General features: G+C 68.8%; 46 protein-coding genes and 11 pseudogenes (2 of these 57 cut by a window edge). 28 read left to right on the top strand and 29 right to left on the bottom strand.

What is annotated here, in order from left to right:
- Window positions 1–567: the 3' portion of a polysaccharide deacetylase family protein gene (locus tag QEG98_RS08115; RefSeq protein WP_316566298.1), read on the top strand. It extends 648 nt beyond the left edge of the window; only the last 567 of its 1,215 coding nucleotides appear in the window; its start codon lies off the left edge, out of view; the stop codon is at window positions 565–567.
- Window positions 568–595: 28 nt separating this feature from the next.
- Here the strand turns inward: QEG98_RS08115 and QEG98_RS08110 are convergent, their stop codons facing one another.
- The gene (locus QEG98_RS08110) at window positions 596–1,495 is read right to left on the bottom strand and encodes a MaoC/PaaZ C-terminal domain-containing protein (RefSeq protein WP_316566297.1); all 900 of its coding nucleotides are present in this window, start codon (window positions 1,493–1,495) and stop codon (window positions 596–598) included.
- Between the two features lie 990 nt (window positions 1,496–2,485).
- Between QEG98_RS08110 and QEG98_RS08105 the strand changes: the two are divergent.
- From QEG98_RS08105 to rimO, 9 genes and pseudogenes are all read left to right on the top strand, one after another.
- Window positions 2,486–2,692: pseudogene (locus tag QEG98_RS08105) on the top strand (protein kinase); the annotation flags it as partial.
- 148 nt (window positions 2,693–2,840) lie between these two features.
- Entirely contained in the window at window positions 2,841–3,227 is a 387-nt protein-coding gene (locus QEG98_RS08100; protein WP_316566296.1) for a hypothetical protein, read from the top strand.
- A pseudogene (locus QEG98_RS08095) lies at window positions 3,109–4,665 on the top strand (tetratricopeptide repeat protein); the annotation flags it as partial. The gene QEG98_RS08100 and the pseudogene QEG98_RS08095, both read left to right, overlap by 119 nt.
- A gap of 80 nt (window positions 4,666–4,745) precedes the next feature.
- Window positions 4,746–4,952, top strand: a pseudogene (locus tag QEG98_RS41745) (tetratricopeptide repeat protein); the annotation flags it as partial.
- Window positions 4,953–4,964: 12 nt separating this feature from the next.
- The gene (locus QEG98_RS08085; RefSeq protein WP_316568085.1) at window positions 4,965–5,102 is read left to right on the top strand and encodes a hypothetical protein; all 138 of its coding nucleotides are present in this window, start codon (window positions 4,965–4,967) and stop codon (window positions 5,100–5,102) included.
- Window positions 5,103–5,291: 189 nt separating this feature from the next.
- Window positions 5,292–6,932 carry a ribonuclease J gene (locus tag QEG98_RS08080; RefSeq protein WP_316566295.1) on the top strand — a complete coding sequence of 547 codons (1,641 nt, stop codon included), beginning with the start codon at window positions 5,292–5,294 and terminating at the stop codon, window positions 6,930–6,932.
- A gap of 21 nt (window positions 6,933–6,953) precedes the next feature.
- Window positions 6,954–7,451 (top strand): YajQ family cyclic di-GMP-binding protein, encoded by a 498-nt coding sequence (locus QEG98_RS08075; protein ID WP_316566294.1) that lies wholly within the window; start codon window positions 6,954–6,956, stop codon window positions 7,449–7,451.
- A gap of 8 nt (window positions 7,452–7,459) precedes the next feature.
- Window positions 7,460–8,566 carry a hypothetical protein gene (locus QEG98_RS08070; protein WP_316566293.1) on the top strand — a complete coding sequence of 369 codons (1,107 nt, stop codon included), beginning with the start codon at window positions 7,460–7,462 and terminating at the stop codon, window positions 8,564–8,566.
- Window positions 8,567–8,571: 5 nt separating this feature from the next.
- Complete coding sequence (gene rimO, locus QEG98_RS08065) at window positions 8,572–10,002, top strand: 30S ribosomal protein S12 methylthiotransferase RimO (RefSeq protein ID WP_090484415.1); 1,431 nt, start codon at window positions 8,572–8,574, stop codon at window positions 10,000–10,002.
- A 1,041-nt stretch (window positions 10,003–11,043) separates the two neighbouring features.
- On the opposite strand, the pseudogene QEG98_RS08060 reads toward rimO, so the two are convergent.
- The 6 genes and pseudogenes from QEG98_RS08060 to rplU all read right to left on the bottom strand — a co-directional run bounded on the left by QEG98_RS08060 (window position 11,044) and on the right by rplU (window position 16,246).
- Window positions 11,044–12,530, bottom strand: a pseudogene (locus QEG98_RS08060) (hypothetical protein).
- Window positions 12,478–13,205, bottom strand: a pseudogene (locus tag QEG98_RS08055) (LolA family protein). Before QEG98_RS08055 ends, QEG98_RS08060 begins: the two co-directional pseudogenes overlap by 53 nt.
- A gap of 47 nt (window positions 13,206–13,252) precedes the next feature.
- Entirely contained in the window at window positions 13,253–13,930 is a 678-nt protein-coding gene (locus QEG98_RS08050) for a TrmH family RNA methyltransferase (protein ID WP_090484423.1), read from the bottom strand.
- Between the two features lie 4 nt (window positions 13,931–13,934).
- Window positions 13,935–15,496, bottom strand: a pseudogene (obgE, locus tag QEG98_RS08040) (GTPase ObgE).
- Between the two features lie 126 nt (window positions 15,497–15,622).
- The gene (rpmA, locus tag QEG98_RS08035) at window positions 15,623–15,898 is read right to left on the bottom strand and encodes a 50S ribosomal protein L27 (RefSeq protein WP_011551586.1); all 276 of its coding nucleotides are present in this window, start codon (window positions 15,896–15,898) and stop codon (window positions 15,623–15,625) included.
- A 39-nt stretch (window positions 15,899–15,937) separates the two neighbouring features.
- Window positions 15,938–16,246 (bottom strand): 50S ribosomal protein L21, encoded by a 309-nt coding sequence (gene rplU, locus QEG98_RS08030; protein WP_026113820.1) that lies wholly within the window; start codon window positions 16,244–16,246, stop codon window positions 15,938–15,940.
- 255 nt (window positions 16,247–16,501) lie between these two features.
- Between rplU and QEG98_RS08025 the strand changes: the two genes are divergently transcribed.
- Window positions 16,502–16,891: a hypothetical protein gene (locus tag QEG98_RS08025; protein ID WP_316566290.1), complete on the top strand. Its 390-nt coding sequence runs from the start codon at window positions 16,502–16,504 to the stop codon at window positions 16,889–16,891.
- Between the two features lie 50 nt (window positions 16,892–16,941).
- Here QEG98_RS08025 and QEG98_RS08020 read toward each other — a convergent pair whose 3' ends face one another.
- The gene (locus tag QEG98_RS08020; RefSeq protein ID WP_316566289.1) at window positions 16,942–17,418 is read right to left on the bottom strand and encodes a hypothetical protein; all 477 of its coding nucleotides are present in this window, start codon (window positions 17,416–17,418) and stop codon (window positions 16,942–16,944) included.
- Window positions 17,349–18,893, bottom strand: coding sequence for a serine/threonine-protein kinase (locus tag QEG98_RS08015; RefSeq protein WP_316566288.1), 1,545 nt, complete (start codon window positions 18,891–18,893; stop codon window positions 17,349–17,351). Before QEG98_RS08015 ends, QEG98_RS08020 begins: the two co-directional genes overlap by 70 nt.
- Window positions 18,894–19,194: 301 nt before the next feature.
- Here QEG98_RS08015 and QEG98_RS08010 point away from each other — a divergent pair, with 301 nt between their 5' ends.
- The 3 genes from QEG98_RS08010 (at window position 19,195) to QEG98_RS08000 (ending at window position 21,194) form a co-directional block, all read left to right on the top strand.
- A complete protein-coding gene (locus QEG98_RS08010) occupies window positions 19,195–20,157 on the top strand; it encodes an isopenicillin N synthase family dioxygenase (protein WP_316566287.1) in 963 nt (320 codons plus the stop codon).
- A 6-nt stretch (window positions 20,158–20,163) separates the two neighbouring features.
- Entirely contained in the window at window positions 20,164–20,490 is a 327-nt protein-coding gene (locus QEG98_RS08005; RefSeq protein ID WP_316566286.1) for a hypothetical protein, read from the top strand.
- 290 nt (window positions 20,491–20,780) lie between these two features.
- Entirely contained in the window at window positions 20,781–21,194 is a 414-nt protein-coding gene (locus QEG98_RS08000) for a hypothetical protein (protein WP_316566285.1), read from the top strand.
- Here the strand turns inward: QEG98_RS08000 and gatB are convergent.
- The 4 genes from gatB to QEG98_RS07980 are packed head-to-tail and all read right to left on the bottom strand — an operon-like array spanning window position 21,191 to window position 24,771.
- Window positions 21,191–22,630 (bottom strand): Asp-tRNA(Asn)/Glu-tRNA(Gln) amidotransferase subunit GatB, encoded by a 1,440-nt coding sequence (gatB, locus tag QEG98_RS07995; protein ID WP_141257775.1) that lies wholly within the window; start codon window positions 22,628–22,630, stop codon window positions 21,191–21,193. The two genes, QEG98_RS08000 and gatB, sit on opposite strands and share 4 nt — an antisense overlap.
- 32 nt (window positions 22,631–22,662) lie before the next feature.
- Window positions 22,663–24,123 carry an Asp-tRNA(Asn)/Glu-tRNA(Gln) amidotransferase subunit GatA gene (gene gatA, locus QEG98_RS07990; RefSeq protein WP_316566284.1) on the bottom strand — a complete coding sequence of 487 codons (1,461 nt, stop codon included), beginning with the start codon at window positions 24,121–24,123 and terminating at the stop codon, window positions 22,663–22,665.
- A gap of 18 nt (window positions 24,124–24,141) precedes the next feature.
- Entirely contained in the window at window positions 24,142–24,429 is a 288-nt protein-coding gene (gatC, locus tag QEG98_RS07985) for an Asp-tRNA(Asn)/Glu-tRNA(Gln) amidotransferase subunit GatC (RefSeq protein ID WP_011551578.1), read from the bottom strand.
- A gap of 6 nt (window positions 24,430–24,435) precedes the next feature.
- The gene (locus tag QEG98_RS07980) at window positions 24,436–24,771 is read right to left on the bottom strand and encodes a zf-TFIIB domain-containing protein (RefSeq protein WP_026113821.1); all 336 of its coding nucleotides are present in this window, start codon (window positions 24,769–24,771) and stop codon (window positions 24,436–24,438) included.
- A 214-nt stretch (window positions 24,772–24,985) separates the two neighbouring features.
- On the opposite strand from QEG98_RS07980, the pseudogene QEG98_RS07975 reads away from it, so the two are divergent.
- The 3 genes and pseudogenes from QEG98_RS07975 to QEG98_RS07965 all read left to right on the top strand — a co-directional run bounded on the left by QEG98_RS07975 (window position 24,986) and on the right by QEG98_RS07965 (window position 29,763).
- Window positions 24,986–28,050 (top strand): annotated as a pseudogene (locus QEG98_RS07975) (DNA translocase FtsK 4TM domain-containing protein).
- A gap of 120 nt (window positions 28,051–28,170) precedes the next feature.
- A complete protein-coding gene (locus tag QEG98_RS07970) occupies window positions 28,171–28,455 on the top strand; it encodes an antibiotic biosynthesis monooxygenase family protein (protein WP_163884327.1) in 285 nt (94 codons plus the stop codon).
- Between the two features lie 6 nt (window positions 28,456–28,461).
- Entirely contained in the window at window positions 28,462–29,763 is a 1,302-nt protein-coding gene (locus QEG98_RS07965; RefSeq protein ID WP_316566283.1) for a class I SAM-dependent RNA methyltransferase, read from the top strand.
- Here the strand turns inward: QEG98_RS07965 and plsY are convergent.
- Together plsY and QEG98_RS07955 are read right to left on the bottom strand one after the other, a co-directional pair.
- On the bottom strand, window positions 29,680–30,258 hold the full coding sequence (gene plsY / locus QEG98_RS07960; RefSeq protein WP_316566282.1) for a glycerol-3-phosphate 1-O-acyltransferase PlsY: 579 nt from the start codon (window positions 30,256–30,258) through the stop codon (window positions 29,680–29,682). The genes QEG98_RS07965 and plsY overlap by 84 nt on opposite strands.
- Before the next feature lie 10 nt (window positions 30,259–30,268).
- On the bottom strand, window positions 30,269–30,700 hold the full coding sequence (locus QEG98_RS07955; protein WP_163884329.1) for a DUF2752 domain-containing protein: 432 nt from the start codon (window positions 30,698–30,700) through the stop codon (window positions 30,269–30,271).
- A gap of 88 nt (window positions 30,701–30,788) precedes the next feature.
- Here QEG98_RS07955 and QEG98_RS07950 point away from each other — a divergent pair, with 88 nt between their 5' ends.
- Both QEG98_RS07950 and QEG98_RS07945 read left to right on the top strand, forming a co-directional pair.
- A complete protein-coding gene (locus QEG98_RS07950) occupies window positions 30,789–31,349 on the top strand; it encodes a DUF4920 domain-containing protein (RefSeq protein ID WP_194858607.1) in 561 nt (186 codons plus the stop codon).
- Window positions 31,350–31,355: 6 nt separating this feature from the next.
- The gene (locus QEG98_RS07945) at window positions 31,356–31,937 is read left to right on the top strand and encodes a hypothetical protein (RefSeq protein WP_316566281.1); all 582 of its coding nucleotides are present in this window, start codon (window positions 31,356–31,358) and stop codon (window positions 31,935–31,937) included.
- A 124-nt stretch (window positions 31,938–32,061) separates the two neighbouring features.
- On the opposite strand, the gene QEG98_RS07940 is transcribed toward QEG98_RS07945, so the two are convergent.
- The 4 genes and pseudogenes from QEG98_RS07940 to QEG98_RS07925 form a co-directional block, all read right to left on the bottom strand.
- The gene (locus QEG98_RS07940) at window positions 32,062–32,979 is read right to left on the bottom strand and encodes a hypothetical protein (RefSeq protein ID WP_228558435.1); all 918 of its coding nucleotides are present in this window, start codon (window positions 32,977–32,979) and stop codon (window positions 32,062–32,064) included.
- 50 nt (window positions 32,980–33,029) lie between these two features.
- Window positions 33,030–34,617, bottom strand: a pseudogene (locus QEG98_RS07935) (radical SAM protein).
- Between the two features lie 131 nt (window positions 34,618–34,748).
- A complete protein-coding gene (locus QEG98_RS07930; RefSeq protein ID WP_141593424.1) occupies window positions 34,749–35,465 on the bottom strand; it encodes a hypothetical protein in 717 nt (238 codons plus the stop codon).
- Between the two features lie 36 nt (window positions 35,466–35,501).
- A complete protein-coding gene (locus QEG98_RS07925) occupies window positions 35,502–38,687 on the bottom strand; it encodes a TonB-dependent receptor (protein ID WP_316566280.1) in 3,186 nt (1,061 codons plus the stop codon).
- Between the two features lie 234 nt (window positions 38,688–38,921).
- Between QEG98_RS07925 and QEG98_RS07920 the strand changes: the two genes are divergently transcribed.
- From QEG98_RS07920 to QEG98_RS07900, 5 genes are all read left to right on the top strand, one after another.
- The gene (locus QEG98_RS07920) at window positions 38,922–39,677 is read left to right on the top strand and encodes a TonB family protein (protein WP_316566279.1); all 756 of its coding nucleotides are present in this window, start codon (window positions 38,922–38,924) and stop codon (window positions 39,675–39,677) included.
- Between the two features lie 71 nt (window positions 39,678–39,748).
- Window positions 39,749–40,432 (top strand): MotA/TolQ/ExbB proton channel family protein, encoded by a 684-nt coding sequence (locus tag QEG98_RS07915; protein ID WP_090484460.1) that lies wholly within the window; start codon window positions 39,749–39,751, stop codon window positions 40,430–40,432.
- A gap of 125 nt (window positions 40,433–40,557) precedes the next feature.
- Complete coding sequence (locus QEG98_RS07910; RefSeq protein WP_090484462.1) at window positions 40,558–40,974, top strand: ExbD/TolR family protein; 417 nt, start codon at window positions 40,558–40,560, stop codon at window positions 40,972–40,974.
- Window positions 40,974–41,474, top strand: a complete 501-nt coding sequence (locus QEG98_RS07905; RefSeq protein ID WP_316566278.1) for a biopolymer transporter ExbD — start codon at window positions 40,974–40,976, stop codon at window positions 41,472–41,474. The genes QEG98_RS07910 and QEG98_RS07905 overlap by 1 nt, the downstream gene beginning before the upstream one ends.
- A gap of 78 nt (window positions 41,475–41,552) precedes the next feature.
- Complete coding sequence (locus QEG98_RS07900) at window positions 41,553–42,176, top strand: DUF2378 family protein (protein ID WP_090484466.1); 624 nt, start codon at window positions 41,553–41,555, stop codon at window positions 42,174–42,176.
- On the opposite strand, the gene QEG98_RS07895 is transcribed toward QEG98_RS07900, so the two are convergent.
- On the bottom strand, window positions 42,077–42,751 hold the full coding sequence (locus tag QEG98_RS07895) for a hypothetical protein (RefSeq protein WP_316566277.1): 675 nt from the start codon (window positions 42,749–42,751) through the stop codon (window positions 42,077–42,079). The two genes, QEG98_RS07900 and QEG98_RS07895, sit on opposite strands and share 100 nt — an antisense overlap.
- Window positions 42,752–42,948: 197 nt before the next feature.
- Here QEG98_RS07895 and QEG98_RS07890 point away from each other — a divergent pair, with 197 nt between their 5' ends.
- Window positions 42,949–44,592, top strand: a complete 1,644-nt coding sequence (locus QEG98_RS07890; protein WP_316566276.1) for a YifB family Mg chelatase-like AAA ATPase — start codon at window positions 42,949–42,951, stop codon at window positions 44,590–44,592.
- A 15-nt stretch (window positions 44,593–44,607) separates the two neighbouring features.
- On the opposite strand, the gene QEG98_RS07885 is transcribed toward QEG98_RS07890, so the two are convergent.
- Window positions 44,608–45,993, bottom strand: a complete 1,386-nt coding sequence (locus QEG98_RS07885) for an NAD(P)/FAD-dependent oxidoreductase (RefSeq protein WP_316566275.1) — start codon at window positions 45,991–45,993, stop codon at window positions 44,608–44,610.
- Between the two features lie 293 nt (window positions 45,994–46,286).
- On the opposite strand from QEG98_RS07885, the gene recA reads away from it, so the two are divergent.
- Complete coding sequence (gene recA, locus QEG98_RS07880; protein WP_316567848.1) at window positions 46,287–47,315, top strand: recombinase RecA; 1,029 nt, start codon at window positions 46,287–46,289, stop codon at window positions 47,313–47,315.
- Here the strand turns inward: recA and QEG98_RS07875 are convergent.
- From QEG98_RS07875 to pssA, 4 genes and pseudogenes are all read right to left on the bottom strand, one after another.
- Window positions 47,312–47,821: a DUF1285 domain-containing protein gene (locus QEG98_RS07875; RefSeq protein WP_186817702.1), complete on the bottom strand. Its 510-nt coding sequence runs from the start codon at window positions 47,819–47,821 to the stop codon at window positions 47,312–47,314. The genes recA and QEG98_RS07875 overlap by 4 nt on opposite strands.
- 57 nt (window positions 47,822–47,878) lie before the next feature.
- Window positions 47,879–49,411 (bottom strand): hypothetical protein, encoded by a 1,533-nt coding sequence (locus QEG98_RS07870; RefSeq protein WP_316566274.1) that lies wholly within the window; start codon window positions 49,409–49,411, stop codon window positions 47,879–47,881.
- Window positions 49,408–50,670, bottom strand: a pseudogene (locus QEG98_RS07865) (CinA family nicotinamide mononucleotide deamidase-related protein). Before QEG98_RS07865 ends, QEG98_RS07870 begins: the two are co-directional and overlap by 4 nt.
- A 111-nt stretch (window positions 50,671–50,781) precedes the next feature.
- Window positions 50,782–51,647, bottom strand: a pseudogene (pssA, locus tag QEG98_RS07860) (CDP-diacylglycerol--serine O-phosphatidyltransferase).
- A gap of 93 nt (window positions 51,648–51,740) precedes the next feature.
- On the opposite strand from pssA, the gene QEG98_RS07855 reads away from it, so the two are divergent.
- Complete coding sequence (locus QEG98_RS07855; RefSeq protein WP_316566273.1) at window positions 51,741–52,904, top strand: alpha/beta fold hydrolase; 1,164 nt, start codon at window positions 51,741–51,743, stop codon at window positions 52,902–52,904.
- A gap of 40 nt (window positions 52,905–52,944) precedes the next feature.
- On the opposite strand, the gene QEG98_RS07850 is transcribed toward QEG98_RS07855, so the two are convergent.
- A complete protein-coding gene (locus tag QEG98_RS07850; protein ID WP_316566272.1) occupies window positions 52,945–54,207 on the bottom strand; it encodes a hypothetical protein in 1,263 nt (420 codons plus the stop codon).
- Window positions 54,208–54,885: 678 nt separating this feature from the next.
- Between QEG98_RS07850 and QEG98_RS07845 the strand changes: the two genes are divergently transcribed.
- Window positions 54,886–55,155: an HU family DNA-binding protein gene (locus tag QEG98_RS07845; protein WP_002635502.1), complete on the top strand. Its 270-nt coding sequence runs from the start codon at window positions 54,886–54,888 to the stop codon at window positions 55,153–55,155.
- A gap of 65 nt (window positions 55,156–55,220) precedes the next feature.
- Here QEG98_RS07845 and QEG98_RS07840 read toward each other — a convergent pair whose 3' ends face one another.
- The 3 genes and pseudogenes from QEG98_RS07840 to ltaE all read right to left on the bottom strand — a co-directional run.
- Complete coding sequence (locus QEG98_RS07840; protein ID WP_316567847.1) at window positions 55,221–55,514, bottom strand: M23 family metallopeptidase; 294 nt, start codon at window positions 55,512–55,514, stop codon at window positions 55,221–55,223.
- On the bottom strand, window positions 55,459–56,112 hold the full coding sequence (locus QEG98_RS07835) for a hypothetical protein (RefSeq protein WP_316566271.1): 654 nt from the start codon (window positions 56,110–56,112) through the stop codon (window positions 55,459–55,461). The genes QEG98_RS07840 and QEG98_RS07835 overlap by 56 nt, the downstream gene beginning before the upstream one ends.
- Before the next feature lie 169 nt (window positions 56,113–56,281).
- Window positions 56,282–56,651 (bottom strand): annotated as a pseudogene (gene ltaE, locus QEG98_RS07830) (low-specificity L-threonine aldolase); it runs 655 nt beyond the window's last position.

Raw genomic sequence — 56,651 nt, 5'->3', positions numbered from 1 at the left:
CAGTACGAGACGTCCCACTTCGCGGACATCCTCGACTACGTGCAGACGCGCGGCGTGCGCACCGTGACGCTGGCCGAAGGACTGGCCCTGATGGAGGGGCGCACCGAACCCGACCTGACCACGGGCATGTTCGTCTACACCGACGCGCTGCAGAACGGCTTCGCCAACTGGAGCTGGGCGGACCACTCACTCGACGAGACGGGAGTGGTCCATGCGGGCTCGGCCGCCATCCGCTTCGAGCCGGACACGTGGAATGGCCTGCTCTTCCATCACCCTGGCCTGGACCTGGCGCAGTATCAATCCATCCGCTTCTGGGTCCACGGCGGTACCGCGGGAGGACAGGCGGTGCGGCTGGTGCTCCACGATGGCACGCAGATGCTTGGCACCACCCGCCTGGACACCGCGCTGGGGGCGCCCATCGCTCCCGGAGTCTGGCAACAGGTGACGATTCCCCTCTCCAGCATCGGGGCCACCACGGGCACGCTGCGGGACCTCTACTTCCAGGACGACTCCGGCACGGACCAGCCGGCGCTGTACCTGGATGACGTGTTGCTCGTGCCGCAGTGACGCCCTCAGTCCCGCGCCGGGCGCATCGTCACCGCGCTGGCGACGCGCCCGGTGACAGGCGGCCCAGCAAGTGGAACTGGCCGTCTTCCGCCATCACCCGGTAGGCAACGGCGCCCTCTGGCTGCGGGGCGGTCTGGAAGATGACCCGAGAAGGCAGCAGGAGCGGACGGCGGAACTCCGAGGACAACGTGAGCGCGGGAGCCTCCGCGGCCTCGCCCATCTCCGCCACGCAGCGGCCCACGGTCCACATTCCATGGACGATGGCGCGGGGAAAGCCGAAGGGGCGCGCCGTGAAGCCATACAGATGGATGGGGTTGTAGTCGCCCGAGGCCCGGGCGTAACGGCGGCCCGCGTTCTCCGGGACGGACCAACTGGCCGGACGACTGTTGGCGAAGACTTGCGCCTCGTCGGTGGAGGGAGGACGCCCCGCCTCACGTGGCCGCTCCCCCATTCCAGGCAGGCGGCGGAGCATGGTGGTGACGGCGCTCCACACCTGCGCGCCGTCCGACTCCACCACGGTGTGCAAATCCAGCTCGCGCCCCTGCCGTGCCTCACGCTGGCCTTCGACCCAGGCATGGACGGAGAGCCGGGCCCCGGCGTGCAGGCGGTGATGCTGCTGGATGTGATTGCGCACGTGCACCATGCCCAGCAACCGGTAGGGGAACGCCGGGTGGTTGAGCAGCGTGAGGTGCAGCGACGTCGCGAGCACCTGAGGGAAAGGCAGCGGCAGGTAGCCATCCTCGGGAAACCCACACACCTCCCGGTAGCGGGCCAGTTGTCTGGCGTCCGGGGTGAAGCCTTTCACCCGCACATCCAGGCGGGGCACCTCTCCGGGCCGTGAGGGCCGGCGTGCCACGGCGGCACGCAGCAGCTCCTTGGCGAGCAGCGGAGGCTGGGAGAGCTCGAGCGAGGGCGAAGTGTGGGACACGTTGGGACTCCAGGATGACGCAGCCGGACGTACCGCATGGCAGCACGCGCGGCCCCCGGCGTGAAGCAGAGAGTCCACGAAAGGACCGCTTGGAATGTAAAGCCCCTCTTTCTCGGGAACACGGAGCGTGGGAGAACGTTGCCTCCGTGTCCTGCTTTGACGAAATCACCGCGCGGGCGCTCGCCGCTGGACAGCTTCATGCTTCGGAATCCAATCCATTGCGCAGACATGCGGAAGGCTGCCGCAAGTGCGCCCAGTTGCTGGCGCGGGTGACGCCGCCTGGCGCGGCGGCGCAGCGCACCGCCGTCGCTCAGAAAATCTCGACGGACACATCCACCCTGACGGCGGGTCGCGGTGATGACGACACGCTTCCCACCGAGCCCATCCGGGTGGAGAACCGGCCCACGGCCCGTGCGCCATCACCGTCGCCATCGGGCTCCAAACCTTCCGAACGGCCCGCCCGCTTCGCCCTCCGCCAGACCGGGCACGCCCCCACCTGGACAGCTCCCCCATGGCGGCGGTGCCGACCGCTGAGGCCCGCCCCTCGGAGCCGGTCGCCCCCCACCGTCCCGCCGCGCCGGTGTCGATTCCAGCCCCCGCGGGGCTCGCCGCGCCACCCGCCCCGCCCCCACCGGCTATCCGCTCGATTCCGCCGCCCGCACCGCCTCAGGACCTGAGCGCGCGCATCCTGCCCAACGCACACGCCGCGCCTGCTCCCAGCGCGAGCCCAAGCGCTTCGCGGGGGCCCATGTGCTCCCGCATGGCGGCGGCCGGCTGCTCTCCCCCGGACGCGGCGGAGGGACGCGGCTCTCGAGTCACCCTGTCCATGCCCCTGACGCCCTCGCCGGCCGGCCGCTCCTGGCGAGCCCCGGAGGCGGAAAGTCGGGCCGCCCTCCCGCGCGCAAGGATGTCGAGGACACCGAGCCCCGGGATTCGGCCCAGATTCGCGTGGGCCGCTACCACATCCTGGACACCCTGGGCGCGGGCGGCATGGGCGCGGTCTACAGCGCCTATGACCCGGAGCTGCACCGGCGCGTGGCCATCAAGCTGCTGCACCCGGACGCCAACCCGGCGGCGCGCTCGGACGGCTCGTCCCGGCTGCTTCGCGAAGCCCAGGCGATGGCGCGGCTGTCTCACCCGAACGTGGTCTCCGTCTACGACGCGGGCACGTTCGCGGGGCGCGTCTTCATCGCCATGGAGCGGGTGGACGGCCTGTCCCTGCGCCACTGGCTCCGCGCCGAGCACCGCACCGGCGAGAGGTGCTCGACATCTTCCGCCAGGCGGGCCGAGGCTCGCCGCCGCACATGCCGCGGGTCTGGTCCACCGGGACTTCAAGCCCGCCAACGTGCTGGTCAGCAAGGAGGGCCGGGCGCAGGTGACGGACTTCGGGCTGGCCCGCACCACCGCGGACCTCGACGCCGCCGAGGCGGGCCGGGGCACCACGCCCGCGCTGCCGCGCCTCGCCCCGGAAGACCTGCTCCAGACGGCGCTCACCGAGGCCGGGCTCGTCATGGGCACGCCCGCGTACATGCCGCCCGAGCAGCACGAAGATGGGCGCATCGACGCGCGCGGGGACCAGTTCAGCTTCTGCGCGTCCCTCTACGAAGCCCTCCATGGACAGCTTCCCTTCAACGGCAAGCGCCCGGAGGACTACTTGGAGGAAGCCCGCGCCGGCCGCGTGCGCCCCCGCCTCGGGGCAGCCGCGTCCCCACGTGGGTGCTGCGCGCCGTGACGCGGGGCCTGTCCCCGGCTCCCGAAGCGCGCTTCCCGTCCATGGGCGTGCTGTTGGATGCGCTGGGCGCGGACCCGCTGGCGGCCTGGCGCCGCCGTGGCGCGGTGGCCGCCGCGTCCATGCTGCTCAACAGCGTGGTCGCCGTCACCGGCTCCTGGTGGGCTCGCAGCGGGACGGCCCGTGTCCGGATGCCGAGGCCCGGCTCACCGGCGTCTGGGACACGGCACGCCGGGCGGAAATCCAGAAGGCTTTCGCCGCCACGGGCAAGGTCCACGCCTCCGCCGCCTTCGAACGCGTGGCGACGACCCTGGATGGCTTCGCGCACGATTGGACGCGCATGCACCGCGAGGCTTGCGAGGCCACCCGGGTTCAGGGCCACCAGTCGGACCACGTGCTCGCGCTGCGCATGGCGTGCCTGGACCGGCGCCACTCGGCCCTGGTGGCCTTGACGGGCGTGCTCGCGCAGACGGATGCGGAGGCGCTGAACGCCGCACCGGACGCGGCCCAGCGGCTGCCTCCCATCGCCGCCTGCGCGGACGTGGACGCGCTATGGCGAGGCCTGTCGGAGCCCGAGGGGCAGCGACAGCAGGTGGAGGCCCTGCGCGCCCGGGTGGACCGGGCCACGGCCCTGGTGGACGCCGGCCGCTACCCCCAGGCGCAGGAAGAAGCGAAGGCGGTGCTGTCCGAGGCGCGGCAGCTCGGCTACGGGCCGGTGCTGGCGGAGGCGCTGGAGCTGGAGGGCCGGCTCGGGCTCGTCGCGGGGGATGACGCTCGCGCCGCCGCGGCCCTGCGGGAATCCCTCTTCACCGCGCAGGCGCACCGCCATGACCACCTGGCGGCGCGCGCGTCGGCGCGGTTGGTGACCGCCGTCTCCTCCGACCCCACCCTGGAGTCCTGGACGGTGGAGCAGGCGCGCGCGTCCATCCAACGCGCGGGCGGTGCCTCCGAATTGGAAGCCTTGCTCCAGACGAGCCTGGGCCGCAACGCCTTCCTCCGAGGCCAGTACGCCCAGGCAGTGGAGGCCTTTGGCCGCTCCGCGACGCTGCGCGAGCAGGAGCTGGGCCCCGAGCACCTGCTCACGTTGGAGTCGCTCCGCAACCAGGCCGCGGCCCTGTCCCGCACGCCCGAGACGGAGCGCGCCATGGGCCTGCTGCACCGCGTGCTGGAGACGACGGAGCGCGTGCTCGGTCCGGACCACCCTCAGACGGCCATGGCGGCCAACGCCATGGGCTACCACCTGGTCATCGTCCGCCGCTTCGAGGAAGCCCTCCCCTACCTCCAGCGCGCCATCCACCTGGAGGAGCAGTCGCTGGGACACGACAGCGCCACGCTGAGCTATCCGCTCAACAACCTGGCGGAGGCCCTGGAAGCGCTCGGCCGCAACGCAGAGGCCCGCCCCCTGCGCGAGCGCGCGCTCGCGGTGGACCTGAAGGCCTACGGCTCCGAGCATCCGGAGACCGCCACCGACCTGGCTCTGCTCGGCGCACTGGCCCTGCGCGAGGAAAGCCGCGCGATGCAATGGACTACGCCCGCCGGAGCATCGCGGCCTACGAGGCCTTCCAGAAGGACCACCTGGACACGGCCGCTCCGCTCACCACGCTGGGCCTGGCCCTGCACGCCCTGGGCAAGAGCCACGAGGCCCGCGCCATGCTGGAGCGCGCCTTGGCGCTTCGCACCGCCCATCCGGGCCCGGCCGAGGATCTCGCGAGCACCCGCTTCGCCCTGGCCCAAACGCTGGTGAAGCAGGACGGGCCCCGCGCCCGGGGGCTGGCCAACCAGGCCCTGCACTTCTACGCAGCCGAGGAGCCCACCTACGCCCTGGAGGCCAGCTCCGTCCGCAACTGGCTCCAGGATCTCCGGCGACGGAGGCGCTGAGCCGCCGCCAGGGCCCACATCCACCCAAATCACGCCCCTCTACACACATCCTCAAGCGGGAACGCGATAAAGCCCGGGAGCGCTCCATCCGCATCCGATGAAGTCACCCCGAGGGCCGCCAGACAGGCGGACGCGGCTCACGCCCATTCTCGGGGGCTTCCGTCACTTTCCACCGCTAGACTTCACCCAATGCTTCACGTCATTCCCCTGGGCGGCCTGGGCGAAATCGGCCTCAACTCCATGGTCATCGCCTGCCGTGGGGAGATGCTGCTCATCGACGCCGGGCTGATGTTCCCCTCCGCGGGGATGCCCGGCGTGGACATCATCATTCCGGACTTCAGCCACCTGAAGCAGAACGCCGCGCAGCTCAAGGGCGTGCTGCTCACCCATGGCCACGAAGACCACCTGGGCGCCCTGCCCTACCTGCTCAACGAGGTGCCCGTCCCCGTCTACGGCACGCGCTTCACGCTGGCCATGGCGCGCCACCGGCTGGAGGAGCTGGGCATCGAGGCGGACCTGCGAGAAATCGAGCCGCGCGAGCCCTTCCCCGTGGGTACGGCCTTCCGCGTGGAGGCCAGCCGCGTCACGCACACCGTGCCAGACGCGGTGGGCTACATCCTGCGCACGCCCGAAGGCACCCTCATCCACACCGGCGACTTCAAGCTGGACCCGGACCCCATCGACGGGCTGCGCACGGACCTGGAGCGCTGGGGCGAGGCCGGCGAGGAAGGCGTGCTGTGCCTCCTCTCCGACTCCACCAACTCCGAGGTGACGGAGGAGACGGGCAGCGAGCGCGTGGTGGAGCAGACCTTCGAGCGCCTCTTCCAGGGCGCCACCGGCCGCATCATCGTCGCCCTCTTCTCCTCCAACCTCCACCGGGTGCGGCACCTGCTAGCGCTGGCGGAGCGGCTGGGGCGCAAGGTGGCCCTGCAGGGCCGCAGCATGCTGCGCAACGTGGAGATGGCGCGGGAGATGGGCTACCTGGACGTGCCCGACTCGCTCTTCGTCCACGTGGACACGGTGCCGGCGCTGCCCGCGCAGCGGGTGCTGGTGCTGACCACCGGCGCCCAGGGCGAGCCCCGGGCCGGGCTGTCCCAGCTCGCGTCGGGGGACGGCCCCGTGCGGCTGAATCCCGGCGACCTGGTGGTGCTCAGCTCGCGGGCCATCCCCGGCAACGAGCGCTCCGTGGGGGCCCTCATCGACGCGCTCCAGTGGCGCGGGGCCAAGGTCGCCTACGCCCAGGTGGAGCCGGGCATCCACGTCTCTGGCCACGCCAGCCAGCCCCAGCAGCGGCGCGTGCTGGACCTGGTGCGCCCGGCCCACTTCATCCCCGTCCACGGCGAGGGACGCCACCTGCACAAGCACCTGCTCACCGCGCGCGAGGCCGGGCTGGAGCCCGCCCAGTGCCTGCTGGCGCAGGACGGCGACGTCGTCACCTTCGAGGAGGGCCGGGGGCGCTTCACCGGCAGCGTCCCGTCCGGACGCATCCTCAAGGACCGGTTCGGCCCTGGCCTAGTGACGTCCGACACGCTCCAGGAGCGCATCCGGCTGTCGGAGACGGGCTTGGTGGCCGCGGTGGTGGTCATCCAGCGGGACTCCCTGAAGCTGGTGGCGGGGCCCCAGTTGTCCGGACAGGGGCTGTCCGTGGACGAACAGGCACAGCTCCCCCGGGTGGCCCAGGAAGCGCGAGCGCTCTTCGAGGAACTGTCCCCCGCCCTCCGGGGCGATGACGCCCTGGTGAGAGAGGAACTCACCCGGGTCGTACGCCGGGCCTTCAAGGCGTACACGTCCAAGCGTGCCCTGGTGGTGCCCTTGGTCGTCCGGGTGTAGGTATGGTAAGGGCCGCTGCCCATGCCATCCTTCGACGTCGTCTCGAAAATCGACCTCGCTGAGCTCGACAACGCGGTCAACCAGACCAAGAAGGAGCTCAGCACGCGGTACGACTTCCAGGGCACCCATGCCGACGTGGTGCTGGCCCCGGACCATACCGCCATCACCGTGAAGGCCAACAGCGAAGACCGCGTCCAGGCCGCCAAGGAAGTCCTCCTGACGAAGCTGGCCAAGCGGAACATCAGCCTGTTCGCCCTGGAGTACGGCGACATCGAGAAGACGGGCCTTCACAACGTAAAGCAGGTCATCAAGCTCCAGCAGGGCATCCCGGTGGAGAAGTCCAAGGAGCTGGTGAAGCTGCTGAAGGACTCGAAGATGAAGGTCCAGGGCTCCATCCAGGCCGACCAGCTTCGCGTCACGGGCAAGAACCGGGACGACCTCCAGGCGGCCATCGCCCTGTTCCGCAAGGAGCAGGACCGGCTGAAGCTGGACATGCAGTTCACCAACTTCCGCGATTGAAGAGGCCCATGCGCGCTGCCGCCCTGTCCTTCTGCCTCCTGTTCTGCGCCCCGGGCGTGGCGTCCGCCCAGGCGGCGGACCGTCCTTCCAAGCCGGTTCCCTCCCTCGCCAAGCCCCCGCGCATCCAAGGCGGGCTCAAGGCCTTCGCGTCGCCGATGGTGCTCAAGCCCGTCGCCGTGGAGGGCGCCACCGCCTCGTTCACCGCCAAGGTGGGCGCGCGCAAGGACACGCTGTACGTCGGCGTGGAAGCCACCGACGACCAGCTCCAGGCTGGCGACTTGCTCACCCTGTCCCTCTACTTCCCGGGCACCGGCCCCACCGCCACCGGCTACACGTGGCGCTTCGCCTTCGATGGCAAGCGCGCGTCCGGGGCGGAGAGCGGCACGCCGCAGTTCGCGCAGGACCTGGTGACGGCCGCCGTGCAGCGCCAGGGCAACACGCTGCTGCTGATGGCGTCGGTGCCGGTGCGCGCCTTCCCCCGCTTTCCCGCCGTGGACCCGCTGGTGATGGACCTGTGCCTCACCTACGAGGACCGGGACAGCGCGGACGGCAAGGCCACGTCCATCTCCAACTGCCAGAGCGGCACCATGGTAGGTGACGCGCTGCGCCTGCCGGACGAGCCTCGCAAGGGCCTCAAGCTGAAGCTGCCGGAGAACGTCACCTCGCTCGAGCCCAGGGAGGACGGGCTGCTGGGCTGGGACTACATGAGCTACCCGGCCTGGGCTCAGGCGGACGACGAGCTGACGCCTGCCTCGCTGCGCGGCCTGGTGGCGCCGGACGCCGTCGTTCCCTCGTCCGTGGACCTGAACGTGCCGGATACGCTCACCCTGGAGGACGGCGGACGCGTCGTCACGGTGGTGAGCGGGAAGAATCCGTATGCCGTCGCCGGTCAATGTGACGCCGATGACGAGCTGCGGTTGGGCCTCTACCTGGTGACCGGGAAGACAGCGCGCCGGGTGCTCGAGTGGCCGGCCGCTACCTGCGCGCTGGGGCGCACGTCGTCGGTGGAACTGGAAGAAGAGGGCGTGCTGTCCATCCGTTACTCGAACGGCACGTCCATCAACTTCGCCTGGAGTGGGACCCACTTCTCGCGAACCGAACTCGGAAAGCGGTAGACGCAGTGGAAACCACCACCCCCAAGAGCCTGTACATGATGACCCTCGGCTGCCCGAAGAACCGGGTGGACTCCGAGGTGATGCTGGGCACGCTGCGCCACCGCGGCTACACGCTGGTGCAGGAGGCGTCCGACGCCCAGGTCATCGTCGTCAACACGTGCGCCTTCATCGGTCCCGCCAAGCAGGAGTCGGTGGACTCCATCCTGGAGATGGCCGAGCTGAAGAAGTCCGGCGCCTGCAAGACGCTGGTGGTGACGGGCTGCTTGTCCCAGCGCTACGGCGAGGAGCTGTCGAAGGAGATGCCGGAGGTCGACCACTTCCTGGGCACCAGCGCCTACGCCCAGATTGGTGACCTGCTGGCCGCCGAGGCCTCGCCGCGTCAGGTGATTCCAGACCCGGACTACATCCACGACGCCAACACGCCGCGCATCAACTCGATGCCGAAGTACACGGCGTACCTCAAGATTTCCGAGGGCTGCGACAACGCCTGCGCCTTCTGCATCATCCCCACCCTGCGCGGAGGGCAGCGCTCGCGGCCCATCGACGACATCGTCGCCGAGGCGAAGCAGTTGGCGGACAGCGGCGTGCAGGAGCTGAACCTCGTCGCGCAGGATTTGACGGCCTACGGGCATGACCTGCCGGGCCGGCCGAAGCTGCATGATTTGCTCAAGGCGCTGGTGCAGGTGGACGTGAAGTGGATTCGCCTCCACTACGCCTACCCGCGCATCTTCCCGGACGAGCTCATCGAGGTGATGGCCTCGGAGCCGAAGATTGCCCGCTACCTGGACATGCCCGTGCAGCACGTCAGCGACAAGCTGCTGCTGTCCATGAAGCGCGGCCGCAACTCGGAGTTCCTCAAGGGCCTGCTGACCAAGCTGCGGGAGCGCGTGCCCGGCCTGGTGATGCGCACCTCGCTCATCGTCGGCCTGCCGGGTGAGACGGACGAGGACTTCGAGATGCTGAAGGAGTTCGTGAAGACGCAGCGCTTCGAGCGCCTGGGCGTCTTCCAGTACTCCGACGAAGAGGGCACCGCCGCCTACGACCTGCCGGACAAGGTGCCGCAGAAAACCATCGAGCGCCGCTGGCGCGAGGTCATGGCCATCCAGAAGCGCATCAACCGCGAGCAGAACAAGAAGCTCGTGGGCAAGCGCCTGGAAGTGCTCGTGGAAGGCCCCGCGCCGGAGACGGAGCACCTGCTGGTGGGCCGCCACCAGGGCCAGGCGCCGGACATCGACGGCATGGTCTACATCAACGATGGCCTGGCGTACCCGGGGGAGATTGTCACCGTGGAGGTGACGGAAGCCCACGACTACGACCTGGTCGCCCGCGTGGTGGAGCGCCCGGACCCGAAGCAGCGCGAGCACACCGCGCGCGACGCGCACCCGGCGCCGCTGCCCGTGTCGGTGATGCAGCGTCCGGCCCCTCGCGCGGAGTAGGCGCGAAGGCCCCGGACGCCGCGGGAGCCCTCAGCGCGAGGGCTCCTCCAGCACCAGGGTGCGTCCCGGGCTGACGGCGCGCAGGCGCTCGCGCAGCTTCTCCCGGTCCGCCTTCGCCGACTTCGGCGTCGCCGCCAGCTTCTCGTGGAGCTCGCGCGCCGTGGCGTCGTACCAGACCTCACGCACGGGCCCACCCTCGGCCGGTGCCGCGCCACGCCCGCGAGCAGCCGGCAGCAGTCCTCCCAGCCCGCGTCCTGCTGAGGGCCGCCCTGCTCCCGGGTGAAGGCGATGGCGTCATCCAACGTCTTCCCGTCCTGCAGGTAGACGTTGATGAGCGCCCGGGCCGCGCGGTTCCCCGCGTCCCGCATGCTGAGCCACAGGAACCACGCCTTGCCCTCGGGCGCGGGCGACTCCACCGCGTAGATTTCAGTGACGGGCGCGGGCGTGCCGTCCGGACCGAGGCCCACGAGCCCCGCCTCGGGCGACACGAGCAACACGAACGCGTCCGCGGGCAACTTCAGCGTCTCCGCCAGCACCGTCCCCGGCGTCTCCTTCACCAGGCGCCGGGCCAGGTCCGCCGCCACCTCGTAGCGCTGCCGGCCCCGCTCCTCGTGCACCACCAGGTGCCAGTCACGCAGCACGGCCTGGAGGTTGGTATGGGCCCACTGCTGGCGGAACTCGTAGGTGTCCACGCCCTTGCGCCGGCAGATGTCGTCCAGGGTGGAGCGGAGCGCATTCAGCATCTCCTCGTCCTTCAACATGTCGACGTAGTGCGTGTGGCCCACGCGCTCCGCGACGCGTTCGATGACGGCCAGCAATCCGAAGCGGATGGCGCCACTTGCGTCCTGCACGGACAACCGGCCCCGCTCCACTTCCTTGGAGAGGGCGTCGTACATCCGCGAGACGCCCTCCTTTTCCAGGTAGCGGCGGGCCAGCTCGATGGAGCGGCGCTGTTCGGTGTACTGACGGTCGAACTCGGTGGGAGACGGGCGCATGTGCGCCAGAGGAGAGCGCAGCACCCCCGCCCCTGTCCAGGCAACGCTAACGGGGGTCTTCCGGCTCCAGCTCCCGCTCCCCAGGCGGGGGCTCACGCGAGGGAGCGCCTCGCGACGGCATGGCCACGCCCTCACCCAGCGGCGTGGGCTGGCACTCACAGACGGTGCGGCGAGAGGCGGTCTCCGTGACGAAGGCACAGGCCGTGGGGCACTCGGGCTGGCGGCCTTCCTCGAACAGGCCCAGCGTGAAGTCGCGCGCGGTGGACAGCGCCGCATGGCAGGCAGGCAGCGCCTGCGCCAGGGAGCGCCAGGGCACGCGGTGCTGCGTCGTCAGGCCCCTGCTGGTGGCGGGGAAGCTCAGCCCCACGCCACAACCACTCACCAGCTTCTGCCCGTCCGGCCCCAGCGGCTCCAGGTGAAGCCGCCCTCCTTCTGGCAGGTCCCGGTACACGGCGCCGCTGATCGAGACGCTGCCATCCGGCTCACGCCGCACATGCAGGCCGTAGCAAGCCTCCTCACGGAAGGAGCCATCAGGCGCGGCGCAATGGCTGGTGGCGGAGCCTTCTGACGGCCGGACGCGGGGGCGCCGCAGCACCAGGGCCCCGCCCTTTGCGTCCAGCGTCGCGGTGAAGCGGCCCCAGACATCCGGCCCCAGGCGGCCCAGGCTGCTCGGCGAGTCCCAGCGCCCAGCGGCCTCCACCACCAACGGGCGGACACCCAGCCCCTCGGCCACCTCCACTGCGTCCAGCGCGAAGGTTCGCGGCGGCAGGTTTGCGGCCGTCTCGAGCGGCTGAAGCCCCTGTGCCTCGGCGAGCCGCACGGACACTCGCGAGAAGGGCTCGCGCGAGCCAAGGACGAAGGGGCCCGTGAGCTCCGCTCCGCCCTGCGTCATCCGCGCGGCCAGCAGGGGCCAATCGCCCAGCGGCTCGCGGCTGAGCTCCACCACGTGCACCTCGCGCGAGGCCTCCGTGGCCGCCGCTTCCGCGACGTAGTCCGCGCGCGGGCGAGAGGGGTGAAGGTCACTTCCCGCCGCAGCGGGTCCACGGTGAGCGCGTAGAACTCCAGGACATCCGCGCCCAGCGTCACGGCGCAGACCTTCTCACCGGACAAGCCCGCGGTGCGCACAGGCGACCGCACCGGGCCCACCGAGAAGGCGGGCAAAGGCACCACGGGCCAGGAGCGGAAACCTCCGGCGGGCTCGGGCGCGCGGATGGTGCCTTCGGGGGCGGGAAGCGCGCCGTCGAAGCAGCCTCGCGACACGAGCGAGAGCGGCCGCGCCACGTCCAACACCACCGGCACGGGCCGCGTCCCCAGTTGGCCCGCCACGGTGAGCCGCAGCGCGGGCGAGGCCAGCAGCGGCAGCGTCTGACCGTGGAAGCCTTGCGGACGCTCGGCACTGGCGGCCGGTTCCCGATGGCACCCGGTCCCGGCCAGCCCCATCCACCCCATCAGCAGAAACGCGCGACGCACGCTCCGCAGGTTACTGCTTCTTCGCCTTCGTGAAGTCATCCACGCGAGTGTCGTCCGGCACATCCAGCTTGAAGCTGTCCGCGTCGAGGCCCACGTTCGTCTTCAGGTTGAGGAAGGAGATGGTGTTCTCACTGCCGTCCGGGTCCACCACCGTGCTCTTGAGCACCTGGGCCGTGGATGGATCCACCTCCAGGCGCACCTGGCGGAAGCGCGGCTCGTTCTTCAGCGGATCCAACACCAGCAGCGTCCCCTTGCAGTCCTTGCAGGCGCCCTTGGTGATGTTGAACTCGTCCGCGAGCTTTCCCTGGCCGAAGAGGAACGTCACCGACGCGGAGAGCTGGCTGGTGTCCACGTTGGCCACGGTGAGGCTCTGCGCCGCCGGGTCGTACGCGTACACCTTGTTGCCCGCCAGCACGAAGGTGCGCGGCGAGGGCTTCAGGTACTCCCAACGCATCAGGCCGGGCTTCTTGTACGTGACGGTGCCTTCGGACGTCTGCGTGCGCCGGAAGGTCTTGTACTTGTAGTCCTGGCGGAAGCCCGCGCGGAAGTCGCCGGTCTTCTCGTAGAAGGCCTGCATCCGGTCCACCAGGGACTTCACTTCCGGCGCCATGGGCTTCGCGGCGGCGGGGCCGCGGGCGCGGGCGCGGCGGCCTGAACCGTCGGAGCGGGCTTCACCGGGGTGGCGGCAGGGGTGGCAGGGGCGGACAGGAGCGTAGCGAGCAGGGCTTCGAAGAACATGGCGTACCTCCATCTAAACCATCCCGACGGGGCCTGGGCCCCGGCATTCACGGGGCCTTCTTGAACAGGCGCTTCCTCTGTTTGATGGCCAGCACGTAGAAGCGCTCGCGCAGGGCCTGCGCATCCTCGGGAGACAGGTCCCCTGACTGGCCCAGGTGCTCGTCCCGCCAGGCAATCGCCCGGCTGATGCAGGCGGACGCCGCGGCGGAGATGTTGAGGCTCTGGCTGAACCCCTTCATGGGGACCCAGAACGTGCCGTCCACGCCGGCCAGCACGTCCTCGCTCACGCCGCGCCGCTCGTTGCCGAACACCAGCGCCATCTTCCCGTCGAAGCGCAGGGTGTAGAGGCTGGTGGCCCCCTCCTGGATGGCGGAGGCATACAGCGAGAAGCCACGGGACTTCAGGTGCTCGCGGCACTCGGCGAACGTCTTGTACAGCTTCACGTCCAGCCACTTGTCGCAGCCCTGGGCCACCCTCGAGTTGGGAACGAAGGGCGCTTCCGGGTTGATGATGATGTGGACTTCCTGAACGCCCATGGACTCGCAGGTGCGCAGCACCGCGGCCATGTTGAAGCTGTCCTCCAGCCGGTCCAGGACCACCGTGAAGTTGCGCGTCCGGTGACTGACGACGCGATCAATCTTCTCCTTGCGCACGTCGAGCAGGAACTGCTCCGGCTCGAACTGCTCCCGCTCATAGCGCTCGTAGCGCGCACCACCACCCGACATGGACTCAGCTCCTCCTGCCGCCCGACTTGCGCGCCGGAGCACGCTTCGGGGCCGCGGATGCCTTCTTCGCGGCGGCCTTGCCCGACGAGCCGCTCTTGCGCGCGGATGCCTTCTTCGCGGCGGCCTTCTTCACGGGCGCGGTGCCCGACTTGCGAGCCGGGGCCTTCTTCGTCGCGGCCTTCTTCGTGGTCCCAGTGCCCGACTGGCGGGTCGAGGCCTTCTTCGCCGCGGACTTCTTCGCCGCAGCAGTGCCCGCCTTGCGCGCTGCGGACGTCTTCGCCGCTGCGCCCGTCTTGCGAGCCGGAGCCTTCTTCGTCACGGCCTTCTTCGCAGCCGCAGACTTCTTCGTCGCCGCAGCTGCGCCGCCTTGCGAGCCGGAGCCTTCTTCGCCGCGGCCTTCACCGTCGCGGCGCCCACCAAGGAAGCCGGAGCCTTCTTCGTCGCGGCCTTCGCCGTCGCGGCGCCCGCCGAGGAAGCCGACGCCTTCTTCTCCGCGACCTTCGCCTTGGCCTTCCCCACCCGAGCCGCCTTGGCGGGAATCTCCACGTGGAGCTTCTCGGTGCGCCCCGTGAACAACACCTCCGCCACGGAGTCCATCAGCGGCTGCATGCCCTCGCCGGTGGCGCAGGACACGGGATACACACGGATGCCGCGCTCACGCAGCGCCTCCGTGAAGCCCTCCAGCCGGGCCTGTGCATCGGGCAGATCCAACTTGTTGGCCGCCACGACCTGCGGCTTGGACGCCAGCTCCGGGCTGTACTTGCCCAGCTCCGCGTTGAGCACGTTGAAGTCGTGCAGCGGCGAGCGGCCCTCGCCCTCCGCCCCCATGTCGATGAGGTGGATCAGCACCTTGCACCGCTCCACGTGGCGCAGGAACTGGTGCCCCAGGCCCACGCCCTCGCTGGCGCCCTCGATGATGCCGGGGATGTCCGCCATCACGAAGGACAGGCCGTCCTTGTACTGGACCATGCCCAGGTTGGGGACCAGCGTGGTGAAGGGATAGTCGGCGACCTTCGGCCGCGCCCGGCTCACCCGGGAGATGAACGTGCTCTTGCCCGCGTTCGGGAAGCCCAGCAGTCCCACGTCCGCCAGGAGCTTCAGCTCCAGCCGGAGCGTCAACTCCTCGCCCTTCGTCCCATCCTGGGCGAAGCGCGGCGTCTGCCGGGTGGAGGTGGCGAAGTTCATGTTGCCCAGGCCGCCGCGCCCGCCCTTCGCCGCCACCCAGCGCTGGCCGGTCTCGCTCAGGTCGACCAGCAGCTCCCCGGTGTTGGCGTCCTTCACCAGCGTGCCCACAGGCACCTTGAGCACCATGTCCTCGGCGGCGCGACCGTTACAGTCGCTACCCATGCCGTGCTCGCCATTCTTGGCGCGGTGGTGCTGCTGGTAGCGGTAGTCGAGCAGCGTGGTGAGCTGCGGGTCCGCCACGAAGACGACGGAGCCGCCGTTACCGCCGTCCCCGCCATTGGGGCCACCGCGCTCGATGTACTTCTCCCGCCGGAACGAGACGGCGCCGTTGCCGCCATCCCCCGCCTTCACGAAGATGCGGACCTCGTCGACGAACTTCATCTGGGACTCCTGGATAAACAAAGAGCGGGCCGCCCTCGCATCCCGCTGCCGGAAGGGCGCGTGGACTGGAGAAGCGACCCGCTCGTGGGTGCCGCACGGTTGCCGGCCTCAAGGGCCAGCCAGCCGTCAGGCGCTCGCCTGCTCAGCGGCGGCCGGGTAGACCGAAACCTTCTTCCGGTCGCGGCCCAGGCGCTCGTACTTCACCACGCCGTCCACCACCGAGTAGAGGGTGAAGTCGCGGCCGAGCTTCACGTTGGCGCCGGCGTGGATGACCGTGCCGACCTGGCGAACGAGGATGCTGCCCGCCGACACCGTCTCACCGCCGTACACCTTCACGCCACGATACTGCGGGTTGGAATCGCGACCGTTGCGCGAAGAACCCTGTCCTTTTTTATGAGCCATGACACCGTGCTCCTGAAGTTTGAGGTGAAACCGCCCGGACTAGCCGGCGATGGAGGTGACCTTCACCTCGGTGTACGGCTGACGGTGACCGCGGCGGCGGGTCCAGCCCTCCTTCTCCTTCCGGAAGTGGAGGACGCGGCGGTGCTTGTCCTGAGCCAGGACCTTGCCCACGACCTTCGCGCCGGCGACGGTCGGCTGGCCCACCTTCGGGCTCTCCGAACCACCGACCAGCAGAATCTCCGTGAAGGTCACTTCGGCCCCGACGTCGCCCGCGATCTTCTCGATCCGGACCACATCGCCCTCGGCGACGCGGTACTGCTTCCCGCCCGTGCGAATCACTGCGTACATCGTCAAACCCCTGTCATCTGTCGGGTTGGGTCAACCCGTGGAATCGACCGCGCATTTCGGACGGGTGGACCATCCAATCGCGCCAAAGGCGGCGGGATTTACGGGAGATACCCTGGGGAGTCAAGGTGGTTGAAGGATCAGACGGCCACTCCCCGGCCGTTTACTCGCCCCCTGGGTCAATGCTAACTCGGGTTCCGGGCTTTCGGCCGCCCTTCCGCGAGCCGGCCCGACAACCTCGTCCAAAGGGGGACTCCCATGAAGAAGCTTCTGATCGGCCTCTTGGCAACCAGCTCTCTTGTTCTTGGCACCGGCTGCGGCGGTGGCGATGACGACCTTTGCGAAGACCTGTACAACAGCAGCAACGAGGTCGACAAAAAGGGTCGCGCCTGCGGAGTTACTGGACTGTCGGACAACGAGATGGACGCCGCCATCCAGCAGTGCAAGAGCGGCCTCGACAAGTGTACCGATAGCGACAAGGAGAAGATCGAGCGCGCCATCAAGTGCCTGGACGGTGTCAACACCTGCTCCGAAGGCAACGAGATGCAGTACTTTGGCGAGCTGATCGGCTGTGCGGCGCAGCTCTCCGGGATCAGTCAGGACTGCCGGACCGCTGTTACCGTGGAAGATCCGGACGAAGAGCCGTAATTTCGAGTGGCCTTCCATCCCAAGAAACAGTCCTGGGCCCGGCTCCTTCTTCAAGGTGACCGGGCCCTCTCATGTCCGGTCGGCGCCGTCGCCCGCCCGCCCAGCACCCGGCGGAGCCTGCGGTAGCGCTGGAGCATGTCCACCTCCAGCGGCGCGAGCTTCAGCCCTCGCTCGTACTGATCCAGCGCCTGGGAGAGCTGGCCGTCGCGCTCCAACGCGCCGCCAGTCTGGAAGTGGATCCGCGCCGTGCCCATGGCCTGGGGCCTGCGCGCCAGGAACTCCCGCCGCAGGGACTCCAACTGCTCGGCCGTGAGCCCTGCCTCCAGGCACTTCGCCACCCCGCGGTGATTGCCGCGCCAGGCATCGTAGAGGGCCCGCTGCACCGTGGCGCCCAACGCCTCGGCCGCCTCGCGGACGCGGACGCGCAACGCATCCACCTGCGCGCGTTGGGGAGGCGTCAGCGAGTGCTGCTCCAGGGACTCCAGCGAGCGCCAGGCCTCGCGGGTCCGCAGGCGCACCGTGCCCATGTCCGAGTCAGGCTCCAGCGCCAGCACCGCATACGCGTCCCCCGCCGAGCGCTGACGCCGGTCTCCAGCAAGCGCGCCACGGCCGGGTCTTCCGTGGGCAGCACTTGCGGGACGACACGTACCGGCTCGCCCTGGAGGAGCGCATCCACGGCGGCCTTGAGCACGGCGGTCGCCTCCACGAACTGGACGCCGAAGCCGGTGGGCATCCCCCAGACGCGCGCTTGCGCGGGCGGAACGACCCGCACCACTTCACACATGACCGACAGGGGCCCGGACGCCAGCTCCAGCACCACGGGCAGCCGCGAGCACAACGGCGGCAGTACGCGCCCACCGTGAAGGAACAAGCCGCCCCGGGAGAGGCCACTGCCCCTGAGCCGCACAGGGCATTCCCCTGGCCGCAGCACGACCTGCACCGGCACTTCCACGAGGGAGGCCCGGGGCGCCATCGGCACAGCGGGGGCAAGACGCCGCTGGGACGTGCCCGCGAGCGACGAAGGCACCTGCCCCGCCCGCGCGTCCGCGCCAGGCCGCCCCCGCGACTGGCCTTCGGTGGGCATCTCTGGCGCGACGGGCGCCCGCTCGAGCACCGCGAGTCCTCCGGGACGCGTCTTCCGCGCCGACACGCGCACGTGCTCGGCGAGCGCCACCTGCAACGCGTTCCGGAACGCCGCGATGGAGGCGTATCGGTCCTCGGGCTTCTTGGCCAGGGCGCGCAGGATGACGTGCTCCAACGCGGCGGACACAGCCGGGTACACGGAGCTGGGGGGCGGCGGTGGCCGCAGCTGATGGGCCACCAGTTGCGCGGCCAGTCCCTCATCGTTGAAGGGAAGCCGGCCGGTGAGGAGCTGATAGGCGATGACGCCCAGCGCATACAGGTCCGCGCGGCCATCCACGCCGCGCCCCAGGGATTGCTCGGGGGCCATGTACTCGGGCGTCCCCACGATGATGCCCGCGTGCGTCTGGGGCATGTGCGCGTCCGCCAGCTTGGCGATGCCGAAGTCCAGCACCTTGACGAAGGGCGCGTTGCGCTTGCGCCGGACCAGGAAGATGTTGTCCGGCTTCAGGTCGCGGTGGACGATGCCTCGCGCATGCGCGGCCTGGAGCGCGTCGCACACCTGCGACAGCACCGAGACGACCGCGCCCGCGGCCAGCGGCGTCCCCACCCACGCGGACAACGGCGCCCCATCCAGGAACTCCATGATGAGGTAGGGGCGCGGCGGCGTGGCATCCATGTCGAAGATGCTCACGATGTTCTCGTGGCCGATGAGGTTCACCGCCCGCGCCTCCGCATGGAAGCGCTGGACCAGCTCCGGGTACATCGTCAGGTGGGCGTGCAGCACCTTCACCGCGACCCGGCTGCCAATGGAGACGTGCTCGCCCAGGTAGACGGCCCCCATGCCGCCCCGGCCCAGGCGCCGCACCAACCGGAAGCTGCCGCACCGGACGCCCACCAGAGGGTCCTGCGCCTCGACCACGGGGGCACACCTGGGACGCGCCGTCCCCCGGCCCGCACGTCCGCGCGCACCAGCGTCGGACACGAGGCATCCGCCCCATGCCGCCGGCCACACGCCCCACACCCACCACCGCTGCTCACCTCGGGCATCCGCCTCCCCCCAACCTGCCCGCCAACATGGACTCCGGGAGCACTGACTTCCACGGGGGATGAGGGCAGATGTCCGCTGGTGCCGCACCCTCGAAGCCATGGTCGCAGAACAGGGTCCGCTGGCGGACGCTGTGCGTGCCGACAATCCATCACGGTGGTTAAAGTGCGGCGCCATGTCGCCAACCCAGCGCCGCATCCCCGTCGTCAACCTGTCCCATTACCGCACGGGCACGCCCCAGGAGCGCGCCCGCTTCGTGCAGGTGTTCGGCGACGGCATCAAGGAGTTCGGCTTCGTCACGGTGGAAGGCCACGGCATCGACGACGGCCTCATCCGCCGCACGTACACGGACGTGGAGCGATTCTTCGCCCTGCCCGAGGCCACCAAGGCCCAGTACGCCCAGGCGGGGCACGGCGGCCAGCGCGGCTACATCGGCTACGGACAGGAGCACGCGAAGAACCGCCAGGTGGGAGACCTGAAGGAGTTCTGGCACGTGGGCCGCGAGCTGCCGCCTGACCACAAGTACCACGCACTCTACGGCCCCAACGTGTGGCCCTCCGAGGTGTCCACCTTCCGAGAGCACACGCTGTCGCTCTTCAACGCGCTGGATGGCGCGGCGAGCGTCATGCTCCAGGCGCTGGCCGAGTACTTCGGCGTGGCGCGCGACACCTTCAGCGGCATGGCCACGGACGGCAACTCCGTGCTGCGGCTCATCCACTACCCGCCGCTGAAGGAGCGCTTCATCCCCGGGGGCGTGCGCGCCGCCGAGCATGAGGACATCAACCTCATCACCCTGCTCTGCGAGGGCACGGCGTCCGGCCTGGAGTTGCTCACCCGCGACGGGGAATGGCTGCCGGTGGACACGCTGCGCGGACAGATTGTCGTCGACTCAGGCGACATGCTCAGCCGCGTGACGAACGAAATCATCCCCGCCACCACGCACCGGGTGGTGAACCCGCGCAGCAAGGAAGAGGACACGGTGCGCTACTCGATGCCCTTCTTCGTCCATCCCTACGCGGACTGCGTGCTCCAGGCGCTGCCCTGCACCCAGACGGCGGACACCCCGGCGCGCCATGCGCCCATCACCGCGGATGCCTTCCTCAAGCAGCGGCTGCGCGAGAATGGCTTGCTGAAGTAACGCACCGTGGACACGGCCACCGACCTCGTCGAACTGTTCGCCCTCCAGCCCCGCGTCTCGCTGGAGGACTACGCCTCTCCGGCCGCCTTCACCGCGCGACACCGTGCGCTGGCGGCGAAGGTGGATGCCCTGCGCGCCCGGGATGCGTCAGGCCACCCGCGCGCCCCAGCGCTCGTCGTGTGGCCGGAGTCGGTGGGGGCACCGCTGCTGTTCCTGGGCCACATGCACCGCGTGCGGCAAAGCACCTCACTCCAGGGTGCACTGAAACGCGTGCGCCTCTCCGAGGCCTGGGGGTGTGGAATGCCTGGAGCGACTTCCGGCCGCCGTCGCTGACGGAGTGCATCTACGCCGCGCGAGCGCCCTCGTGCACCGGACGCTGTGGAACACCTTCTCTGGCATCGCGCGGGATTTCGGCCTGTGGGTGGTGGCGGGCAGTGCGCTGCTGCCCGCCGGCCGCCGGGGGAGGGCTCGCCGGACTTCGAACCCTTCAGCGCGCGCACCTACAACACCAGCTACACCTTCTCGCCCGAAGGCAACTGCGTCGCGGCCGCGCGCAAGGCCAACCTGGTGCCCTCCTGGGAGGACGGGCTGCACCTGAGCCCTGGCCGCCCGGAGGACCGGCCGTGCTCCAGACGCCCTTCGGAAAGCTGGCGACCCTCATCGGCTATGACGGCTTCGCCCAGCCGCATACCCGCGACGAGCCCTGGTTCGCCCCCTGCGCGCAATACCTCGACGCCATGCGAGTGGACGTCCTCGCCCATCCCTCCATCCACGCCGGGCCGTGGGCACGCTCTGCCCAAGGCGAGCGCTGGCGACACGAAGGCCTGCCCGCGCAGCTCCGCACGCTCCGGAACGTGCGCTACGTGGTGAGCGCGCAGCAGGTGGGCAGTCTGCTCGGCGGCACCTTTGAAGCCGCCTCACACATCCTGGAGCGCACGGCCTCCGGCGACGTGCGCGTGCTCGCCCAGGCCCAGACGACGCAGGAGGAGGACGTGGTGCACGCCACCGTCCCCACCGCGGCACACGGCACGCCTTAGTCGCCGAGCTTCTTCTTCAGCAGCTCGTTGACCAGGGCGGGGTTGCCCTTGCCCTTCATGGCCCGCATCACCTGACCCACGAAGAAACCGAACACCTGCTTCTTGCCGGCGCGGTACTTCTCAATCTCCCCCGCGTTCTTCGCGAGGATGTCGTCCACCACCGCTTCGATGGCGCCGGTGTCGCTCACCTGGGCCAGGCCCTTCTCCGCGATGATGTCCGCGGGCGCCTTGCCCGTGCGGAACATCTCCCCGAGCACATCCTTGCCCGCGTTGGCGGACACCATGCCCTGGTCGACAGCGCCCAGCAGCTCCCCCAGCTGTGCTGGCGTGAAGCGCAGCGCGGACAGCGGCGTGCCCTCTTCCTTCAGCAGGCGCATCAGCTCTCCGAGGAACCAGTTGGAGAGCTTCTTGTAGTCCTTGTAGTGCCCGGCGCAGGCCTCGAAGTAGTCGGCCAGCGGGCGCTCGGCGGTGAGGATGCGGGCGTCATACGCGGGCAGTCCGTACTGGCTGGTGAAGCGCTGGAGCTTCGCGCGCGGCAGCTCCGGCAGCGCCTTCGCCGCGGCGTCGATGGCCTCCGCGCTCACGTGCAGCGGCGGCAGGTCCGGCTCCGGGAAGTACCGGTAGTCGTGCGCCTCTTCCTTGCTGCGCATGGAGCGGGTGACGCCCTTGTTCACGTCCCACAGGCGCGTCTCCTGCACCACCTTGCCACCCGACTCGATGACGTCCACCTGCCGGGCAATCTCGTACTCGATGGCCTGCTTGAGGAAGCGGAACGAGTTGAGGTTCTTCAGCTCGCAGCGCTGGCCAAACGTGGTGGAGCCCTTCGGCATCACCGACACGTTGGCATCGCAGCGGAAGCTCCCCTCCTCCAGGTTGCCGTCGTTGACGCCCAGGTAGACGAGCACGTCCCGCATCGCCTTGAGGTACTCCACCGCCTCGTCCGCGTCGCGCAGGTCCGGCTGGCTGACGATTTCGAGCAGCGGCACCCCCGCGCGGTTGAGGTCCACCAGGCTCTGGCCCCCACCGGCGTCATGCACGCTCTTGCCCGCGTCCTCTTCCATGTGGATGCGGAGGATGCGGATGGCCTTCTCGCCCTGCGGCGTGTCGATGACGAGCCGCCCGTGCTCGCAGATGGGCTGGTCGAACTGCGTAATCTGGTAGCCCTTGGGCAGGTCCGGATAGAAGTAGTTCTTCCGGCTCCACACGCTCGTCGGGCGGATGGTGCACTCCAGCGCCAGGCCCGTGCGCACGGCGAACTCCGCCACGCGCTGGTTGAGCACCGGCAGCACACCGGGCATGCCCAGGCACACCGGGCAGGTGTTGCGGTTGGGCTCGGCGCCGAACGCGGTGGAGCAGCCACAGAAAATCTTGGACTGCGTGAGGAGCTGCGCGTGGACCTCGAGGCCGATGACGGGCTGGAAATCGCTCACGGGCATGGCGGTGTCACCAGGGCGGACGCTCGAGGGCCCTACAGGGGCGCGGAGCGGCGGAAGAAGTCGTGCTCGCGCTCGTAGGCGCGGGCAATGCGCAGCAGGCCAGCCTCGTCGAAGGGCCGTCCCAGAATCTGCAGGCCCACGGGCAAGCCCGCCTTCGTGAAGCCGCAGGGCACCGACAGGCCGGGCAGGCCCGCCAGGTTGCAAGGCAGCGTGTAGATGTCCATGAGGTACATGGACAGCGGGTCCTCCACCTTCTCACCCAGCTTGAAGGCCGGCACCGGCGAGGTGGGCGACAGCAGCGCGTCCACCTGCTGGAAGGCCCGCGTGAAGTCCTCGCGGATGAGCGTGCGAACCTTCTGCGCGCGCAGGTAGTGGGCGTCGTAGTAGCCGGAGGACAGCGCGAAGGTCCCCAGCATGATGCGGCGCTTCACCTCCGCGCCGAAGCCCTGCTCCCGCGTCAGCGCGTACACGTCCCGCAGGCTGCGCGCGTCCTTCGCCCGCAGGCCGAAGCGCACGCCATCGTAGCGAGCCAGGTTGCTGGACGCCTCCGCGGGCGCGATGAGGTAGTACGTCGCCAGCGCATACTTCGTGTGGGGCAGCGACACGTCCACCAACGTCGCGCCCAGACGCTCGTACTCGCGCAGGGCCTCGCGCACCGCGGCCTCCACCTCCGGGTCCATGCCCTCGGTGAAGTACTCGCGCGGAACGCCCAGCTTCAGGCCCCGCACGCCGGCCTCCAGGTCCGCCGAATAATCCGGCACGGGCGCGTCCGCGGACGTGGCGTCCTGCGCGTCCGGCCGCGCAATCACCTGGAGCAGCGCCGCCGCGTCCGCCACCGTGCGCGTCATGGGGCCCGGCTGGTCCAGCGACGAAGCGAAGGCGATGACGCCAAAGCGCGACACCCGGCCGTAGGTGGGCTTCAGCCCCACGGTGTTGGTGAGCGCCGCGGGCTGGCGGATGGAGCCGCCCGTGTCCGTTCCCAGCGCGCCGAACACCTCGCGCGCGGCCACCGCCGCCGCCGAGCCACCAGACGAGCCGCCCGGCGTGCGCGACACGTCCCACGGGTTGTGGCTGGGAAAGAAGGCGCTGGATTCATTGGAGGAGCCCATCGCGAACTCATCCATGTTCAGCTTGCCCACCAGCGGCAGGCCCGCCTCCTTCAGCAGGCGCACCACCGTGGCGTCATAGGGCGGAACGAAGCCCTCCAGGATGCGCGAGCCAGCGGTGGTCTCCACGCCCTCGGTGAGGAAGATGTCCTTGAGCCCCAACGGCACGCCGTCCAGGGCGCTGGCGGGACTGCCCGACTTGCGGCGCGCGTCACTCGCGCGAGCGGCGGCCAGGGCACCGGCTTCATCCACGCGCAAGAAGGCGCGCACCTTCGGGTCCACCTGCTGGATGCGCGCCAGGCTCGCGCGGGTGGCCTCCTCGGAGGAGGCCTCTCCCGCGGCCAGCTTCTCGGCCAGCTCCAGCATCGTGAGGTCCGTGAGCTGCATGGCGTGGAACCTCCGGGACTACTCGATGATTTTCGGCACGGCGAAGGACGTGTCCGACTTCGCCGGCGCGTTGGCCAGGGACTTCTCTGGCGGCAGGGACGGCCGCGTCACGTCCTCACGCAACCGTGAGGACGTGAGCGTGGCGTGGGAAGTGGGCTCCACGGCCTCCACGTCGAGCGACTGGAGCTGCTCCACCGCGTCCAGCACCGCGGACAGCTGGGTGGTGAAGCGCTGCTCCTCTTCCGGAGTCAGCGACAGCCGCGCCAGTGTGGCCACATGGCGCACCTGCTCGAGCGTGAGCGCCACGGCGGCCTACTTCTTCTTGAAGAGGTTGAGGATGGCCCCCATCACCTTGCCACTGCCCTCGTGGCCGTGCTGGGCGACCAGCTGGTCCAGCTCCCCGGCGTCCAGGAAGATGCCGTGGCAGTTGAAGCAGGTCTCGATTTCGACATTCCCCTGCTTCAGCGTCTGGAGGTCCATGCCGCACTTGGGGCACTTCATCCAGTGGAGCTTCTTGAGCTCCTCGCGCTGCTGCGCCGCGCTCGCCGCGGCCTGCTCCAGGGCCAGCTTGCGCTTCTTCTCAATCTCCTCCCGGGCGAAGTACTCCTCCTCGGTGGATGACGGCTTGTCGGTACGGGCGTCGGCCATGTGATGTTCCTCCACGAAGTCCCGCCGCCGCGCGGCATGCGCGCCCGGGCGGCGATGTTGGGCGGCACCATACCCCCTCTGGGGAGGGGTGCAGCCGAAATGTAGGTTCCCCGTCCTGAGCTGGAAAATTGACCGGTCCCCCGCCCTCCCTACACTCGCTGCGGGCATTGCTACAGCCCGCTACGCGGCTGAGACGCGCAGAGGGAAGACGGACATGACGGCGAAGAAGGGTCGGGCGGAGAAGGCGGTCTTGTCCCGGCAGGAAATCGCGACGCGCCGCAGGGCGCTGGCGGACAAGCGGATGAAGGCCGGCAAGGGCGGAGACGTCACCACCCGAGCCATCACCGGCGTGTTCCTGCTGGCGGCGTCGTTGATTGCCCTGCTGGCGGTGGCCACTTTCGACGCGAAGGACCGGGTGGGCCCGGGCTTCAACAACGCGGTGGGCCCCATGGGGCACCTCATCGCGGAGTCGCTGCGCGGCATGCTCGGCGTGTGCGCCTACCTCATCCCCGTGGGCGGCATCTACACGGCCATGGTGCTCTTCGTGGGCAGCCGGGACCGGAAGCGGGGACCGCAAATCATCAGCCTGGCGCTGCTGACGGTCAGCGTGTCCGTGCTGGCGCAGCTGATGTTCGCCGGTGACAAGGGCTGGGCACACCCACCGGGTGGCGCGCTGGGCGCCAGCCTGGGCGGCATCATGTCCGGCCTGTTCTCCACGGTGGGCACCGTCATCCTGGTGACGGCCATCAGCGCGGCCGCCCTCATCGTGGGCACCCAGTACACCTTCCTCAAGCTGTGCTCGCTGGCCTGGGCCGGGCTGTGCGTGGTGGGTCGCCGCGTCCAGGAATCCGCCAGCGTGTTCTGGGAGGCGCAGAAGGTGGCCTACCAGGAGCGCCAGGAGCGCGCCGCCCAGGAGAAGCTGGAGGAGGCCGCCTTCCTCGCGCAGCTCGAGGCTGACGAGGAAGAGCTCGCCGAAGCCGAGCGCCTGGCCGAAGAGGCCGAGGCCGCCGAGGCCGAGGCCATGGCGGAGGAGGCCTTCCGGCTGTCGAAGCAGCAGGAGAAGGAGCAGGCCGCCGCCGCGAAGCTGGCGCTCAAGGAGTCCCGCGAGCGCGAGAAGGCGGAGAAGCTGGAGAAGAAGCTGCTCCCGCCGACCCGCGAGGCTGACTCGCTGCCCCCTGCCCCCGCGCCCGTGCTGGCCCTTCCGGAGAAAGCGCCAGCGAAGGCGGAGAAGCGCCCGGCCCTCGGTGCCGACCCGGCCTGGGCCGCGTCCTTCCTGCCGCCCTCGCCCAACCTCATCATTCCCGCCGACGGCGCCGACGCCTCCGAAACGCCGCGCGCCCGCCGCAAGCCGAACATCGTCACTGGCCCGGCGCCGGTCCCCATGCCCGACATGGAGGCCGAGCCTGTCGCGCCCGTCGCCGCCGCCCCCATCGCGCCGGTGCCCCCGCCCCCGCCGCCCCGGCCGACATCGTCCCCGCGCCGCAGGCCGCGCTGGCGCGCATGCCGCTCATCGTGGAGCCCAAGGCCCCGCCCAAGCCCACCGTCAAGAAGAGCCAGGATCAGTTCGAGTTCGTCGGCGACCGCAAGAGCTTCTCGCTGCCGCCGCTCGACGTGCTCGAGTGCGACAAGACGGAGCGCTCCGCGCTGGACAAGGACGTGTACCTGTCCACGGCGGAGAAGCTGCGCGCGAAGCTGGCGGACTTCGGCATCGTCGGCGAGGTGGTGGAGATTCGCCCCGGCCCCGTCGTCACCATGTACGAGTTCCTCCCGGGACCCGGCATCAAGGTGAGCAAGATTGCCGCGCTCGCGGACGACCTCGCCATGGCCATGGAGGCCATGCGCGTGCGCATCGTCGCCCCCATCCCCGGCAAGGGCGTGGTGGGCATCGAGGTTCCGAACAGGGACCGCGAGACCGTCTACCTCAAGGAGATTGCCGAGCAGGACGCCTTCAACAAGGGCGCCAGCAAGCTGACCATGTGCGTGGGCAAGGACATCGAGGGCATGCCGTACGTCCTCGACCTGGCCAAGGCGCCCCACCTGCTCATCGCCGGCACCACCGGCTCCGGTAAGTCGGTGGCGGTGAACTCCATGATCATGAGCATCCTCCTCAAGGCCACGCCCGAGGAGGTCCGCTTCATCATGGTGGACCCGAAGATGCTGGAGCTCTCCGTCTACGAGGGCATCCCCCACCTGCTGCTGCCGGTGGTAACGGACCCGAAGAAGGCGGCGCTCGCGCTGCGCTGGGCCGTGGAGGAGATGGAGCGCCGCTACCAGATGCTGTCCGAGGCGGGCGTGCGCAACATCGCCGGCTTCAACAAGCTGGTGGAGAGCACCGCGGTGGAGGTGAAGACGACCACCGAGTCCGCGCCGAAGAAGAAGGCGAAGCCGAAGAACGTGCTCGTGCTCGATGGCGAGAGCCCCAAGTCCTCCATGCCCGCAGGCGGCGAGAGCCTGGGCGTCGCCGCCCCCCGGGACGACGAGGACGACCTGCTCGACGCGCAGGCGTCCGAGGCAGCCGAGGCTCCGGAGCTGGAGGCCGAGTCCGAGGACACCGAGGAGCTGGAGGCCAGCGAGTCCACCGAGCCGGAGAAGAAGCAGCTCAAGAAGCTGCCCTACATCGTGGTCATCATCGACGAGCTCGCCGACCTGATGATGGTGGCCAGCCGCGAGGTAGAGACCTACGTCGCTCGCCTGGCGCAGATGGCCCGCGCGGCCGGCATCCACCTGATGGTCGCCACGCAGCGCCCGTCCACGGACGTCGTCACCGGCGTCATCAAGGCCAACTTCCCCACGCGCGTCAGCTTCATGCTGCGCTCGAAGCCGGACTCGATGACGATTCTGGGCACGGTGGGTGCGGAGGCCCTGCTGGGCATGGGCGACATGCTCATCATGCCGCCCACCAGCGCGCACCTGCAGCGCGTGCACGGCGCCTTCGTGTCGGAGAACGAAATCAAGAAGGCGGTGGACCACCTCAAGGCCCAGGGCAAGCCCGTCTACGACGACTCCATCCTCAAGCCGCGCGACGAGGACGTGGAAGGTGGCGGCGAGGAGGACGAGCTGTCCGACGAGCTGTACGACCAGGCGCTCGCGACGGTCAGCGAGATGCGGGCCGTCTCCATCTCCATGCTCCAGCGCAAGATGCGCATCGGCTACAACCGCGCGGCCCGCATGATTGAGCGGATGGAGCGCGACGGCGTGGTGGGCGCGGCGGATGGTGCCAAGCCCCGCGAGGTGCTCATCCGGGGCCTGGGCGACATGCCCGGCGCCGGGGCCATGTAAGGCCCACGTGGCCGCCGTCTCCCGGATGGGATGGGAGGCGGTGGCCCTGGCGGTTCCACTTCACGGGGGCGTCCTGGCTCGGCCCGGACGCCCTCGCTGTTTTCCACCCGAGGCGTGCCCATGATTGTCGCCATCTCCCGCTTCCGGCCGGCCCCCGAGGAAGCGGACCGCCTGGTCGCCCGCTTCCAGGCGCGCACGCGGGCGGTGGACGGATACCCGGGCTTCCTGGGGCTGGAGGTGCTGCGCTCCTTCGAACGGCCGCCGGAGCTGATGCTGGTGACGCGCTGGCGGGACAAGGCCTCCATGCGGGCCTACTTTCAGTCCGAGGACTTCCAGCGGGCACGGGAGGCGAGCGCCCAGCAGGAGGACGCCACCTTCGCCCTCTACGAGGTGGTGGGCACATGAAACGCGATGCCGGTTCCCAAGCGGCCCGGTGTCGTCTATGGGCGGACTCCCATGGCTGAACGCATTGCCCTTTTCGCCACCGCCGCTCGCGGCACCGAGGACCTCCTGGCCGACGAGCTGAAGGAGCTCGGCGCCCGCCGCATCCGCCAGGACCGCGGCGGTGTCCGCTTCATGGCCACGTTGGACGAGGCGCTCATGGTGGCGCTCTGGTCCCGCATCGCCATGCGCGTGCTCTACCCGCTGGGCGCCTTCGAGGCCCGGGGCGCGGAAGGCCTGTACGAAGCCGCCGCCAGCATCCCCTGGGAGGAGCACCTCACCCCCGAACACACCTTCGCGGTGGATGCCACGCTGAAGGACAGCGAGCACAGCCACTCCGGCTTCGTGGCCCTCAAGGTGAAAGACGCCATCGTCGACCGGATGCGCGACACGAAGGGCGCCCGGCCGGACGTGAATACGAGGGACCCGGACATCCGCGTGGTGGCGCACCTCGCCCGTGAAACGCTGTCCCTGTCCCTGGATTTGTGCGGCGAGCCCCTGCACCGCCGGGGCTACCGCGTGCGCCCCACGCCCGCTCCGCTGAAGGAGACGCTGGCCGCGGCGGTGCTGCGCGCGGCGAACTACACGGGGACGGAGGGACTGGTGGACCCGATGTGCGGCTCCGGCACCTTGCTCATCGAGGCAGGCCTCATCGCCCGCCGGCGCGCGCCCGGGCTCAACCGGGACTTCGCGGTGGAGCGCTGGCCGGAGCTGGGCGCCCGGGCCCGCGAGCTGCTCGCGGACATGCGCGCGGATGCCCGCCGCAACGAGCGGAAGGTGGAAGTACCGCTGCTCGGCTTCGACAAGGACCCGGAGGCGCTGGAGGCCGCCAGCCGCAACGTGCGCGCCGCACGCCTGACGGAGGAAATCCAGCTGGCCGAAGGCGACGCGACCCGGCTGCCGCCGCTGCCGGAGACAGGCGGATTGCTCGTCACCAACCCACCCTACGGCGACCGGCTCGGCACGGGCGGCCAGAAGGGCATGAAGAGCTTCTACTTCAAGCTGGGCGAGTCGCTGCGCGTGCCGGGCTGGCGCGTGTGGGTCATCTGCGGCAACCCCGGCTTCGAGAGCGCCTTCCATGCGCGCCCCTCCGCGAAGCGGGACCTCTGGAACGGCCCCATCGCCTGCTCGCTGCTCGGCTACCGTCCTCCAGACGGTGGCAGCGCTCGGGGTGACACCGGGGACGGCTCAGAAGCGCCGCTCGGTGCGCCGCGCCAGCCGGCGGATGTTGCCCCGGTGCGTCCACAGCATGAGGGCGAAGAGGAGGGCTGAGAGTCCCGCGTATTCCACGGCCCGCGCGGTGAGCGCCGACGTGCCCACCGCCGTGGCCCCCGCCGCCAGCGAGCCCAGCGAGCTCACGCGCGACACGGCGAAGACGGCGACGTACACCAGCGCGGCCGCCAGCGCGGCCTGGGGCACCAGCACCAGCAGCACGCCCAGCGCCGTGGCCACGCCCTTGCCGCCCTGGAGCTTGAGCCACACCGGGTAGATGTGGCCCAGCACCGCGGCCAACCCCACCGCCACGTGCACGGTGGGCGCATCTGGCAGCAGGCGCACCGCCAGGACCACGGGCAACGCCCCCTTGATGGCATCCAGCAGCAACACCACCGCGCCCAGCTTCTTGCCCGCCACGCGCGTGACGTTGGTGGCGCCGATGTTCCCGCTACCGCCCTTGCGCACGTCCACCCCGCGCAGCCACCGCGTCAGCAACACACCGAAGGGAATGGAGCCGGCGAGGTAGCCCAGCAGGACGAGCGCGGAAGTCACGACGCAGAGGCTACAGCAGCAGGTGGGGGAAGCGCGTCTTCACCACCACGTAGGCGTAGTTGACCAGGATGATGATGGGCGTCAGGACGCCCAGGACGCTCCACTCGCGGGGGGAGAGCTCCACCTGGGGAATGGGCATCGCGAACACCAGGTGCAGCACCATGACCACCGCCGCCAGCGCGAACACGATGGCCGCCACCGTTCCCAGGGGGTTGGCCTCCCAGGCGCCGGCGAAGTTGAGGTGCGATACCCGGTCGGCCACGCGCGTCAGGCCGCAGCCGAGGCAGGGCCACCCGGTCTGCTCCCTGAGCACACAGCCCCAGAAGGGGATGATGCGGGCCACCGGGATGTAGCGCGCCACGAGCAGCCCCACCACGCCAGCGAGCCCCATGGCGTCCACGGTGCTGAAACGGCGGTTGCGGGGAGGGATGACGACCTTCAAGCGCACCTCCTCAGCGTGTGCGGGTGGATGGACTTTAGTACGGGGGTCGCCTTGCCGGAGCAAAGACTTTTGGCTAAGCGGACGGGGTATGAACACGCTCCGCACGTCCCTGATGCTGCTGGTCGCCGTTCCCCTGGTTGCCGTCGCGGGTGACAAGTCGTCCGCCAAGGCGGGCAAGGCCGCCGAGGCCGACTGCCACCACCCGCCCGCCCCGCAGGCGCAGACCGCGCCCAAGGCCGAAGGCGCGTCCGATGGCTGGAAGCTCACCCGCGGCGAGCCTCTCAAGGGCGCCAAGGCGGTGAAGCTCGCGGACGTGCTGGCCAGGCCGCAGGCTCACGACGGCAAGACGGTGCTGCTCGAGGGGCAGGTGCGCAAGGCGTGTGAGCGCAAGGGCTGCTGGATGGAGCTGGCGGCGAACGGCCAGGACAAGGGCCCGGGCGTGCGCGTGACGTTCAAGGACTACGGCTTCTTCGTCCCCCTGGACTCTGCGGGCGCGCAGGCGCGCGTGGAAGGCGTGCTGAAGGTGGCCGAGCTGACCGACAGCCGCGCCCAGCACTACGAGTCCGAGGGCGCCATCGTCCCCCGCGGCGCCGATGGCAAGCCGCGTGAGGTGCAGTTGGTGGCCACGGGCGTCGAACTTCGCCGCTGAGACGACATGGCACGAAGCTTCAGCATGCGCGGCGTGCAGAGCGCGGCGGACCGCGCCGTGCAGCACGCCCGCGCATGGATGTTGGAGACGGAGCCGGGCTCGCGCGTGCATGACGTGCAGTTGGACCCGCGCTTCCAGCACCGGGGTGTGGACCTGCTCTGGGAGCTCCCCTCGGGAGAGGTGCGCGGCATCGAGGTGAAGGGCGACCGCAACGCCACCCGCCGGCGCTACTTCTTCGAGCTGGTGTCCAACCTGGAGAAGGACACCCCAGGCTGCTTCCTCTACAGCGGCGCGGACCTGCTGGTGTACGTCTTCCTCTCGCAGGGAGAGCTGCACGTCGTGCCCATGAAGGCGGCGCGCGAGTGGTTCCTTCCCCGGGCGAAAGAGTACCCACTCAAGCACGCCTTCACCCAGACGGGCGCCATCCGCTACACCACCGTGGGCGCCGTGGTTTCCGTGCGGGACGTGGCGGAAGGTGTCCCCGGCGTGCTTCGCGTTCCGCTGAAGCGCCGGGGTGGCGCGAAGGACGTGGCGGAAGAGGTGCCGCCCACCTCCGAATCTCCTCAGGGACAGGAGTCGAACGGTTAGGACGAAGGGGCGGAAAGTGCGGCTCCCAGGCCCCCTCTTTCCTGGGCGCGGAGCCGCGGACAGGCCCCACTCGTCCCACGGGCTGTGACAGGAGGCCACGCAGGCCCCCTGTCACGCGCGTGCCTCAGCGACCGTGACGGTGACGGCGGTGGCCGGGGTGAATCTTGTCGTGGGCTGCCTCCAGGCGCTCGGAGATGCCCATCAACTCCAGCAGCGACTCGCGGTCGTTCTGCGCCTTGTAGACGTGCTCCAGGCGGGGGACGAGGTCCAGCGCGAGGTGCAGGTCACCGCCATTCTCCGCCGCCGCGAGCAGCGTGCGGGCCGCCGCCGCCGCCTGACCGTGCGCCTTGATGTGGATGAGGCCGTCCACCGCCAGCAGGCGCGCGATGGGCGAGCGCTCGGTGTCCTCGGTGAGCTTCACCATGTCCTCGGTGGCAGGCCCCAGCTCGCCCTTCGCCGCGCGGACGATGGCGCGCGAGATTCCACGGCGGTCCGGCAGGAGGAACTCCTCCAGGTCCGCGAAGGACTCCGCGTGGCCCACGTGGCCCGATGACGCCAGCGCCTCCGCGAGGCTGTCGAAGATTTCGGCCTGCTTCTCCGTGAAGGGCGCCAGCGCCTCGCGCATGAAGCGCTCCTGCGGCGCCCCCTTCTCGTCGAGCGGCATCTTCGCGCGCACCGCGTTCATCTTCTCGAAGGCGGCGTCCACCGCCGCGTCCTGCCGCCCACCCAACAGGAACGACAGCTGCTGCATCAGGTTCGCCAGCGTGTCGGCCATCTCCATGGGCGCCACGCGGTCCGGCAGCCAGCGGCTCCACAGCTCCACCGCCGCCGCCACCGCGAAGTCCTTGAAGGGGCCGGTGCCCTTCCACTGCGGCCGCCACTGCTGGGCAATGCCCAGCGGGAAGGCCGTCTCCGCCAGCTTGCGGAAGTCGTCCTCGCCCACGGCAATGCCGTAATGGCCGAGCGTCCCGAGCAGGGCCTCCGTCGAGTACTCCTTCAGGCCCTTCTGCTGCCACGACTTGTCCACTCGCTGCGTGCTCACCTGGATCTCCGCTGCCCTGGACGCCGGCCATCGGCGCGCCAAGCGGCCTTCTAGCGGAAGCCGGGGCGGACGTGCACCACCACGTGCAATCCCACGTCAGGCGGCGGACGCCGGGGCGCGGTCCTCGGCACGGTGGGCCACAGGACGGGGTTGCGCCGACCGTCCTCCACCCGCCGGGCGGTACGGCTCGCAGTCCCGGGCATCGAAGGCCCGCTTCCAGGCCGCGAAGTTCCCTCCGGCCTTCCAGGCATCCATGGCCGCCAGCCCCGCCTCCGGACCGCACTGGGCCAGCATGTACTCCACCCAGGCCCAGCGCGCGGACGTCGGGCGCACCTCGGCGCGCCCCCGGAGCCCCTTGCGCAGTCGCTCCAGCCGCCCCTCCACCTCGCGAATGCCCGTGAAGGGAGCCCCATCCATGGGCGTGTTCCGCTTGGCCACGAAGGGCGCCACGCCCAGCGCCACCGGGAGGATGCGGGACAGCTCGCTGGTGAAGCGGATGAGCTCGTCGATGTCCGCGTCCCCTTCGGTCGGCAGACCCACGACGTTGTACACCTTGAGCTGCTTCATCCCCGCCGTGCGGGCGAACGTCGCGGCCCGGACAATCTGTTCCTCTGAGTGCTTCCGGTCCACCATGTCCCGCAGGCGCTGTGACGGACCGTCCGCCGCCACCGTGAGGTTGGTGGCCCCACCCCGCCGGAGCTGATCCACCAGTTCCTGGGTCAGCCGGTCCGCGCGCAGGGAGGACACCCCCACCTCACGGCCGGACTCCACAATCGTCCGGAGCAACTCGACGATGCGCGGATGGTCCGTCACCGCCGCGCCCACCAACCCCACCCGGCGGGCATGCTCCGGAATCAGGGACAAGATGCGCTCCGGCGGCACCGTGCGCATGCCCCCATTCGTGGTGCGCCGCATGACGCAGTAATGGCAGCCCCGGGAGCAGCCCCGCTCCGGCTCGATGAGGAACATCGAGCGTAGCTCGGTGTGCGGTGTCACGATTTGCGACCGGGCAGGCAGCCGTGAATCCGTGGCCTTGGCCACGTGATATCGCGCTCCGCCCCGCCCGGGCACGCGGAAGCCCGGGATGCGCGCCAGGTGCGCCAGGAGGGCCTCGCGCTCCATGGTCGCCGCGGCCTCCACCAGCAGGTGGATCAAATCCTCCGCCTCCCCCTGGACGAGCACGTCCACGAAGGGCTCCAGCGGATCCGGGTTGGAGAACGTCAACGGCCCGCCACCCACCACGAGCGGATAGCGGCCATCCTGGCGCTCCTCCGCCAGGAGCGGGATGCCCGTCAGCTCCAACATGGAGAAGAGCCCCGTCAGCTCCAGCTCATACGCCACGGAGAAGGCCAGCATGTCGAAGTCAGCGACAGGGGCCTGGGACTCCCAGGTGAAGAGCGGCGTCCGGGTGCGCTTGAAGGCGTCCACGTCATCCGGAAGGAAGACGCGCTCGGCCGTCGCGCCAGGATGCTCGTGGATTTCACGATAGATGGCCTGGTAGCCGAGCGAGCTCATGCCCACGTGGTAGGGGCTGGGGTAGCAGAGGGCCACCCGATAGGGCGCCGCCTTGTGCAGCGTGCCCTGTTCGTCCGCCAGCAAGCTGCGAACGCGCTCGATGAGTGAGTAACGGCCCTCCATGTGCCTCCAGTGCAGGTCCAGCCTTTTAAACACCGCGGCCCCGGTCAGCCACTCCCATGTGGGGAGAGACCGCCGGGGCCGAGGTGCGCCACCCAGGTGGGGTGGCGCGGTTCAGCAGACGACTTGTTCGACTACTTGAACGACGGGACCTGGTTCGTCGGGACGCAGCAACCCTCAAGGTCAGGCTGTGCGAAGATGCCGCAGTAGACGCCCATCACGCACGTCGCGTTGAAGTCCGGGTTCAGACCAGAGCCAGGACCGCAGTTCGTCTCAGCGGTGCCAACCTCAGGGTCACAACCGACGGCCGGCCAGAGGGCGTTCATCACGTACTTCGAGGTGCAGCCGTTGTTCGTGTAGGTCAGCTCGCCCGTCATCTGGGTGCCCGGAGCCGAAGGCGCCGAGTACACGCGGACATTGGAGTACTGGTACACGATCTGGTTCGCCGGGGAGGCCACGTTGACGCGAGCCGCCGGGAAGCTCGGCGCGTTGCAGAAGTCCTCGCCGTCGCGATCGGTCGCCAGGTCGCCCAGCGCGGTCTGCTCGCTCTGGTCGGTGGTCTCGTCCGCGGTGCCACGGCTCGCCAGGCCCTGAGGGCGGAGGGCGAGCTTCGCGGTACCGTCATCGAGATTGATGTACCGGTACACACCCACCATCTCCGCGGGCGGAGCGACGGTGTCGCACGCATTGCCAGCGGCATCCCGAGGGGCCTCCACCTGCTCGTACTTCACGGCCCAGTGGGGAGACTCCTGCACGAAGCAGCCGACTTCAGGCTGATCGAAGCTGCAACCCGTCAGCAGGCTTCCCGTGCCCAGGAGAACCAACGCAGTTTTCACGATGTTCTTGGTCATGTGACTGATGTTCCGATTCCGTGATTGGGCCTGGGATTAGAACGTGTACCGGATGCCGAAGCGGACCTGACGGGGCGCCTGGTACGAGGTCGGGTTCTTGAAGTTCTTGTTCACGTCGCCGTCGACAGTGCCGAAGGGCTCGTCACGCTGCGCCTCATCCTGGAACTCCACGCGGCCCGGGAGGTTCTCCAGGTCCGCAGGCGTGCCACCCGGGATGGGCTTGATGTCGCGCAGGGTGTACGTCTGGTCGACCGTGTTCACGCCCTGGAAGTTGAAGAGGTTGAACACGTCCAGGGTGAACGACACCACGCTGTCCTTGCTGACGCGGTAGTTCACGCCAATGTTGGAGTCGATGGTGTTGATCCACGGCGTACGGCCGCCAGCGCCACGGGGGAGGACGAAGGACTCGTCCTGGAGGTAGGCCCAGTGGCTGCCCCAGTAGTTGATCGGCGTACCCGAGTTACCGCGATAGGAGACACCCACGCTCGCCGACAGGGCGTTCGAGATGTTGAACTCCTTCGCACCGAAGACCTTGATCTGGTGCGTGCGGTCGAACGGCAGCAGACCCGTGCGGTTCTCCAGGAGCTCGATGAGGTCGAAGTCCGAGAGGATGTTCGGGTCGAGCTGGCCCGTCTCAGGACGGAACAGACCGGGGTAGTTACCGTACAGGCGCGACCAGGTGTAGTTGGCCTGGGCGAGCCAGCCGTCGGCGAACGTACGGTTCAGGTAGACGGTGACGTTGTCGTAGTTACGAACCGGCGTCGGGAACTCACCAGCGAAGCCGCTGCCAGGGTTACCGAGGAAGTACGTGTTGCCGTCGTCGCGGCTCATGTCCTCGATGACCGAGTTCATGTCCTTGTGCGTGTAGCTCGCACCCAGGCGGGTGTTCGCCAGCACTTCGTACTCGGCGCCGACCACGATTTCGTCGGACGACTGGGCCTTGAGGTCCGGGTCGACCGGCGTGCCGGCTGCCGTGCCGCCCGTGTAGAAGCGGTTCACGTTGCGGCTGCTCTCCGGGATCGCGAGCAGATTGCCGTCACCGGCGCAGGTGGCCTGCTGGCTCTCGAAGCTGGACGGGTCGCAAGAGGTCGCCGTGCCCTGGCCGGGCTCCGCGAGCGAGCGACGCGCGCTGATGCGGTTCTCACCCGGGAACGCGCGGTCCATCAGGTTGAGCGGGACCTGCTCGTAGTAGCGAGCGAAGTTCACGAACACCTTCGCGCGGCCGTTGGCGAACGGGTCGACGATGGCACCGATACGCGGCGACCACTGATTGCCGAGCAGCAGCGAGAGGTCGCCGTTGCCGCCGTAGAGCGCCTGCACGTCGTACCGGACGCCCAGGTTCAGGGTCACGCGGTTCGCGATGGACCAGGAGTCCTGGAGGAAGCCACCCACCGTGGTGCTGGTCGTCTTGGCGACCTGGGTGAGCTGCGTGACCGCGGAATCCGGTCCCGTCTGGTAGCCGTAGCGACGGGCGTCGCTCAGCGCCGGGCCCTGGGCCGCAGTCCAACCAGACGTGGCCTCCTGGTAGTACACGCCGCCGCCGTAGGCCTTCACCTGGTCGAACGACAGCAACTCGACGTCCACGCCAGCCTTGAACACGTGGGTGCCCAGCGCGTTCAGCAGGTAGGTGGCCTTCGCGTTGGCCTGGTAGCGATCCAGCGTCTGGTCGCTCATGAAGGCAGGGCCACCCACCGCGTAGCCCGTCACCGGGCAGCGGATCAGCTGCTCTTCGGGCGTGCTGCCGCAGGCACCCTCCTGCCCGGCGGGCAGGGACTCGAACAGGGTCAACGGGCGCGGGTTGGTGTAGACCATCCGCGAGTAGCCAGCCAGGCCCGTGCGGTCGCCCAGGTTGCTGCCGTCACCCGGCAGGGTGGACGCGGTCTGGTGGAACCAGCCGAGGTTCGCATCAACGAGGACCTTCTTGTCCGCGAAGGCACCGGCGTACTTCAGGGCCATCGACGTCGTGTTGGCCTTCGTCTCCGTGAGACCGAAGTCACCCGGACGGGAAGCCAGCACGCCCGGCAGGCCTCCCGACTGGGGATTGACGCTCAACTTCCCGAGGCCACCCGTCGAGGTCGGCGTGCCGTTCAGGGCGAACGACACGTTGTGGTCCTGGTTGATGAGGTACGTCAACTTACCCATGTACTGAATGGTACGGGAGTCGGCGTAGTAGTTCGTGGCCGAGCCGGGGATCGGATCCGCGACCGAGAAGTCGGTCTCGTCCCGGATGGGGTTGCCCGCGTCATCGACGCGCAGCGCGTTGAGCGTGCGGGTGTGCTGGTAGCGGGTGAACGACGGCGCGAAGCCGGCGAAGAACCACAGCTTGTCCTTGAGGATCGGACCACCGAGGGTGGCGCCGAAGTCGCCCAGGTTCTGCAGCTGGTTCTGGCCGGTGATGACCGTGCCCTCTTCACGAACCTGCTTGCGGGTACCCTCGAGGGTGCCCGGCGTCCAGTTCGCGAACACGGAGCCGTGGAACTCGTTGGAGCCCGACCGGGTGACCGCGTTGATGACGCCGCCGGTGGACCGGCCGAACTCCGGCATGTAACCGCCGGTGATGATGTTCACGTCCTGCACGAACTCGATGCTCAACGGGCTGGCGTTCACGCCGAAGGCCGGGTCGTTCGTGGACAGGCCGTCCACCACGTAGCCGTTCTCAGGCGAGGTCGAGCCGTTGATGGACACGCCGTAGTTGTCGTTCTGGGCGCCAGGCGCGAGCTCGGCCAGGGACTCGAAGGAGCGGGTCGCGCCGCCCTTACCACCCGGACGCGCAACGGCGATGCGCTTGATGAACTCCTGGTCGACGTTCACGCCCATCGTCGTGGAACCCACGTCGATGGTCGGGGGCGCGCCGACGATCTCCACCACCTCACCGAGCGCCTCGGGGAGCAGCTCCACGTTGACGCGGATGGTGCGGTTGAGGCGCAGCTGGATGGCCGAACGCGCGTACGGCTTGAACTGCTCCTTCTCGAACCGCAGGGTATAGTCGCCGGGGGGCAACTGGGGGATGCGGTAGTTACCCTGCGCGTCGGTGACGACCGTCTGCTCACCCTGAAGGTTGGGCGAGGTGGCGGTCACAACGACGTCAGCGGCAGGCTGCCGACTCTGAGCGTCGATCACCGTACCGATGATCGTGCTCGACTGTGCGAAAGCCGCGGATCCGTACAGCAGACCTGCGGCGACAACAACTCCGGTTTCCCGGAGCACTCGGTTCAAGTGCATACCAGACCCCTCCAAGGTGGGCTGCAAGTGAAAATGACCCGGGAAAATATCCGAGGTCGAGCAGTTGTCAATAGACCGTTGCTTTTTGGTAACCAGTGGGGCAATTGCGCGATCACGCCCCGTCCGTCGACCGTGCTTGCTTGAACCTGGAACGCGTTTCTGTATGGTAGCGCGCCCTTTCATCCGGGCGGAGCGTCGCCAATGGGTGTCCACTGGTGAAGAGGAGTCTAGTGCATGTTCGATTCAGTCCTTGACCGTGGTCAGGGGCCCAAGTCGCGATTCGGCGTCGGGGCTACTGTCTCGGTTATCCTCCATGTGGCGCTGTTCGGCCTCTCCATCTGGCTGTCGACGCGACCGCCCGTCGAGGAGGAGAAGGAGATTGAGGTCACGCTGAAGGCGACCATGGCACCGCCTCCGCCGCCCCCTCCTCCTCCACCGCCTCCTGCCTCTTCGAGCAAGCCGAAGACGCAGCCCAAGAAGCCCAAGAAGCCGGACGCCATCGTCCAGCCGAAGGAGATTCCGAAGGAGGTCCCGAAGGAAGTGGAGCCCTCCGAAGAGCCTCCCGCTGAAGCAGAAGAGGCGAGCGAAGAAGCCGTCGAGGGCGGCGTGGAAGGTGGCGTGGTGGGCGGCGTCGTCGGTGGCGTCGTCGGTGGTGTGATTGGCGGCGTGGTCGGCGGCCAGCTTGGCGGGACGGGAACCGACGTGCTTCCGTTCGGTGCGGGCATGACGCGGCCGGAGAAGCTGTCTGGTCCTCAGCCCGAGTACTCTCGTGAGGCGCTCGAGGCTCGCGTCCAGGGAACGATGATCGTGAAGTGCATCGTCACCGTGGAAGGTCGAGTGGAGAACTGCCGGATCATCAAGCCCCTGCCCCACATGGACCGGGCCGTCCTGGACGCGCTGGCGTCGTCGCGCTACAAGCCGGTCACGTTCCAGGGCCGTCCTGTGCAGGTGGACTACACCTTCACCCTGAACTTCAAGCTGCCGCGCTGAGTCCGGGCGCGTCGTCTAGAGGCGTATTGCTGACTACCCCGCGCTCGTGAGGAGGAGCGCTCAACCCAACCATGCAATTCACTCTCGCAGAAATCTGGGATCACACGGGCCTCTTCGCCCGTATGATCATCTTCACCCTGGGCATCATGTCCATCGCCTCGCTGGTCGTGTTGGCGGAGCGCATGATCGTCTTCCGCAAGACGCGGTCTGACAGCCGCAACTTCGCCGCGAAGATGGGTGCCATCCTGGCCAAAGGCGACCTGAACACGGCCGCCAACACCAACCTGGGCAAGGATGTGGGCCACCTGGGCCGGGTGATCAACTCCGGACTGACGGCGTACCGGATCAGCCCGAACAACAAGGACGTGGCGGTGGAGTCGGTGGCGCGCGCGCTGGAGCGTCAGGCGCAGCGTGAGGTCCAGAGCATGAAGCGCGGTCTGGGCCTGCTGGCCACGGTCGGCTCCACGGCGCCGTTCGTCGGTCTGCTCGGTACCACGATGGGTATCGTCAACGCCTTCCAGCTGATGGCGCAGGCGGGCTCCGGTGGTCTCGGCACGATCTCCGCCGGTATCGCCGAGGCGCTCATCACCACGGCCTTCGGTCTGCTCGTGGCCATCCCCGCGGTGATGGCGTACAACTTCCTGCAGGGCTGGGTGGACGCGCGCTCGGTGGATATCTCCGAGTCGTCCAACGAGTTCCTGGACGTGGTTGCCCGCCACCTGGGTGGTGGCGCGCACTCCTCGAACGCCGCCTGAGCCGTCCCGGGCGAGTCGGGGACGACCCGATGCCCTTCACGGTGACCCTGTCTCCAGCTCTTCTTCGGGGCGCTGGAGGCCCACCGTGAAGGCGGGCACCTCCTTACCAGGAAACAGGTAAAGACATGGGAATGTCAGCAGGCCCCAAGGGGAGCGTCAAGAGCGACATCAACGTCACGCCGCTGGTCGACGTGGTGCTGGTACTCCTCATCATCTTCATGGTCGTCACCCCGATGCTCCAGCGTGGCAAGTCCGTGGAGCTCCCGAAGGCCACCGAGATCGAGAAGGAAGGAAAAGGGAAGGAATCCGACCCGCTCATCCTCTCCATCACCCCGGACAAGAAGGTGTTCGTGGAGAACGACCAGGTGGATGAGAAAGGGCTCCAGGAGAAGCTCACCGAAGAGATGTTGAAGGATCCAGGCAAGAAGATCCTGCTCAAGGGCGACAACGCGCTCAGCGTTGGTGACGTGCGCAAGGTGCTGGACGTGGCTCGCAAGTCCAAGGCCAAGCAGATCTCCCTGGGCGTCGAGGAGAAGAAGTAATGGCCGGCCGCAAGCAACGACAGTGGGTCAAGCCCCAGGCGCAGCCGAACTCGGAGATCAACGTCACGCCGCTGGTCGACGTGGTGCTGGTGCTCCTCATCATCTTCATGGTCGTCACGCCGCTCCTTGAGAAGGACATCGTGGTGCGCGTGCCGGACACCGAGGTCGAACAGGAGCCGACGCCTCCCGACCCGGACGACCAGCAGTTGGTGGTGCAGCTCGACAAGGACGGTGGCTACTCCATCAACACGGAGAAGATTGCCCCCGCCGACTACGTGACGCGGCTCAAGCGCATGCTGGCGGCCAAGAAGGCGGACGACAAAGTCGTCTTCTTCATGGCGGATGACGCAACCAACTACGGGCGGCTCATCACCGCGCTGGACGGCGCGAAGGCCGCTGGTGCGAAAGTGCTGGGCATGGCCACGGAGCTGCCGCAGAACGCCATCATCCAGGGCACGTCGGTCGATACGCCGGCCCCGCCCCCCGCACCCACGCCCTGAGACTCCTCTTCCGGAGCCTACGCTCCGGGTGGGTACGTGGTTCACATCGAGAAGCTCGTCGGCTAGAGTTCACTCCTCATGGCCGACGAGCTTCTCATTTTTGAGCAGACCATCGAAGCCCTGTTCCTGCGGGCACTGCACGGGCGCCTGACGCCTGAATGCAAGGCACGCCTGCGGCAGGCAGGGCTCGATGTGGAGCAGAAGCTCCGGCCAGCCTACACCTTCGACGCGTGGATGACGTTCCTTCGCATCACGTCGGAGGAGCTCTTTCCCCAACTCCCGCTCGAGCAGGGCACCTGGAAGCTGGGAGAGGCCTACATCGAAGGCTTCCGCGAGACGATGCTGGGACGCGCCGTCCTCTCATTGCTTCGCGTGCTGGGGCCCCGCAGGACGCTGATGCGGGCCACGCAGAACTTCCGGGCTGGCAACAACTACACGGAATCCAAGCTGCGTGAGCTGGGGCCCACCCAGTTCGAGCTCTGGATGAACGAGGTAGGCCCCTACCCTGCCTTCACCGCGGGCATCATCCACGCGGGGCTGCGGGTGGCCGGTGCGCAGGACATCGTCATCGAGATGTCCGGCTATGACGGCCACGCCTGCGTCTACCGAATCAACTGGAACGAGGCCTCGGTCTCTTCCGGTGTGGCGGGCAGCGGAGACTCCAAGGCCGCCAGGAGGTCGGGGTCCATCAGCTCCCTGTAGATGAACTCCGCCAGCAGGCCCGTCACCATCCAGATGGGCAGGATGTAGAGCGAGGTCATCTGCCAGAGAATGGCGCCGGTATCCGCGTAGTACCAGATGCGGTATCCCGTGAGCCGCTCCAGCATGACGCCGGAGAAGCCTTCAAAGAGCAGGATGACCACGCCGTACACAGCGGCTCGCAGGCCCGTGTACTGGTACAGCATCCAGCGGTAGAGCGGCTCGATGAAGAAGAAGCACGCCACGCCGTAGATGACGAACATCCACAGCGAGCACTGTCCATACGCCGTGGAGATGGGCGTATCCCAGATAGCGTTGAGCCCCAACCGGTCGTCCACGCGCCATTGGAAGCGGAAGAGCGCCTCCAGCAACGGCACGTGCTGGGCGATGCGCACCAGGTTGTAGAAGAAGATTTCGGCGCTGAGCCCCACCATGCCGTAGAGGCAGAAGCGGAACACGCCAAACGCCACCTTCATCCGTTGGCCACGCTTGATGTCCGCCCGGCGGATACGAACCTGCCGGCGCTGCTGAACGACCCCCGATTCCACTGCGGCATTTGCCCCCATAGCGTCCCCCAAGGTGGGTGAAACGCTACTGGACTCGTCAGGGCATGGCTAGCCCTGGCTTCACAAATACCACGGGGCTGAAACTCAAGCTCCCGAGGCTGGGATGGGCATCCGTCGGCGCGGATTGGCGAGCGCGGGCCTACGCCTGGGGTGGGACCCGGTACGTGCATTGCTCAAGGACTTCGCGCGGCACGGCGAGAGGACGGGACATGTTGGCGAGGGTGCGGTCGGGGGCGTTGATGGGTATCGACGTGGTGGTGGTGGAGTGTGAGGTCGACATGGCGCTCGGCCTCCCCTACTTCAACGTCGTGGGGCAGGCGGAGGGCGCGGTCCGGGAATCGAAGGTCCGCGTCATCTCCGCACTGAAGAACACGGGCTTCGAGCTTCCCCAGAAGCGAATCACCGTGAATCTGGCGCCCGCGGATCTGAAGAAGGAAGGCGCGGCGTTCGAACTGCCGATTGCATTGGGCGTCCTAGCGGCGGCGAAACTGATGGATGAAGCCCCGCTGGAACGGCTTCTCTTCGGAGGCGAGCTGTCCCTGGACGGCACGCTCCGCCCCATCAAAGGAGTGCTTCCGTTGGCGGTGGCGGCGCTCAACGGCGGCTTCGAAGGCGTCATGGTGCCCTGGGCCAATGCCGCGGAGGCCGCGCTCGTCGAAGAACTGCGCGTCTTTCCCGTGAAGACCCTGCGGGAGGCGGTCAACCACCTGACGGGGGCCTGCAGCATCACGCCGTACACGCGGCAACGTGAACCCAGTCTTCTGGCGCCCACTGGACAGGCGCCTGACATGTCCGATGTCCGCGGGCAGGCCGACCTGAAGCTCGCCCTCGAAATCGCCGCGGCGGGGGGCCACAACGTCTTGATGTCCGGGCCACCGGGCTCGGGGAAGACGATGCTGGCGCGGCGCCTGCCCGGCATCCTTCCGGAGATGACGTTCACCGAGGCCATGGAGGTGACGAAGGTCTACTCGGTGCTGGGCTTGCTGGGTGAAGGCCACGCGTTGATGCGCGAGCGCCCGTTCCGCGCGCCCCACCACACCCTCTCCGACGCGGGCCTGGTGGGCGGCGGCCTCTCGGCGAGGCCTGGCGAACTCTCGTTGGCGCACAATGGCGTGCTCTTCCTCGACGAGCTTCCAGAGTTCCGGAGGAACGTGCTGGAGGTTCTGCGCCAGCCCATGGAGGAAGGCGTCATCCACCTGGCACGCGCCAACCAGAATATCACCTATCCCTGCCGGGTCATGTTGGTGGCCGCGATGAACCCCTGCCCTTGCGGCTACTACAACGTCCCCAGCCGCTCCTGCACTTGCGGCGAGCAGCGCGTCTTCGACTACATGACGCGCGTGAGCGGGCCCCTGTTGGACCGCATCGACATCAGCCTGCAGACGCGCCCGGTGGAGTATCACCACATGGCCCGCTCGACGGTTCAAGAGCCCTCGAGCCGCTACTACCGCGAGCGGGCCCAGGTCGCGCGGGAGCGTCAACGCGTCCGCTATCGCGATGAACCGGGAATCCACTGCAACGCGCAGCTTCCCGCGCACCTGCTGCGCCGGTACTGCGCCATGAGCGAACGGGCCGAGCACATGCTGCAGCAAGCGGTGCGGATGTTCGGCCTGTCCGCGCGAGCCCATGACCGCATCATGAAACTGGCGCTCACGCGGGCAGACCTCGAGGGACGCGACCGCATCGAGCAGACCGACATGCAACTCGCCATCAACTGCCGCATGCTGGACCGGCGAGGGGCGATGCAAGGCAAGCTTCACGGAGCCCGCCCTGTCCCTCCGCCGGAGGACGCCGCCTGGCGGAACGCCGGGCCCTCCGGCAGGGCCAGCCCGCTGGAGGATCTGGATGGCTGAGGGCCACCGCGCGCGTCAGTGCGTCACGGGCGTCGCAGGCTCCGCGTGAGACGCCGTCGTCTGGATGCGGGGCTCCGGGATGGACGGTGTCTGCCCACCCTCCGGCAAGGCGTGGGTGGGCTGGAGCCGGTCCAGGCGGGGCGAAGGGCCCGTGATGATGCGCGCCGACTTGCCAAACGTCAGGTACGAGTAGGCCCAGTTGAGCAGCACCGCCAGCCTGCTGCGGAAGCCGATGAGGAAGGTGATGTGGATGAGCAGCCAGGCCATCCAGGCACCGAAGCCCGCCTGCTCGAAGCGGCGGAAGGCAATGCCCACCGCGTGGCCTCGGCCAATCACCGCGTAGGAGCCGCGGTCCCAGTACGAGAAGGGCTCCATCGGCTTGCCCTGCAACTGGCGGCGAATGTTGTGGGCGGCGTGCTTGCCTTCCTGCATGGCCACGGGAGCAAGGCCTGGCACCGGCTTGCCCTCCGCATCCTTGAGCAAGGACAGGTCACCGACGACGAAGACTTCGTCGTGGCCCGGCACGGTCAGCTCAGGAGTGACGAGCACGCGCCCAGAGCGGTCGAGTTCGACGCCCAACGACTTCGCCACCGGCGATGCCGCCACGCCCGCAGCCCACAACACCGTCCTCGCGGGGATGAACTCCTGCCCGATGAAGACCCCTTGCTCGGTGATGTTGGTGACCCGAGCTCCCGTACGGACCTCCACCCCCAGCTTCTCGAGTGTGCGGCAGGCCTTCTGTGACAGGTCATCCGGATAGACGGGCAGGACCTTGTCCACGCCCTCGATGAGGATGATGCGCGCGTCCCGCGGATCGAAGTTCCGGAAGTCGCCATGAAGCGAATGCCGGCTGATTTCCGCCAACGAGCCCGCGAGTTCCACCCCCGTGGGTCCGGCGCCGATGATGACGAAGTTGAGTAGCGAGCGGCGAATCTCCGGGTCCGTCTCCCGCTCCGCCAGCTCGAAGGCCACCAGGATTCGCCGGCGAATCGCCAGCGCGTCCTCGATGGACTTCAGGCCGGGGGCGAACTGAGCCCAGGCGTCATTGCCGAAGTAGGAGTGTGTGGCCCCTGTAGCGATGACGAGGTAGTCGTACTTCAGCTCTCCGTCGGAGAGCAGCACGCGCTTGCCAGCGGTATCCACGCCCGTCACTTCCGCCAGCACCACCGCCACCTGATGGTGCCCCAGCACCGCCCGGAGCGGCGCCGCAATCTCGCTGGGACTCAGCGTCGCCGTGGCGACCTGGTAGAGCAGAGGCTGGAACAGGTGGTGATTCTGCCGGTCCACCATCGTGACGCGCACGGGCGCCTTGTAGAGATGGCGGGCGGCGTAGAGGCCGGCAAAACCACCGCCGAGGATGACCACGTGGGGCAGGTCTTCGCGCTTTGATTTCGGGCTCACGCAGGGAAGGTCATACCCGTCCAGCCCATCTTCAACGCAAAGCGCCATGCGCCATGCCGCCAGGCGTGGGCTCCCATGCTTGTTTCTCATCCGACTGCGGGAGTGGCACGCGCACACTCCACGCTCCCGGACACACAGCCACGTACCCGGACACCTGTACTCCCGTCTCACAGGAGGAGGAGCGGGCGGCACAGGTGTTGCTCACCTGTCTGCCCGCTGCGCTGGTGGCGCCATGACGGCGTCCCTGGATGCGCATCCAACACAGCAAGGGCGGCGAGGGAGTGACAGACGCGATGAGCAAGCTGGCGGAGAAGCTGAAGGCGGTGGCGGCGGCGGTAGCGAGCATCGAGAAGCAGTTCGGACGAGGCTCGGTGATGGCGTTGGGCGGGGAAGCGCGCGAACAGAGGGTCGCCGTCATCCCCTCTGGCTCGGTGGGAGTGGACCGCGCGCTGGGCGTGGGCGGCTATCCCCGGGGCCGTGTGGTGGAGGTCTTCGGGAACGAGTCCTCGGGCAAGACGACGCTCACCCTGCATGCGATTGCACAGGTGCAGGCGGCGGGTGGCGTGGCGGCCTTCATCGACGCGGAGCACGCGCTGGATGTGTCCTACGCGCGAAAGCTGGGCGTCCGGGTGGAGGAGTTGCTCGTGTCGCAACCCGACACCGGCGAACAGGCGCTGGAAATCACGGAGCACCTTGTGCGCTCCGGCGCGGTGGACCTCATCGTCGTCGACTCGGTGGCGGCCCTGGTGCCACGGGCCGAAATCGAGGGCGAGATGGGGGACGCGCACATGGGCGTCCAGGCGAGGCTGATGAGTCAGGCGCTGCGCAAGCTGACGGGCGCGGTGAGCCGCTCGGGCACGTGCATCATCTTCATCAACCAGATTCGGATGAAGATTGGCGTGATGTTCGGCAATCCGGAAACCACCACGGGTGGCAATGCGCTGAAGTTCTACGCATCCGTGCGGATGGAGATTCGCCGCACGGGCAACATCAAGGACGGTGATGCCGTCGTGGGCTCGAAGGCGCGCGTGAAGGTGGTGAAGAACAAGGTCGCCCCGCCCTTCCAGGAAGCGGAGTTCGACCTCATGTATGGCAGCGGCATCCACCGCGTGGGGGAAGTGCTCGACCTCGGCGTGGCCACGGGCCTCATCGAGAAGTCGGGGAGTCACTTCAGCCTGCGCGGCGAACGCATCGGCCAGGGCCGGGAGCGCGCCGCCGAGTGGCTGCGCGAACATCCCGACGTGCTGGAAGCGCTGGGCAAGGAGATTACGGGGACTTCCGCCCTGCCCTCCTCGCCCGCGCCGGTAGAGGTCGCGGCCTAGACGGAGGACGCCAACGCGTCCAGTTCGACTGGGACGGCGAGCTTGCGCTGACCGACATTCAGCACGAGCCCGCCGTCGGGCCCTTCCTCCAGGAGCTGTCCGAGTTGGTACTGAGCGTCGCGCGAGAGGCGCGCCTGGGCCCGCCCCTGCTTCACTCGGCAGGACAACACGCCGTCCGCGTCCAGATGCAGGCTGGCGACGTCCAGCGCCTCGGCGGTGCGGTCGCTCAGACGCACAGACACCCGCTCGTCGGGGGTGACGTCTACGGTCCGGACCTCATAGGCGGCGCCTTCCACCTGGATGAAGCACCAGTCGTTGCCGATGCGGAGCTGGTAGCGGTCCGCGTCATCCAGCACGAGCGAGGCGTTGAAGAGCTCGATGATTTTGGGATGGAGGATGGGCTCGTCGTCGTGCCACCAGCGCATCCTGGCGTCGAGGCGGATGCCGCTGTCCTCACGGGTGTGCCAGCGCTTGCCGGGAGGCGGCTGTCCAGTGGGTGGTTGCATGACGTCTCTCATCTGCGCGTGGAGCGCGAAGGATTCAAGCCCATGAAACGGGGTGCGCTACCAGTTCCGAACAAGTTCCGTGTAGCCGCGAAAAGCCACGGCTCCCCAGAAGTTCACCAACACGCCAAGCGCCACCGCGGCCATCACCGCCCGATTCCGCAGGGACCACCCCCCCAATGCGAAGAGCAGGAGGAGGTAGGGCGTGTAGTCGAGGCTGAACCGGAAGCCGAACTGCATGTAACCGGTGTTCTGATAGAAGAGCCCGGGCAGCGCACACACCGCCACGGTGAGCCACACCGGCCAATGCAGGCGCGGGCGCGTCTTCGGCACCAACAGGAAGACGAGCAGCGGCAGCGTCAGCAGCAGCGTCAGCCCGTGCGGGTCATAACCCAGCTTCAGCGGGGACAAGGACACCGAGGGCAGCTTGAGGAAGGCCGCCTCCAGATTTCGTGGCAGGTACTCCCAATTGAAGAGCCCCGTGCGGTCGATGTCCGCGTTGACGCGGTTGTTGAAGAGGTACGCGTGCCCGAACTCGCTCAGCCGGCCGTAGCGGTAGACGTTGTACGCGGCAGCGAGCCCCGCCAGCGGCGCGGCGCCCAACGTGAAGAGGCCCAGCTTCTTCGCGGCGGGCTTCCAGTTCCGCGCCAGGGCCTTGAGCTGCGCCAGGCGAGGCTCCGGCCCGGGACACAGCGCCTCCAGCACGAAGAAGAGCCCCGTGAAGAGCAAGGGCGTCCGCGTGAGCGTCGCCATGGAGAAGAACAGGCCTGCGAGCAGCGGACGATGCGCCCGGACGGCGTTGCGCACGTAGAGACAGGTGAGCGCCACGCCCATCACCTCGGCGCTGAACCAGACCTCTCCCCGGATGGCGCAGTAGAAGAACAGGGTGCCGAAGGCGAGGATGAGCGCCAGGGCCACGTTCTCGTTGCGGTTGCGCTCCGTCTCCCCTTCCTTCGCCAGGAAGCGCAGCAGCGAGAAGAAGAGCGCCACCGCCAGCGCACCGACGATGACCCCGAACGAGGTGTCGTTGAACTGGTAGCCGTGCAGCGCGACGAAGGGCAACATCACCACCGCGGGGAAGGACGGGAAGCTCACGAACCAGCGGTCCGTTGGGAGCGGGCGTCCGGTGCAACGGACCTTGTCGCCGTTCACCATGCGGACGCAGGCCCAGTCCTCCATGTTGGGCAGCACCTGTGGGTCCACGTCCAGCCGCCCCTCCATCCACGCCTGGGCCTGATAGACGAAGTGAGGCGCGGCGCTCTGGCGCAGGAAGCGCTGGGAGCTGAAGCTGGCGAGCACCACGAAGGCGACCACGAACAGCACCACCTCCACGCGGTAGGCGGACAGCCACACACGCGCGACGTTCAGCGGCAGTCCTCCCGACACGGGGGTGCCCGGTGAGGCCGCGGGCGGTGACACCGAAGGCGGGGCGGCTTCGGGCTCGGCGGAAGGGACTGGCGCGCTGGCGGCTGCGGGCCCCGCCTCCTGGTGCGGAGCGACGGGCGCGACAGCGGGCGCTCCTGACGCGGGCGGTTCGGAAGCTCCCGGCTCGGAGGAGGGCGGACGGGGGCGCTTGGACTTGGAACGGCTCATGGGGTCGCGGGCGCGGCGAGCAGGTGCTGCCGCAGCATTTCAAGCGTGTGGGAAGCAGCGAACAGGCGCACGCGGTCGCGGTCGCCGGTGACAGAGATGCGCTCACAGCGGGTGGGCACGCCAGGCGCCGACAGCGCGCAGTACACGGTGCCAACGGGGTCCTCCGGCGTGCCGCCGCCGGCCCGCGTATCCCGTCACCGACAGGCCGTAGGTCGTGCCACAGGCATCGCGCACGCCCTCCGCCATGGCCTCGGCCGTCTCGCGCGAGACAGCTGTGTGCCGTGCAAGCACGTCGGGAGGAACGCCCACCCATGCGGATTTCATCTTCTCCGAGTACACCACCGCGCCGCCGATGAAGACCTCGCTGGAGCCCGGCACGGCCGTGAGCTGCTGGGCGATGAGGCCGCCGGTGCAGCTCTCCGCCACCGCCAGCGTGGCGCCCGCCCGACGAAGCGTTTCGAGGACCACCGCGGCGTACGATTCCGAGTCCACACCGAAGAGCTTCGTGCCCAGCATCTGGCGGCACTCCACCTCCACGGCGGCGAGCGCGGCATCCGCCTCCGATTGGGAGGAGGCCTCCGCCATCAGCTTCAGGTGGTTTTCGGGGGCGTGGGTGCGGAAGCCGAACACGATGCGGGGATGCCGGGGGCCCATGGGGGCAACCGCCATGTCGAGCTCCGACTCCGGGATGCCCACCGTGCGCAGCAGCCGGAAGGCCCGGTAGGTGCGCTCGGGGCGGGCGTCCAGCGTCGCGCGGATCCGCGGCAGCACCTCGCCTTCCAGGAGCGCCTTGAACTCACGGGGCACCCCCGGAAGGAAGAACAACTGGGCGCCCCCAGCTTCATCACGACGAGTGGCGCGGAGCCCTCGGGGTTCCTCACGGGCTCGGAACCCCGGGGGACGCGGGCCATGCGCAGGGCGCTCGGGTTGGGCGACAGGCCTCGCGCGGCGTAGCGCAGGTGCAGCCAGTCGAGGACCTGGGCATCCTCCTCCAGCGGCACGCCCGCGGCCTCCGCGGCGCATTCGAGGGTGAAGTCGTCCGCCGTGGGCCCCAGGCCCCCCGAAACCACCACCACGTCCGCGCGCGATGCGGCTTCCTTCAGCGCCTGGGTGATATCCGGCCGCACGTCACCCACCAGGACCACGCGCTCCACCTTGACGCCAAGGTCGAAGAGGCGGGCCTCCAGGTACGTGCTGTTCGTGTCCGTAATGAGGCCGGTGACGAGCTCGTCACCGGTGCACAGCAGCTCGACGCGCATGGGCCGCGCATCCTAGCGGCAGCCGGACGGCTGGGCACGGACCGAAGCGCACTCAAGCCGCAACGCCCCCTGGTCTGGAAGGGGGCCGAGCGGGAAACAGCGTCCTCCAGGTCAGAGGTACGCGGGCCCGTCGTTGCCCTGGCTGGACTCCGCGTCCTCTTCTTCCTCGTCGTCGATGACCGTGGCCACCGCGACCGCGGCCACCGCGCAGGGGGCCGCCCCTTGCGAGCGGCCAGCCGGCTGCGGACCAGCACCGCCGACTCCACCAGCCCCAGCGCGAGATAGGCGCCGCAGCACGCCACCAGCACCCAGGCCGGGTGCAACTGCGTGGCGATCACCGTGCCGCCCACCACCACGAGCATGAAGGCCAGCGCGCTCTTCCGGTTGGGCCGCGTGTCCTTGAAGGTGCGGTAGCGCACCGTCGACACCATCAGCAGCGCCAGGCCCGCCACCGCCACCGACATGGGCACCACGGCGCTCTCGGCCAGGGGCTCCCCTTGCGTCGCCGCATGGTGGGAGATGATGACGGAGACCAGCATTCCGGCCGCCACGGGGATGGGCAGGCCCACGAAGAAGCTGCCACCGCCTCCGTGCGGGTTGCGTGCCGCCAGCACGTTGAAGCGCGCCAGACGCAATGCACCACAGGCCGCGAAGGAGAACGCGATGAACAGCCCCATGAAGCCCAGGGGCTCGAGCGCCCACTTGTACACCAGGAGAGCGGGCGCCGCTCCGAAGGAGATGACGTCCGCCAGACTGTCGAGCTGTACGCCGAAGTCGCTCTGCGTCTTCGTCAACCGGGCCACCCGGCCATCGAAGCCGTCGAAGAACATGGCGAAGAAGATGGCCAGGGCCGCCTGGTACAGCTGCACCGGTTCGGCGTCCCCCGTGCACAAGGTGATGGCGTAGAAGCCGCAGAAAATGGACGTGACGGTGAAGAGATTCGGCAGCACGAACATCAGTTTCCGCAACTTCATCATTCCCTCGACTTCCTCTGATGGCCGTGACTTCCCGGCGGCAGGACGGCGGGTGAACCGACCTTAGCAGGGTTTTATTTTTGAGAAGGAGGATGCATGGATGCTTCGCGGTGGGTGGTGTGGGTACTGGTCGCTGGGGTCGCACTCGTTCTGTGGAACGTCCTTTGGGTCGTGGCCGTGCGACGATGGTACCGACCCAGGGCGGAGTTGCCCCAGGTCCTCCGCGCCCGCTGCGAGGACGGATGGGAGCTGGTGATTCACGCGCGACGCGCGGCCGTGCGCCGGTTCGAGGAGCCCGTGCTGCTGTGCCACGGGCTCGCGGCAAACCGGTTCACCTTCGACTTCGAGCCCCCCTATTCCGTCGCGCACTACCTGACCGAAGCGGGCTTCGACTGCTTCAGCGTCGAGTGGCGCGGCACCGGGCACTCACGCCGGCCGCCTCGAGGCCGGAGGTACACGGACTTCACCATCGACGACCACATCCTCCAGGATGGACCCGCACTGTTGGAGCTGGCGTTGAAGGAGACGGGTGCGAAATGCGCCTTCTGGCTCGGCCATTCGCTGGGCGGGCTGGTGGGCTACGGCGTCGCGCAAGGCCCGCACGGGGAGAAGCTTGCGGGGTTGCTCGCGCTGGGCGCTCCCGTGCACTTCAAGTCGGAGCCCTTCCTGCGCACACTCATCTCCATGGGCGTCCGTGCCGCCTGGCCCGCACGCTTCCGGCAGGAGTGGATGAGCGCCAGCCTCGCGCCGTTCCTGGGCTACATCCCCCTGCCCCTGTCGGACCTGCTGGTGAACCCCAAGCACATCCCCCCGCGCATCCAGCGGCAGGTCTACGCGAACATGATGTCGTCGATGAGCCGCAAGGTGCTGCTTCAGTTCCAGGACTGGATTGAGCACGACATGTTCCGCTCCTTCGACCGCACGAAGGACTGGCGCGCTGGCATCGCAAAGCTCCAGCTTCCGCTGCTCATCATGGGTGGCAGTTCGGACCGACTGGCCACGCCGGCCAACGTGGAGTCACAGTTCGCGCTCGCCACCGCGCCCGACCGCACGCTGCATATCTTCGGCACGGACCATGGCGACAAAATGAACTACGGGCACGGGGACCTCATCTTCGGCACCGGCGCCCCGTCGGAGGTCTACCCCGTCATCCGCGAGTGGCTGGAGCGACATGCCTCCGCCCTGCCCGCCGCCATCACCGCCCCCGCTCCCAACCCAGTGGAAGAGGAGCCTCGCGAGCCGGAGCGCTCCGTCCCGTGAGCATCCAGCGGGAGGGAGCAACCGTTGCTGTCGTGCCGGTTCACTTCGGACTGGCGTGGACACAGCGCGCCGACAGGCCCCGCGTGTCTTCGGAGCGGAATTTCTTCAGGTACACCTGCGTGGCGCCCTCGCACTCCGCATGGACGAACCCCGTCTCCAGGCCACTCGCGGAGAGGGACTCCACACGCAGCTCGCCGTCTCCCAGAGCGCCCAGCGCCGTCGCCGCCCCTTGAATGTCCACGTTGGCGGCGTTCATGCGCGCCAGGGTGTCCGTCAACAGGCCCACGTACCCGCAGGCCTCCAGCTTCGCGCCCCGCAGTGACACGCGGGCGTTCTGCGCCGCGAGGACACACGCCCCCTGTGCATCGCGCACCACGACGCCCTCCACGTCCGCTTCGACCTGACGCAGGTGCAGGCCATCCCCGGTGACACCGTCCGCCGTGTGCACCCGGCGAATGTCCACGTCACGAAGCCGTAGCTTTCCACGCAGCGCCATCACCCCGTACTCGGCGGCGCCGTCCACCCGAACGCCCTGGACGTCCAGGTCCCCGCCCGAGAACTGAAGCCCGCCGTAGGCGCCGCTGTCCCGCACCACGATGTCCCGGAGCCGGACGCGTGACATCAGCAGTCCCATGCCGGCCCGAATGGCCCGCACCGACGTAAAGCGGTGCACGTCGAGCTTGCGTGCTTGCATGGCGGACACGCCGTACTCGTGCCCCGTCACGGAGACCTCATCCAGGATGAGGGTGCCGTCCATCACCGAGAAAGCCGCCGCCTGCCCACCTTCCGCGGTGGAGCGCCGCACCTCGGCGTACGCACCGTCTACACCGACCGCTGTCGCGGCACCCGTGAACTGGAGGTCCTCCAACGTGGCCCGCACGTCCGCGCCGCGCAGCCGCACGGCTCGACGGTAGGGGCCGGTGAAGGTGCTCCCTCGGATGTGGGCCTCCACGAGGGCTCCGGCATGTCTCGGGCCTTCCTGCCGCGCTCCGGCTCCCGTGGCGGCCTTGCTGTCGTGAGGTACGTGCATCGCTCCGTCCGTGTTCGACAGCACCTCGGGCTTGGACGAGGCGCCGCGCGGTGCCGATTGCTCGCCGCCCTCCGGAGACGGGGCTCGTCCGCTTTCCAGCAACACCCCCACCATGGCCGCTGGCGCCGCCTCGAACCGGCTGTCCTCCACATCCAGCCGCCCGGCCTCCACACGCACCGCTCCCGTCACCTGCCCGCTGAAGCCCACTCGCGCCAGCCGGACATGGCCGCCGTCCGTGACCTCCAACCCCCAGAGCCCACCCTGAACGACCAAGCCCGATAATTCCACACTCCCACCCACCTGAATGACCGTGCGAGCAGCACCCTCTGCCTGCAGCACCACCCCCGGCCCCTGCCCCTCCACCCGAACTCCGGGTGGGATCAGGAACGGCCCTGTGTAGCGCCCCGGGGCTACCCGCACGGTCAGGGCTCCGGGCCGCGCCAGTGCCTCGCCGAGCTGGCGCAGCGGGCGCTCACGCGAGCCGTCGCCGGCCCCGCGCGAGCCGCGTCCACCCAGAGGGTGCCGGGGGCCAGGGACGACGCGGCTGGTTGCGCCTCGCGATGCGGAGGGCTCCGACAGGCGCTGGCGAGCAGCAGGATCAAAGGCAGGAAGGTTCGAAAACGCACGCAAGCAAGCATCCTAGCGCCTTCCCGCCAGGGCTCACGCGTTCGCGATCAGCGCCCCTTCGCAAGTGATCAATATTCCAAAGACTTTCTTCAAAACACGATCACACACAGCTTTTTTCCAATTCACCGTCGATGGGTCGCGATGATGTATCGGAAGCGACGCTCCACGCTCTTCCTACGCCCGGTGTTTCAGAGGGCCAACTTTTCGTCTGGAGGCCGATTTTCCGGCTCCAAACCGCGGCCGGCATTGACAGGGAAAAGAGCGATTTGTTACCACCAGCCGGGTTAAAGCACTTCAAGGCCAGACAACGGACGGAGGGGCGTAATGACCAAGGCAGAACTCGTCGAGGTGGTGGCGGCGCAGACACGTCTCACCAAGAAGTCGGCGGCGCAGATCCTCGACATCGTCTTCACCAATATCGGTAAGGCGGTGAAGAAAGACGCCCGCTTCAGCTATCCCGGCTTTGGAACCTGGTCGGTTCGGTCGCGCAAGGCTCGCAAGATTCGCAACCCCCAGACCAACGAGATGATGAAGCTCAAGGCGTCGAAGACGATCGGCTTCCGGCCCGCCAAGGAGCTGAAGAACTCCCTCTAGGCCATCGCCAGGGATTTCGCTCAGGGGCGCCCACCCGAAAGGGGGCGCCCCTGTTGCATTGCGGGCTAGCGGCTTCCGGGCCCACGGGCCACCGACGGCACGGGCTCCGGAGGCGGCTCCGCGTCCCCCAGCGCCTCCAGCGGGTCCATGGGCCGACCGTCACGCCACAGCTCGAAGTGGAGGTGGACGCCGGTGGCCAGCCCTGTCTCCCCGGCCAGCCCCACGGCGTTGCCTCGCTCCAGCACCTCGCCGGGGTCCACCAGCACGCGGGACAGGTGGCTGTAGCGCGTCACCCAGCGCCCCTCATGCTGGACCTCCACCTGGAGGCCATGGTCGCCATTGTGGCCCGCGCGCAGCACCACGCCCTTGTCCGCCGTGTAGATGGGCTGGCCCTGCGTCGCGGCGGTCGACGCCCAGGTGGCGCCGGTGCACGCCTGTCACGGGGTGCCAGCGGTAACCGAAGAGGCTGGTGACGGACACCGGATCCACCGGCCAGGAGAAGCGCGGAAGCGCCTCCTCGGCCGGCTCGGGCGGCTGCTCCAGGCGGCGCAGCTCGGCGGTGCGCACCGCCAGTCGGCCCACGCGCAGCACCACCGCCTCGGCCAGCGAGGCCGGCATGTCGCCATAGGTGAAGCCGTCCCGCTCCAGCTCGGCCTCCAGGACGCTCTGGGCCTGCAGCAAATCACCCGAGCCGACGCGCGGCGCCGCGGGACGCGACAGGAAGCCGTCCAATGCGAAGGTCACCTGCTCCCAATTCTCCACCTGGGCGGCGGGCATCGTCCCGCCTCGCGCCACCTGCTGACGAAGGTCCTGTGCTCGCGACGCGAAGGCGGCAAGCACGGCATGCAGCTCCGGAGCCGTCTCCGGCGCGGGCGGTCGCACTCGAAGGGGCGCGGGCGCTGCATCGGGCGCGCGTGATTGCGAGGCCGAGGTGGCGTAGAGCTCCTCGAAACTCATCTTCGGCTCCGCGCCACGGGTAGCGCAGGCACAAGCTGTAGCGAAGGCGAGAACGCTGAGGCGGCGCACGGCGGTGCGAGCCTACCATGGCCCGTCCGGAGCGCTCCTTCCCCACCCCGTGTGCGCGTCCAGGGCTGTCCACTGACGCGCGTTTCACCCAGGGCTGTGCTCAACCCACGGCGCGGCGGATGCGCTGCAGGGCTTCATCAATGTCGGCAGCGGACACATCCAGGTGGGTGACGAGGCGCAGCGTCCGAGGAGCACCCGCGGGGTTCGTCAGGACCCCGTGCTGCTCCAGTCGCGCCACCATCTCCAGAGCGGACCGGGAGAACTCCGCGAAGACCATGTTGGTCTCCACCCGCGAGGCGTCCACCTTCACGCCGGGCAGCTCCGCCAGCCCCGCGGCCAGCCTGCGGGCGTTCGCATGGTCGTCCGCCAGCCGCTCGACATGGTGCTCCAGTGCATGCAGCGCGGCCGCCGCCAGGATGCCTGCCTGCCGCATGCCACCGCCCAGCCGCTTGCGCAGCCGGCGCGCCTCG

The sequence above is a fragment of the Myxococcus sp. MxC21-1 genome (assembly GCF_032612255.1).
Lineage (GTDB): Bacteria > Myxococcota > Myxococcia > Myxococcales > Myxococcaceae > Myxococcus > Myxococcus virescens.
This window is presented reverse-complemented; position numbering and strand designations above follow the sequence as displayed.

Excerpts from the sequence above, each read along its gene's own strand:
- QEG98_RS08080 (WP_316566295.1), top strand. The coding sequence starts at position 5,292 with ATGCTTCACGTCATTCCCCTGGGCGGCCTGGGCGAAATCGGCCTCAAC.
- QEG98_RS08075 (WP_316566294.1), top strand. The coding sequence starts at position 6,954 with ATGCCATCCTTCGACGTCGTCTCGAAAATCGACCTCGCTGAGCTCGAC.
- QEG98_RS08070 (WP_316566293.1), top strand. The coding sequence starts at position 7,460 with ATGCGCGCTGCCGCCCTGTCCTTCTGCCTCCTGTTCTGCGCCCCGGGC.
- QEG98_RS08050 (WP_090484423.1), bottom strand. The coding sequence starts at position 13,930 with ATGTCGGGTGGTGGTGCGCGCTACGAGCGCTATGAGCGGGAGCAGTTC.
- rpmA (WP_011551586.1), bottom strand. The coding sequence starts at position 15,898 with ATGGCTCATAAAAAAGGACAGGGTTCTTCGCGCAACGGTCGCGATTCC.
- rplU (WP_026113820.1), bottom strand. The coding sequence starts at position 16,246 with ATGTACGCAGTGATTCGCACGGGCGGGAAGCAGTACCGCGTCGCCGAG.
- QEG98_RS08025 (WP_316566290.1), top strand. The coding sequence starts at position 16,502 with ATGAAGAAGCTTCTGATCGGCCTCTTGGCAACCAGCTCTCTTGTTCTT.
- QEG98_RS08020 (WP_316566289.1), bottom strand. The coding sequence starts at position 17,418 with ATGGGCACGGTGCGCCTGCGGACCCGCGAGGCCTGGCGCTCGCTGGAG.
- QEG98_RS08010 (WP_316566287.1), top strand. The coding sequence starts at position 19,195 with ATGTCGCCAACCCAGCGCCGCATCCCCGTCGTCAACCTGTCCCATTAC.
- gatB (WP_141257775.1), bottom strand. The coding sequence starts at position 22,630 with ATGCCCGTGAGCGATTTCCAGCCCGTCATCGGCCTCGAGGTCCACGCG.
- gatA (WP_316566284.1), bottom strand. The coding sequence starts at position 24,123 with ATGCAGCTCACGGACCTCACGATGCTGGAGCTGGCCGAGAAGCTGGCC.
- QEG98_RS07980 (WP_026113821.1), bottom strand. The coding sequence starts at position 24,771 with ATGGCCGACGCCCGTACCGACAAGCCGTCATCCACCGAGGAGGAGTAC.
- QEG98_RS07970 (WP_163884327.1), top strand. The coding sequence starts at position 28,171 with ATGATTGTCGCCATCTCCCGCTTCCGGCCGGCCCCCGAGGAAGCGGAC.
- QEG98_RS07965 (WP_316566283.1), top strand. The coding sequence starts at position 28,462 with ATGCCGGTTCCCAAGCGGCCCGGTGTCGTCTATGGGCGGACTCCCATG.
- QEG98_RS07950 (WP_194858607.1), top strand. The coding sequence starts at position 30,789 with ATGAACACGCTCCGCACGTCCCTGATGCTGCTGGTCGCCGTTCCCCTG.
- QEG98_RS07945 (WP_316566281.1), top strand. The coding sequence starts at position 31,356 with ATGGCACGAAGCTTCAGCATGCGCGGCGTGCAGAGCGCGGCGGACCGC.
- QEG98_RS07930 (WP_141593424.1), bottom strand. The coding sequence starts at position 35,465 with ATGACCAAGAACATCGTGAAAACTGCGTTGGTTCTCCTGGGCACGGGA.
- QEG98_RS07925 (WP_316566280.1), bottom strand. The coding sequence starts at position 38,687 with ATGCACTTGAACCGAGTGCTCCGGGAAACCGGAGTTGTTGTCGCCGCA.
- QEG98_RS07920 (WP_316566279.1), top strand. The coding sequence starts at position 38,922 with ATGTTCGATTCAGTCCTTGACCGTGGTCAGGGGCCCAAGTCGCGATTC.
- QEG98_RS07915 (WP_090484460.1), top strand. The coding sequence starts at position 39,749 with ATGCAATTCACTCTCGCAGAAATCTGGGATCACACGGGCCTCTTCGCC.
- QEG98_RS07910 (WP_090484462.1), top strand. The coding sequence starts at position 40,558 with ATGGGAATGTCAGCAGGCCCCAAGGGGAGCGTCAAGAGCGACATCAAC.
- QEG98_RS07905 (WP_316566278.1), top strand. The coding sequence starts at position 40,974 with ATGGCCGGCCGCAAGCAACGACAGTGGGTCAAGCCCCAGGCGCAGCCG.
- QEG98_RS07900 (WP_090484466.1), top strand. The coding sequence starts at position 41,553 with ATGGCCGACGAGCTTCTCATTTTTGAGCAGACCATCGAAGCCCTGTTC.
- QEG98_RS07890 (WP_316566276.1), top strand. The coding sequence starts at position 42,949 with ATGTTGGCGAGGGTGCGGTCGGGGGCGTTGATGGGTATCGACGTGGTG.
- recA (WP_316567848.1), top strand. The coding sequence starts at position 46,287 with ATGAGCAAGCTGGCGGAGAAGCTGAAGGCGGTGGCGGCGGCGGTAGCG.
- QEG98_RS07875 (WP_186817702.1), bottom strand. The coding sequence starts at position 47,821 with ATGCAACCACCCACTGGACAGCCGCCTCCCGGCAAGCGCTGGCACACC.
- QEG98_RS07870 (WP_316566274.1), bottom strand. The coding sequence starts at position 49,411 with ATGAGCCGTTCCAAGTCCAAGCGCCCCCGTCCGCCCTCCTCCGAGCCG.
- QEG98_RS07855 (WP_316566273.1), top strand. The coding sequence starts at position 51,741 with ATGGATGCTTCGCGGTGGGTGGTGTGGGTACTGGTCGCTGGGGTCGCA.
- QEG98_RS07845 (WP_002635502.1), top strand. The coding sequence starts at position 54,886 with ATGACCAAGGCAGAACTCGTCGAGGTGGTGGCGGCGCAGACACGTCTC.
- QEG98_RS07835 (WP_316566271.1), bottom strand. The coding sequence starts at position 56,112 with ATGAGTTTCGAGGAGCTCTACGCCACCTCGGCCTCGCAATCACGCGCG.